50 protein-coding genes and 1 other RNA gene (2 of these 51 running past the window's edge) are annotated in these 56,272 nt (G+C 64.2%); 14 read left to right on the top strand and 37 right to left on the bottom strand.

What is annotated here, in order from left to right:
- Positions 1 to 23, top strand: partial view of a type I glutamate--ammonia ligase gene (glnA, locus tag IYX23_RS12045; RefSeq protein WP_196392981.1) — the 3' end only. Its footprint begins 1,387 nt before the window's first position; 23 of the gene's 1,410 nt are visible here — the last part of the coding sequence; the start codon falls outside the window, past its left edge; the stop codon is at positions 21 to 23.
- 290 nt (positions 24 to 313) lie between these two features.
- Complete coding sequence (locus IYX23_RS12040; protein WP_196392980.1) at positions 314 to 1,285, top strand: phosphate ABC transporter substrate-binding protein; 972 nt, start codon at positions 314 to 316, stop codon at positions 1,283 to 1,285.
- Between the two features lie 69 nt (positions 1,286 to 1,354).
- Here IYX23_RS12040 and IYX23_RS12035 read toward each other — a convergent pair whose 3' ends face one another.
- Together IYX23_RS12035 and IYX23_RS12030 are read right to left on the bottom strand one after the other, a co-directional pair.
- Positions 1,355 to 2,317 (bottom strand): class I SAM-dependent methyltransferase, encoded by a 963-nt coding sequence (locus IYX23_RS12035; RefSeq protein WP_196393060.1) that lies wholly within the window; start codon positions 2,315 to 2,317, stop codon positions 1,355 to 1,357.
- Between the two features lie 119 nt (positions 2,318 to 2,436).
- A complete protein-coding gene (locus tag IYX23_RS12030) occupies positions 2,437 to 3,210 on the bottom strand; it encodes an extensin family protein (RefSeq protein ID WP_196392979.1) in 774 nt (257 codons plus the stop codon).
- A gap of 50 nt (positions 3,211 to 3,260) precedes the next feature.
- Between IYX23_RS12030 and IYX23_RS12025 the strand changes: the two genes are divergently transcribed.
- Positions 3,261 to 3,614 (top strand): polyhydroxyalkanoic acid system family protein, encoded by a 354-nt coding sequence (locus tag IYX23_RS12025; protein WP_154453446.1) that lies wholly within the window; start codon positions 3,261 to 3,263, stop codon positions 3,612 to 3,614.
- Here IYX23_RS12025 and IYX23_RS12020 read toward each other — a convergent pair.
- Genes IYX23_RS12020 through IYX23_RS12010 form a run of 3 tightly spaced genes read right to left on the bottom strand, consistent with a single transcriptional unit; the run spans position 3,589 to position 6,371 of the window.
- Positions 3,589 to 4,284: a class I SAM-dependent methyltransferase gene (locus tag IYX23_RS12020; protein ID WP_196392978.1), complete on the bottom strand. Its 696-nt coding sequence runs from the start codon at positions 4,282 to 4,284 to the stop codon at positions 3,589 to 3,591. The two genes, IYX23_RS12025 and IYX23_RS12020, sit on opposite strands and share 26 nt — an antisense overlap.
- Before the next feature lie 40 nt (positions 4,285 to 4,324).
- Positions 4,325 to 5,248 (bottom strand): prephenate/arogenate dehydrogenase family protein, encoded by a 924-nt coding sequence (locus IYX23_RS12015; protein ID WP_196392977.1) that lies wholly within the window; start codon positions 5,246 to 5,248, stop codon positions 4,325 to 4,327.
- Entirely contained in the window at positions 5,241 to 6,371 is a 1,131-nt protein-coding gene (locus IYX23_RS12010; RefSeq protein WP_196392976.1) for a histidinol-phosphate transaminase, read from the bottom strand. Before IYX23_RS12010 ends, IYX23_RS12015 begins: the two co-directional genes overlap by 8 nt.
- 143 nt (positions 6,372 to 6,514) lie before the next feature.
- On the opposite strand from IYX23_RS12010, the gene IYX23_RS12005 reads away from it, so the two are divergent.
- On the top strand, positions 6,515 to 7,024 hold the full coding sequence (locus IYX23_RS12005) for a hypothetical protein (protein ID WP_196392975.1): 510 nt from the start codon (positions 6,515 to 6,517) through the stop codon (positions 7,022 to 7,024).
- Complete coding sequence (locus IYX23_RS12000) at positions 7,021 to 7,446, top strand: type II toxin-antitoxin system VapC family toxin (RefSeq protein ID WP_196392974.1); 426 nt, start codon at positions 7,021 to 7,023, stop codon at positions 7,444 to 7,446. Before IYX23_RS12005 ends, IYX23_RS12000 begins: the two co-directional genes overlap by 4 nt.
- Here the strand turns inward: IYX23_RS12000 and IYX23_RS11995 are convergent.
- Together IYX23_RS11995 and recN are read right to left on the bottom strand one after the other, a co-directional pair.
- On the bottom strand, positions 7,443 to 8,315 hold the full coding sequence (locus IYX23_RS11995) for a chorismate mutase (RefSeq protein WP_196392973.1): 873 nt from the start codon (positions 8,313 to 8,315) through the stop codon (positions 7,443 to 7,445). The two genes, IYX23_RS12000 and IYX23_RS11995, sit on opposite strands and share 4 nt — an antisense overlap.
- 47 nt (positions 8,316 to 8,362) lie before the next feature.
- Positions 8,363 to 10,042: a DNA repair protein RecN gene (gene recN / locus IYX23_RS11990; protein WP_196392972.1), complete on the bottom strand. Its 1,680-nt coding sequence runs from the start codon at positions 10,040 to 10,042 to the stop codon at positions 8,363 to 8,365.
- A gap of 112 nt (positions 10,043 to 10,154) precedes the next feature.
- Between recN and IYX23_RS11985 the strand changes: the two genes are divergently transcribed.
- Complete coding sequence (locus IYX23_RS11985) at positions 10,155 to 11,051, top strand: alpha/beta hydrolase (RefSeq protein WP_196392971.1); 897 nt, start codon at positions 10,155 to 10,157, stop codon at positions 11,049 to 11,051.
- On the opposite strand, the gene IYX23_RS11980 is transcribed toward IYX23_RS11985, so the two are convergent.
- The 20 genes from IYX23_RS11980 to rnpB all read right to left on the bottom strand — a co-directional run bounded on the left by IYX23_RS11980 (position 11,048) and on the right by rnpB (position 33,393).
- Positions 11,048 to 11,932, bottom strand: a complete 885-nt coding sequence (locus IYX23_RS11980; RefSeq protein WP_196392970.1) for an outer membrane protein assembly factor BamD — start codon at positions 11,930 to 11,932, stop codon at positions 11,048 to 11,050. The genes IYX23_RS11985 and IYX23_RS11980 overlap by 4 nt on opposite strands.
- Before the next feature lie 167 nt (positions 11,933 to 12,099).
- The gene (gene lpxC, locus IYX23_RS11975; RefSeq protein ID WP_348643653.1) at positions 12,100 to 12,984 is read right to left on the bottom strand and encodes a UDP-3-O-acyl-N-acetylglucosamine deacetylase; all 885 of its coding nucleotides are present in this window, start codon (positions 12,982 to 12,984) and stop codon (positions 12,100 to 12,102) included.
- Between the two features lie 219 nt (positions 12,985 to 13,203).
- A complete protein-coding gene (gene ftsZ / locus IYX23_RS11970) occupies positions 13,204 to 14,838 on the bottom strand; it encodes a cell division protein FtsZ (protein ID WP_196392968.1) in 1,635 nt (544 codons plus the stop codon).
- A gap of 147 nt (positions 14,839 to 14,985) precedes the next feature.
- Positions 14,986 to 16,296 (bottom strand): cell division protein FtsA, encoded by a 1,311-nt coding sequence (gene ftsA, locus IYX23_RS11965; protein ID WP_196392967.1) that lies wholly within the window; start codon positions 16,294 to 16,296, stop codon positions 14,986 to 14,988.
- Positions 16,297 to 16,300: 4 nt separating this feature from the next.
- Positions 16,301 to 17,101: an FtsQ-type POTRA domain-containing protein gene (locus tag IYX23_RS11960; protein ID WP_246716719.1), complete on the bottom strand. Its 801-nt coding sequence runs from the start codon at positions 17,099 to 17,101 to the stop codon at positions 16,301 to 16,303.
- 182 nt (positions 17,102 to 17,283) lie between these two features.
- Positions 17,284 to 18,207: a D-alanine--D-alanine ligase gene (locus IYX23_RS11955; RefSeq protein WP_196392965.1), complete on the bottom strand. Its 924-nt coding sequence runs from the start codon at positions 18,205 to 18,207 to the stop codon at positions 17,284 to 17,286.
- Positions 18,208 to 18,516: 309 nt separating this feature from the next.
- Positions 18,517 to 19,437 carry a UDP-N-acetylmuramate dehydrogenase gene (gene murB / locus IYX23_RS11950; RefSeq protein ID WP_196392964.1) on the bottom strand — a complete coding sequence of 307 codons (921 nt, stop codon included), beginning with the start codon at positions 19,435 to 19,437 and terminating at the stop codon, positions 18,517 to 18,519.
- A 29-nt stretch (positions 19,438 to 19,466) separates the two neighbouring features.
- Positions 19,467 to 19,904: a type II toxin-antitoxin system VapC family toxin gene (locus IYX23_RS11945; protein ID WP_196392963.1), complete on the bottom strand. Its 438-nt coding sequence runs from the start codon at positions 19,902 to 19,904 to the stop codon at positions 19,467 to 19,469.
- Positions 19,897 to 20,175, bottom strand: a complete 279-nt coding sequence (locus IYX23_RS11940; protein ID WP_196392962.1) for a ribbon-helix-helix protein, CopG family — start codon at positions 20,173 to 20,175, stop codon at positions 19,897 to 19,899. Before IYX23_RS11940 ends, IYX23_RS11945 begins: the two co-directional genes overlap by 8 nt.
- Before the next feature lie 232 nt (positions 20,176 to 20,407).
- Positions 20,408 to 21,817 carry a UDP-N-acetylmuramate--L-alanine ligase gene (murC, locus tag IYX23_RS11935; protein ID WP_196392961.1) on the bottom strand — a complete coding sequence of 470 codons (1,410 nt, stop codon included), beginning with the start codon at positions 21,815 to 21,817 and terminating at the stop codon, positions 20,408 to 20,410.
- Positions 21,818 to 21,819: 2 nt separating this feature from the next.
- A complete protein-coding gene (murG, locus tag IYX23_RS11930; protein WP_196392960.1) occupies positions 21,820 to 22,929 on the bottom strand; it encodes an undecaprenyldiphospho-muramoylpentapeptide beta-N-acetylglucosaminyltransferase in 1,110 nt (369 codons plus the stop codon).
- A gap of 13 nt (positions 22,930 to 22,942) precedes the next feature.
- Positions 22,943 to 24,097: a putative peptidoglycan glycosyltransferase FtsW gene (locus IYX23_RS11925; RefSeq protein ID WP_196392959.1), complete on the bottom strand. Its 1,155-nt coding sequence runs from the start codon at positions 24,095 to 24,097 to the stop codon at positions 22,943 to 22,945.
- Positions 24,094 to 25,521: a UDP-N-acetylmuramoyl-L-alanine--D-glutamate ligase gene (murD, locus tag IYX23_RS11920; RefSeq protein WP_196392958.1), complete on the bottom strand. Its 1,428-nt coding sequence runs from the start codon at positions 25,519 to 25,521 to the stop codon at positions 24,094 to 24,096. Before murD ends, IYX23_RS11925 begins: the two co-directional genes overlap by 4 nt.
- Before the next feature lie 2 nt (positions 25,522 to 25,523).
- Positions 25,524 to 26,606 carry a phospho-N-acetylmuramoyl-pentapeptide-transferase gene (mraY, locus tag IYX23_RS11915; RefSeq protein WP_196392957.1) on the bottom strand — a complete coding sequence of 361 codons (1,083 nt, stop codon included), beginning with the start codon at positions 26,604 to 26,606 and terminating at the stop codon, positions 25,524 to 25,526.
- Between the two features lie 9 nt (positions 26,607 to 26,615).
- Positions 26,616 to 28,034, bottom strand: coding sequence for a UDP-N-acetylmuramoylalanyl-D-glutamyl-2,6-diaminopimelate--D-alanyl-D-alanine ligase (locus IYX23_RS11910; RefSeq protein ID WP_196392956.1), 1,419 nt, complete (start codon positions 28,032 to 28,034; stop codon positions 26,616 to 26,618).
- Positions 28,031 to 29,482: a UDP-N-acetylmuramoyl-L-alanyl-D-glutamate--2,6-diaminopimelate ligase gene (locus IYX23_RS11905; RefSeq protein ID WP_196392955.1), complete on the bottom strand. Its 1,452-nt coding sequence runs from the start codon at positions 29,480 to 29,482 to the stop codon at positions 28,031 to 28,033. The genes IYX23_RS11910 and IYX23_RS11905 overlap by 4 nt, the downstream gene beginning before the upstream one ends.
- On the bottom strand, positions 29,482 to 31,257 hold the full coding sequence (locus IYX23_RS11900; protein WP_196392954.1) for a penicillin-binding protein 2: 1,776 nt from the start codon (positions 31,255 to 31,257) through the stop codon (positions 29,482 to 29,484). The genes IYX23_RS11905 and IYX23_RS11900 overlap by 1 nt, the downstream gene beginning before the upstream one ends.
- Positions 31,254 to 31,667 (bottom strand): hypothetical protein, encoded by a 414-nt coding sequence (locus tag IYX23_RS11895; RefSeq protein ID WP_196392953.1) that lies wholly within the window; start codon positions 31,665 to 31,667, stop codon positions 31,254 to 31,256. Before IYX23_RS11895 ends, IYX23_RS11900 begins: the two co-directional genes overlap by 4 nt.
- Positions 31,667 to 32,671 carry a 16S rRNA (cytosine(1402)-N(4))-methyltransferase RsmH gene (gene rsmH, locus IYX23_RS11890; protein ID WP_196392952.1) on the bottom strand — a complete coding sequence of 335 codons (1,005 nt, stop codon included), beginning with the start codon at positions 32,669 to 32,671 and terminating at the stop codon, positions 31,667 to 31,669. The genes IYX23_RS11895 and rsmH overlap by 1 nt, the downstream gene beginning before the upstream one ends.
- A gap of 341 nt (positions 32,672 to 33,012) precedes the next feature.
- Positions 33,013 to 33,393, bottom strand: an RNA gene (gene rnpB, locus IYX23_RS11885) — RNase P RNA component class A.
- Positions 33,394 to 33,558: 165 nt separating this feature from the next.
- Between rnpB and smbP the strand changes: the two genes are divergently transcribed.
- Together smbP and IYX23_RS11875 are read left to right on the top strand one after the other, a co-directional pair.
- Positions 33,559 to 33,921 carry a small metal-binding protein SmbP gene (gene smbP / locus IYX23_RS11880; RefSeq protein ID WP_018408856.1) on the top strand — a complete coding sequence of 121 codons (363 nt, stop codon included), beginning with the start codon at positions 33,559 to 33,561 and terminating at the stop codon, positions 33,919 to 33,921.
- Positions 33,922 to 34,192: 271 nt separating this feature from the next.
- Positions 34,193 to 35,449, top strand: a complete 1,257-nt coding sequence (locus tag IYX23_RS11875; RefSeq protein WP_196392951.1) for an NAD(P)/FAD-dependent oxidoreductase — start codon at positions 34,193 to 34,195, stop codon at positions 35,447 to 35,449.
- A gap of 25 nt (positions 35,450 to 35,474) precedes the next feature.
- Here the strand turns inward: IYX23_RS11875 and IYX23_RS11870 are convergent, their stop codons facing one another.
- Positions 35,475 to 35,966, bottom strand: coding sequence for a hypothetical protein (locus IYX23_RS11870; protein WP_196392950.1), 492 nt, complete (start codon positions 35,964 to 35,966; stop codon positions 35,475 to 35,477).
- A gap of 100 nt (positions 35,967 to 36,066) precedes the next feature.
- On the opposite strand from IYX23_RS11870, the gene IYX23_RS11865 reads away from it, so the two are divergent.
- The gene (locus IYX23_RS11865; protein WP_196392949.1) at positions 36,067 to 38,310 is read left to right on the top strand and encodes a primosomal protein N'; all 2,244 of its coding nucleotides are present in this window, start codon (positions 36,067 to 36,069) and stop codon (positions 38,308 to 38,310) included.
- 44 nt (positions 38,311 to 38,354) lie between these two features.
- On the opposite strand, the gene hrcA is transcribed toward IYX23_RS11865, so the two are convergent.
- The 4 genes from hrcA to IYX23_RS11845 all read right to left on the bottom strand — a co-directional run bounded on the left by hrcA (position 38,355) and on the right by IYX23_RS11845 (position 43,100).
- The gene (gene hrcA, locus IYX23_RS11860) at positions 38,355 to 39,440 is read right to left on the bottom strand and encodes a heat-inducible transcriptional repressor HrcA (protein ID WP_018408860.1); all 1,086 of its coding nucleotides are present in this window, start codon (positions 39,438 to 39,440) and stop codon (positions 38,355 to 38,357) included.
- 85 nt (positions 39,441 to 39,525) lie between these two features.
- Entirely contained in the window at positions 39,526 to 40,311 is a 786-nt protein-coding gene (locus IYX23_RS11855) for an outer membrane beta-barrel protein (RefSeq protein WP_196392948.1), read from the bottom strand.
- 168 nt (positions 40,312 to 40,479) lie between these two features.
- A complete protein-coding gene (locus tag IYX23_RS11850; RefSeq protein WP_246716717.1) occupies positions 40,480 to 41,748 on the bottom strand; it encodes a glycosyltransferase in 1,269 nt (422 codons plus the stop codon).
- Positions 41,749 to 41,834: 86 nt separating this feature from the next.
- Complete coding sequence (locus IYX23_RS11845; protein WP_196392947.1) at positions 41,835 to 43,100, bottom strand: glycosyltransferase; 1,266 nt, start codon at positions 43,098 to 43,100, stop codon at positions 41,835 to 41,837.
- A gap of 131 nt (positions 43,101 to 43,231) precedes the next feature.
- Between IYX23_RS11845 and IYX23_RS11840 the strand changes: the two genes are divergently transcribed.
- Together IYX23_RS11840 and IYX23_RS11835 are read left to right on the top strand one after the other, a co-directional pair.
- The gene (locus tag IYX23_RS11840; RefSeq protein WP_196392946.1) at positions 43,232 to 44,188 is read left to right on the top strand and encodes a hypothetical protein; all 957 of its coding nucleotides are present in this window, start codon (positions 43,232 to 43,234) and stop codon (positions 44,186 to 44,188) included.
- Positions 44,189 to 44,309: 121 nt separating this feature from the next.
- Positions 44,310 to 45,476 (top strand): LptF/LptG family permease, encoded by a 1,167-nt coding sequence (locus IYX23_RS11835; protein WP_196392945.1) that lies wholly within the window; start codon positions 44,310 to 44,312, stop codon positions 45,474 to 45,476.
- On the opposite strand, the gene IYX23_RS11830 is transcribed toward IYX23_RS11835, so the two are convergent.
- Together IYX23_RS11830 and IYX23_RS11825 are read right to left on the bottom strand one after the other, a co-directional pair.
- Positions 45,455 to 46,216: an ABC transporter ATP-binding protein gene (locus tag IYX23_RS11830; RefSeq protein WP_196392944.1), complete on the bottom strand. Its 762-nt coding sequence runs from the start codon at positions 46,214 to 46,216 to the stop codon at positions 45,455 to 45,457. The genes IYX23_RS11835 and IYX23_RS11830 overlap by 22 nt on opposite strands.
- Complete coding sequence (locus IYX23_RS11825; protein WP_196392943.1) at positions 46,206 to 47,030, bottom strand: ABC transporter permease; 825 nt, start codon at positions 47,028 to 47,030, stop codon at positions 46,206 to 46,208. Before IYX23_RS11825 ends, IYX23_RS11830 begins: the two co-directional genes overlap by 11 nt.
- A gap of 200 nt (positions 47,031 to 47,230) precedes the next feature.
- Here IYX23_RS11825 and IYX23_RS11820 point away from each other — a divergent pair, with 200 nt between their 5' ends.
- Complete coding sequence (locus IYX23_RS11820; RefSeq protein WP_196392942.1) at positions 47,231 to 48,730, top strand: FAD-dependent oxidoreductase; 1,500 nt, start codon at positions 47,231 to 47,233, stop codon at positions 48,728 to 48,730.
- Between the two features lie 6 nt (positions 48,731 to 48,736).
- On the opposite strand, the gene glmS is transcribed toward IYX23_RS11820, so the two are convergent.
- The 3 genes from glmS to glmU all read right to left on the bottom strand — a co-directional run bounded on the left by glmS (position 48,737) and on the right by glmU (position 52,600).
- Positions 48,737 to 50,566 carry a glutamine--fructose-6-phosphate transaminase (isomerizing) gene (gene glmS, locus IYX23_RS11815; RefSeq protein ID WP_196392941.1) on the bottom strand — a complete coding sequence of 610 codons (1,830 nt, stop codon included), beginning with the start codon at positions 50,564 to 50,566 and terminating at the stop codon, positions 48,737 to 48,739.
- Positions 50,567 to 50,651: 85 nt separating this feature from the next.
- Complete coding sequence (locus IYX23_RS11810) at positions 50,652 to 51,062, bottom strand: cupin domain-containing protein (protein ID WP_246716714.1); 411 nt, start codon at positions 51,060 to 51,062, stop codon at positions 50,652 to 50,654.
- A gap of 176 nt (positions 51,063 to 51,238) precedes the next feature.
- Complete coding sequence (gene glmU / locus IYX23_RS11805) at positions 51,239 to 52,600, bottom strand: bifunctional UDP-N-acetylglucosamine diphosphorylase/glucosamine-1-phosphate N-acetyltransferase GlmU (protein WP_196392939.1); 1,362 nt, start codon at positions 52,598 to 52,600, stop codon at positions 51,239 to 51,241.
- 246 nt (positions 52,601 to 52,846) lie between these two features.
- Here glmU and IYX23_RS11800 point away from each other — a divergent pair, with 246 nt between their 5' ends.
- Positions 52,847 to 54,391, top strand: a complete 1,545-nt coding sequence (locus tag IYX23_RS11800) for a glucan biosynthesis protein (protein ID WP_196392938.1) — start codon at positions 52,847 to 52,849, stop codon at positions 54,389 to 54,391.
- A 32-nt stretch (positions 54,392 to 54,423) separates the two neighbouring features.
- Positions 54,424 to 56,272, top strand: partial view of a glucans biosynthesis glucosyltransferase MdoH gene (gene mdoH, locus IYX23_RS11795; RefSeq protein WP_196393058.1) — the 5' portion only. Its footprint extends 335 nt past the window's final position; 1,849 of the gene's 2,184 nt are visible here — the first part of the coding sequence; the start codon lies at positions 54,424 to 54,426; the stop codon falls past the right edge of the window.

Here is a 56,272-nt window from a genome sequence, read left to right as displayed (position 1 = left end):
TCGACATGTATTACAGCTACTGACGAAAAGACCGGCCGCGCCTTCGCGCTAGCGGCCAGCCTCATGTCAAACCGGAAGGCGACGCCTCGCCTTCCGGTTTTTTTGCGCGCATTCATTTAGCTGCACGCGTCGGCGTCGCGCCGTCGCACAGGCGTCATGCGCCTGTCATTTCGCCAAGCCAAATTGCGGCGAAAGCAAGAACGACTCACTGAACATCCGCCTAGAGGGCGATCCCCCAGCCGTTCCACGTCGATCGCGCGCTTGCCGCGGCGAGGTGGTTTCGGCCGCAATGATTGATGCACGGAGAAAAGCCATGAAACTGCGAGCCCTCTCCGCCGCCGTCGCGGCTTTCGTGGTTTTAAGCGCCGGCGCTGTTGCGCTCGATTTGGAGCTCTCCCCCTACAAGGTCGTCAGCGGACTGTCGGGAAAATTGAGGTCCGTCGGCTCGGACACGATGCATCACGAAATGGAGCTCTGGGCCGAAGGGTTTCAGTCGATCTACCCGAATGTGTCGATCGAACTTGTCGGCAAGGGCTCGAACACGGCGCCGCCGGCGCTCCTCTCGGGAGAAGCGCAGCTCGGTCCGATGTCGCGTCAAATGACGCCGGACGAGATCGCCGCCTTCCAAGCGAAATTCGGCTACAAGCCAACGGCGGTTCTGGTCGCGATCGACGCCCTCGCGGTTTATGTCCATAAGGACAATCCGCTCCAGTGCATCAGCATGGAGCAGATGGAACGGGTTTTTGCGGCCGATCCGAAAAGCGGCGGCGGAAAAAGCATCCGCACCTGGGGCGAACTTGGTTTGACCGGCGAGTGGGCGGCGAAGCCAATCGCCATGTATAGCCGCAACACGCTATCCGGCACATACAAGTTTTTCAAACAGCATGTCTTGAACGGCGCCGATTTCAAGGACGACATCAAGATGCAGATCGGTTCGGAAGCCGTCGTGAGCGCCGTCGGCGCCGACAAGTCTGCAATCGGCTATTCAGGCATCGGCTATAAGACAAACGCAGTGCGCGCCGTTCCCGTGGCCGCCGGCAAGGCCTGCTACGACGCCTCCTTCGACAATACGTATTCGCGCAAATATCCGCTGGCGCGAGGCCTCTACGTCTACCTGCTGAAGGATCCCAAGAAGCCGATCGACGCGCTGAGCGGCGAGTTCGTCACATATATGCTTTCGAGAGATGGCCAGATGCAGGCAAAGAAAGGCGGCTATTATCCGATCACCCGCAACATTCGCGAGCATGAGCTGACGCGCCTCGGCCTACTCGCATCGGCGAGGTGAACCGCGACGGGTGAGACCGGTCTCGTCTGACCACGCTCACTTCGCCGAGCGCGCCATCCGATCGCGCGCTCAAGGCTCGAGCGTGACGAGCTTGCCTTCTTCGGTCTCGACATGGACATAGCGCGGTCCGAACGACCGATAACGGCCGCTCGCGATCGTGACGAATTCGCAGAGCGGCAGTTGCGCCGCTTCCTCGGCGGGACGGGAAATATAGAGGTCGGCGTGATAGAGGCCCTCCGCCTCGAGGCCATGCGTGTCTTTTCCGAGGGCCGCGAGAGTTTGCAACGTGTGCTCGAATTCATCGCCGTTGCGGAAGCGCCGCTGGATGAAGGTGGCGCCGTCCAAGTGCTCCGTGACGTAACCAAACTCGCTGAGCGCCTGCGCAACGCCATCGAAGGGAAACATGCGCAGCACGAAGGAGATCACCCATGGCCGACGATTCATCTGCGCCAGCAACTTGCGAAAAGTCGCCTCGCCCAGGTAGCCGATGCAGCCCGTCGAGAGGATGACGTCCGCGCGTGAGACGACGCGCGCAGCGTCCGACGTCAACTCATTCTCCTCGAGATCGGCGATGACGCCGTCCGCGATCAGACCAACGCTCTTGGCATAAAGGATCGCAGGCTCCGAGACGTCGAGGCCGATAAAGCTCGCCAGGCCGCGATCCGGCCACGCCGCGAAATAATTGGCGTCGAGCCGCAACAAATCATCGGAGGACAGTTCCACCAGTTCGCGCCGTGCATATCGACGCCTCAGCGTATCGAAACTGAGCGGAAAACGGTGCACGGCGGCATTGATCCCGTAAGAGCAACCGACATCGAGTACGACTGGCTTCTTTCCGCCGGAAGCCTTTGCCGCAAGCACCTGCCGGACGACGGCCTCAGCGACGTCCGGAATCATGTAATCCAAACCACCCAGGACAGAATAGTACGACCTTGGGTCATCCATTACATAGATTTCGTCGAAATTCGCCTTGGCTGTGTTGATCTCGCCATAGTCATCAATCACGATTCCAAGCCTCCCTATGTTGTCCATCCGAAGCGACAACGCTGCATCGCTGCATCGCTGCGGCGTGCCACGCCAGCGCGGCGCGTTCACCATGAAAGATGAACGGCACCTTAACGTTTCAGCGCAGGGAATTCTATTTTTTTCGGCTATTGGCAGATTCGATAGCCGCCATTCGATCCATGGCGCTCGATGTCGAAATGAAGATGGCTTGCGTGATAGGGATCTGATCCAGGGCCCAGGATCGTGGTGAACCAGCCGCACGCCGCCGTTCGTAGCCCTCTGACGTAAGCGGTCGATTGAGCATCCGGCTGAGCGTCGACGGCGATCTTTCGACCGTCCGAGAAAACAAATGCGCCGACATCAAGAGCGAGCCCTTTGGCGTGCGCGCTCAGCTTGGCCCCGTTATCATGATTGCGGCCGCGGCATTCGTAGCCTGGACCTGTGTCAATCGCGACGAGCGACGCGCCCATCGTCCCGGCGCCGAGCGGCGCGAGCAGGTTTTTCACGTAATCGGAAAATTGCAGGGCGAAGGCGCAACCCAGCAGCGGCTTTGCGTTGAGCGCAACGCGCCGTATGCCGACCGTGACCGACGCGAGACGCACGGGCGTCTCGATCGCGCAACCGTCAAGCGCGCCGGCAGGCGCTTCGGCGGGTGCGAAAGCGACGCCAGCTGCGCGCAGATTCGCCATGCAATCCTCGGCGGACTGGGGCTCCACTTGCTGCGGCTTGGCGCCGACGGCAGGCTTTGCCTCCGGTATGGGGACGGTCTGAAATTCCGGACGTCGTGGCGGCGACGGCGCGTCGAGCGCCCCGACGGAAGTTGCGACACCGCTCAACGCCAGAGCGAGCGCAACCTCGACTGTAAAGCGTAAACGCTCGCGCGCGATCGTCGTCCTCATCATCGCCTTTAGCCGCGCCATTCTTCTAATCCTCCAGAGGGCGCCTACATTGGGGCGAGTGGAGGAAGCCAATGTCGAACGCCATCACCGTCACAGTGCCTCATGATCTCGGCGTCGAAGCGGCGAAAGCCCGCGTCTCCGAACAGCTCGCGAAAATGCAGCGCGAATATGTGGACAAGGTCGCGCATTCCGAAGTCACCTGGGCCGGCGACGTGGGGACGGTTCGCGTGACGGCGCTCGGTCAGACGGCGACGGCGCAGATCACGGTGCTGAAGGATTTGCTACGCATCGACGTTCAGCTGCCCTGGGTGTTGGCGGCTATTTCCGGCAAGCTGCAGCAATTCATCTCGAGCAACGCCGGCGACGCCTTGCGCATCGGCCAAGCGCCGAAAAACGACGCTAGCGCCGCGCGTAAAACACCGTGAAGCGGTGGCGCTTCCAGCCGACGTCGGCATAGCGGAATCCCGCGTCTTCAAGCCAGGCGATCTGATCGGCGAAGGTCGCGCTGCGATCGAGTTCCGTGCGCTTTCTCGCCGCCGCGAAATCATCGGCGGCGATTCCGGAGCCTTGGACATCCGCTTCCCAGCGGCGCTGATAGGCGTCCTCGATTTCACCGGTCGCGCCGAGCGACTGATCGGCGTTGATGAAAACGCCGCCGGGTCGCAGCGCATCATGAATCCGCCGGAAGAGGCGGCGCTTCGCCTCGTGATCGAGATGGTGAATGGAGAGCGCCGAGACGACGGCGTCGACCGGCCCCGGGAGTGGCGCAGTTGCATAGTCCGCGAGCGACAGGCGGAGGCGCGCGCCGTAAATCGCAAGCCGTTCGCGCGCCGCATCGAGCATCTTCGGCGCGAGATCGACGCCTTCGACCTGCGCGCCGGGAAACCGGTTGAGAATCATTTCCGACAAAAGCCCGGTGCCGACGCCAAGGTCGACGCATTGGAATTCGTCCGCGGCGACGGCCTCTTCGAGAAGGTCGAGCGCGGTCCCGTAGAAGGCGTCGAAATGCGGAATGAGTTTGCGCCGCAGCGCGTCATAGCCGGGAACGGCGTTTTCGAAAGCGGCGCGCAGCACGTCGAAATTCACTTCGGTCATATGTGATCCCCGCGTCGATGGGGCCGTGGAGAGACGGGCTTCACCGCCCTTCCGCTCGCCGACCAAAATCCGGCGCAGCCGTGTCCTGACCCTGCTCGATAATCGAGCGGCGGATTTCGCGGGTGCGCGAGAAGAATTCCAGCAGCCCCTCCCCGTCGCCCCGCCGGATCATCCGCTGCAGCACGCTGAGATCCTCGTTGAAACGTCCGAGCATCTGCAGGACCGCGTCCTTATTGGCGAGGAAAATATCGCGCCACATGATGGGATCCGACGCGGCGATGCGCGTGAAATCGCGAAAGCCCGACGCCGAGAATTTGATGACCTCGGAACGCGTCTCGTCGCCAAAATCATCCGCCGTGCCAACGATATTATACGCGATGAGATGCGGCAGATGGCTGGTGAGCGCGAGCACGGCGTCGTGATGCGCGACGCTCATCGTCTCGACATTGGCGCCCAGACGCATCCAGAATGTTCTGAGCTTCTCCACGGCTGCGGCGTCGGCGTTCTCTGGCGGCGTGAGAATGCACCAGCGGTTCTGAAACAGCGTCGCGAAGCCTGCGTCCGGCCCGGAGAACTCGGTGCCGGCGATCGGATGGGCGGGAATGAAGCGCGCTGGTTCGGTAAGATGCGGCGTCATCTGCGCGACGACCGCCCCTTTCACCGAGCCGACGTCGGAAAGAACGGCGCCCTTTTGCAGATGCGGCGCGAGGCTTTGCGCGACGTCGCCGCAAGCGCCGACAGGCGTGCACACGATGACGAGATCGGCTCCACCAACCGCCTGCGCATAATCCTGTGTCGCAACGTCGGCGAGACCGAGTTCGCTGGCGCGGCCGACGACCTCTTGCGATGCATCCATCACGGCGATATGCCGCGCCGCGCCGAATTGGCGCGCCGCGCGCGCGATCGACGAGCCGATGAGCCCGACGCCGATCAGCGCCAAGCGTTCACACGCAGGATCAGCCATGAACGCCTGCTTGCGCGTCTTGCCGCACGCGGGCGCTCTGCATGAATTCGGCAAGCGCTTCGACGACGCGCTCATTCGCCTCCTGCGCGCCGACCGTGAGCCGCAGGAAGTCCCCCATGCCATAGGCGCCGATGGCGCGCAGCACCAACCCGCGCGACATGAGGAAGCGGTCGGCGTCGAGGGCCGTCAATCCCGGCGCGTCAGGGAAACGTATGGCGACGAAATTGGCGACGCTCGGCAGAACGTCGAGGCCAAGCGCGGAAATTTCTCGCGAGAGCCACGGCAGCCAGCGGTCATTATGCGCGATCGCCGCGTCGAGATGGGCGCGATCCGACAGCGCCGCGATCGCCGCTGCTGAACCCGCGCTCGAGACATTGAAGGGCGAGCGGATTCGGTTCAGCGCGTCGATCACATGTGCGGGTCCATAGGCCCAGCCGACGCGCAGGGCCGCGAGGCCGTAAATTTTCGAGAAGGTGCGAGTCATCACGACATTTTCATGCGCATCGACCAACGCGACGCCCGCTTCGTAATCCTCGCGCAGGACATATTCGGCATAGGCGGAGTCGAGCACGAGCAGCACATGCGCGGGCAGCGAACGCGCCAGCCGCGAGACTTCATCCGCGGGCAAAAACGTTCCTGTCGGATTGTTCGGATTGGCGAGAAAAACGATCTTTGTTCTCTCGCTCACACAGCCAAGCAGCGCGTCAACGTCTGCTGTGTAGTTCGTTTCGGGAGCGACGACCGGCGTTCCCCCCGCGGCAAGCGTGACGATCTTGTATTCAAGAAACCCATGCTGGCTGTAGACGCCCTCGTCGCCTGGCCCGATGTAGGCGAGCGCAAGCAGCTCCAGAAGATTGTCCGAGCCGGCGCCGGCGATGATCCGGTCTGGGTCGAGCGCGTAACACGCGCCGATCGCCTCGCGCAGGGCGCGCGACGAGCCTTCCGGATACAGCGCAATCTCGCCGGCCATGTTGCGCAGGGCCTCCACCGCGCGCGGAGATGGCCCGAGCGGCGTTTCGTTGGCCGACAATTTGAACACGCGCGCAGCGCCCGGCGCGGCGCTCCTGCCGGGCACGTAAGCGTCGATCGCGAGAACGGTTGAACGGGGGGTGGGCTTCGTCATCTTGTCTTTTTTCGGCGGCGCAACGAGAGGCGTTCTCTCATAAGCCTTGGCGCACTGAGCGCAAAGCCTTTCGACAACCCTCTTGACAGCTACTGTGTAGTTTTATATACACACTAACTCCTCCGGAGGGGAGAAGAACGGACATGTCCAAATACGCGCCTCTGACTGCTTATCTGCGCGAACAGCCTTATCGCGAGGTCAGACTCAGGTTCCGTGATCTTGAGAAAATTCTCGGATTTCCGCTCCCATCTTCGGCGTGCCAGCACCGCGCTTGGTGGTCGAACAACGGCTCGAATAATGTGATGACGAAGGCGTGGCTGAGCGCCGGTTACCGGACGCGCGACGTCGATATGGAGAGCGAGCGCCTGACATTTGAGCGCGTCGACGCAGGGCCGCCCGACCCCGAACCGCCGCCGACGGCTCCTTCGCCACGACCGCCGGACGATCTCGCGCTTGTCCAGCGGGTGCTGGAAGTTCTGCGCGGCGATGACGAAGATCACGCGCAGAAGCTTCGACGCGCGATCATGGCCGCGCTAGCGACGCCAAAGACCGAATCCGTTCTCGATATTTTCGCTTCCGACCTGCCGGAAGACGCATTCGAAGGGGTCTTTCCTGACCGACGTGAAAAAGGCTGGCGCGAGATTGATCTGTGAAATTTCTCCTCGATACGAATGTCATCTCGGAATTGCGGAAAGGAACGCGCGCGCATCCCAACGTCGCCGCCTGGGCGCAGTCCGTCGATCCATGCGATCTCGGAACGAGCGTCCTCGTGCTCGCCGAGATTCGCCGCGGCGTCGAGTTGAAGCGATTGAAAGACCCGGCTCAGGCGGACAGGCTCGATGCGTGGTTCGCACGCATGCGCGATAAATTGGAAGACCGCGTCCTCCCAGTCGACGAAGCCGTCGCCGATCGCTGGGCGCGGCTGAACATTCCCAATCCCCTGCCCCTCGTCGACGGCCTGATGGCGGCGACGGCTTTGGCGCGCGGACTCGTTCTTGTAACGCGCAATATACGCGACGTCGCCGTCACCGGCGCACAGTTGCTGGATCCTTTTGCCTATCTAGGCGAGGCCTAAGGCGCGAAGACGCCGCTGCGTGCGTCGTTAAGCTGGAAGCGCATCGCATGGCTGCCGATCACGTCGACGCGCGCGCCCTCCACCCCCGCCTCCGCCATCGCTTTGGCGAAGGACTGGGCGTCAGCGTCGCCGGCCGCCGCGACAAGCAGCGCGAGCCCTTCCGGATGGGGCGCGCTCGCGAGGATTTCGCCGTTCAGCGTCTGGAAGGCCCCGGGCAGCGCGTGCGTCCAGCGCGCGAGGCCGACGGCGTAAAGCGTCACGCCCTGCGCCATTGCGTCGGCCGGAAGCCGCGCGACGACGAACATCGGCAGACCCGCGGGATGATTGGGCCGCTCGACGAAAGGCAGGCGCGCGATGATCTTGGGGGCGCCTTCGCCAACGAGGCGCATCCACCAGGCGCCATCCGACAGTCCGCCCGTCGCGCGCAAGATCCCCAGATCGCCGGTCGACGCGGCGACCGCTTCGATCACCGCGCCGGCGCCGTGATGCGCGACATAGGGAACGGTGAACCCGAAGTGGAAGCGCGCCGAATCGCGCATCTGCGCGTCGCCGCCGCTATCGTCGGCATGCACCGAATAATTCGCCTGAACATAGGTGAAGGTCGAGACGATGACGCGCCATACGCCTTCGACGGCGTCGAGCGGCAGGAGCCCCTGGTGACGCTCAACCAGCGCGCGCATCATCTGCGCCTCGCGATCGGGTCGAAAGGCGCAGCCGACGCCCTGCGCGCGCTTCACGGCGATCAGCCGGTCGATGATCTCGCCGCGTTCCATCAACAGCCGATGCATGTCGCGATCGATCCGGTCGATCTCGTCGCGCAATTCGGCAAGCGTGTCCGCGGCGGGCTTGAGCAAAGGCGCATTCTGCATGGCGCACTCTCTTAGGCCAGCAGCGGGCGGGAGGCAACGAAAGGCTCCTACCCTGCCCCTTCCAGCAGCCGCGCCGCGGCGGCGCGCGCCTCTTCTGTGATCGCGGCGCCGGACAGCATGCGGGCGATCTCCTCGCGCCGCTCGCCCTCGGCAAGCACGGCGACGCTGGTCGCGACCCGCTTGTCCTTGCCGGTCTTCGCCGGCGCGCCCTTGCTGATGCGCAGATGCTGGCCGGCGCGCGCGGCGACCTGCGGCGCATGGGTGACGGCCAGCACCTGTGCGCGCGCGGCGAGACGCGCCAGCCTCTGGCCGATGGCGTCGGCTACGGCGCCGCCGACGCCTGTGTCGATCTCGTCGAAGACGAGCGTCGGCGCCGAGCCGCGATCGGCGAGCACGACCTTCAGCGCCAGCATGAAGCGCGCGAGTTCGCCGCCCGACGCGACCTTGGTCAGCGGACCGGGGCGCGATCCCGGATTGGTTTGCACCCAGAATTCGACGCGATCGATTCCTTCCGGTCCGGCGGACTCCGGATCGCTCGTCACCTGCGTCGAAAAATGCGCGCCCTCTAACCGCAGCGGCTTCAACTCGGCGTCAACCAGCGCATCGAGTTTCTTCGCCGCTGCGCGGCGCGCCGCGGACAGGGCCAAGGCCATCTCGTCATAGGACTGCTTGGCGTCTGCAACCGCGCGCCCCAGCGCGACCAGCCGCGCTTCGGAGGCGTCGAGCGCGGCGATGTCATTGGCGAATTTTTCTTCAAGCTTCGCAAGGTCGGCGACGGCGACCTGATGCTTGCGCGCGGCGCCGCGCAGCGCGAACAGCCGCTCTTCGACGCGCTCCAATTCCGCCGGATCGAATTTCGTCTCAGTGAGCGCTCGTTCAAGCGCTTCCTCGGCGAGACCCAAGGCATCGACAGCCTGCGTCAACGCGCGCGCAGGCGCGTCCAGCAGTTGCGGCGCCTGCGTCAGACGCCTCTCCAGCCGCCGCGCCGCCTGAGCGATTTCCTGCGCCGGAGACGCATCATTGGAGAAAGCCGAGAGCGCGTCGGAGATATCCGAAGCGACCTTTTCGGCGCGCTGCATGAAGAGCCGACGTTCGGCGAGCGTCTCTTCCTCGCCCTCCTGCGGCGCCAGATCCGAAAGCTCGGCGTGCGCATGGCGCAGGTAGTCGGCGTCGGCGCGCGCCTTGGCGATGCGCGCGTCTTCTTCCGCCAACGCGCGGCGCGCCGCCTGCCACGCGCCATAGCGCGCGCGCACGTCATTCGCTTGCGCGACGAGGCCGCCATGCGCGTCGACAAGCGCGCGATGCGCATTCGGATCCACGAGCGCGCGTTCGTCGTGCTGACAGTGGATCTCGACAAGCTCGCGACCGATCGCGCGCAGCGCCTGCGCCGTCGCCGGCTGGTCATTCACAAAGGCGCGGGTGCGGCCGTCCGCCGCCTGCACGCGGCGCAACACCAGCTCGTCCTCGCTCGCGAGGCCGAATTCGCGCGCCGCAAGATGCGCGGGATGATTCGCCGGCGTATCGAACGCCGCCGTCACCTGGCCCTGTTCGCAGCCGGCGCGCACGAGCGAGGCGTCGCCGCGCCCGCCGAGCGCCAGCACGAAGGCGTCGAGCAAGATCGACTTTCCCGCCCCGGTCTCTCCCGTAAGCGTCGTCAGGCCCGGCGCGAATTCCAGGTCGAGCGCGTCGATCAGCACGATGTCGCGAATGGAAAGACGGACCAGCATGAGGCTTTGCTCAAATGCCCTGGGCGCGCACATGCGCCGGAAGCCGCGCGCCGGCGACGCGCGGACAGCCCTCGATTATAGTCGCCAGCGCCCTTTTCCAAACGGAGATTTTATGGCCGATCTCGGCATCGACGACATTCGCGCGCTGCTGAGCGCAAAACCGCGACCCGTCGGCTGGCCGGCGCGGCGCGCCCGCATCGAGGAAGTCGGCGCCGCTTGGCCGAGCGCGGCGGATATCTCGTTGGAGGCGGCGTCGATCGACGGCATCGCCGCCGAATGGTCTTGCGCGCCAACGAGCGACCCGTCGCGCGCGCTGCTGTTCTTCCATGGCGGCGGCTACTGCTCCGGCTCGATCGTCAGCCACCGCCGCATGGCCACGGAGGCCGGACGCGCCGCGGGCGCCCGGGCGCTGGCCGTCGAATTCAGACTGGCGCCCGAGCATCCGTTTCCGGCCGCATATGACGATGCGCTCACAGCTTGGCGATTTCTTCGGGAACAGGGGTTTTCCGCAGGGCAGATCGCGGTCGGCGGCGACAGCGCCGGCGGCGGCCTGACGCTTGCCTTGCTGATGCGGCTGCGCGATCTCGGCGAAGCATTGCCGGCCTGCGCCTGGCTCGTTTCGCCTTGGACCGATCTCACCCTCTCCGGCGAAACGCTAACGACCAAGGACGGCGTCGATCCGCTGCTGCATAAGGCCTACCTAGAGGAGCTTGCGCACGCCTATGTCCCGGCGGGAGTCGATCGCCGTGACCCCCGAGTCTCGCCGCTGTTTGGCGATCTGAGCGGTTTGCCGCCCCTCATGATTCAGGTGGGCTCAAACGAAACGCTGCTTGCCGATTCGACGCGACTCGCCGCGGCGGCCGGCGCCGCCGACGTCTCGGTCACACTGGAGATTTGGCCGCGCATGATCCATGCGTGGCACTTATGGAATGCAAGGCTTGAAGACGGCCGGCGCGCGCTCGCGCATGCCGGCGCATTTATCCAGGCGCGGTTTTCGGAAGACGGCTAGATCGCGTGCAGCGTCTTGCCGATCTTGGAGAGCCACGAATCCGTGTATTCGTGTGGCTCAAGACCGTCGGTCTTCAGCAGAGCGTGGGCGTCCTTATACCACTGCGAATCCGGGAAATTATGCCCCAGGATGGCGGCGGCGGTCTGCGCTTCGTTGGTGACGCCCATCGCGAGATAGGCTTCGGTGAGACGATAGAGCGCCTCTTCGGTATGGCGCGTCATCTGATATTTGCCGAGAACGTCGTGGAAACGGTTGATCGCGGCGGGGTAATTCTTGCGAAGCAGATAGAAGCGTCCGACGTTCATCTCCTTGGCGGCGAGTTGGTCTCGCGTCACCTGGATTTTGTATCTGGCGTCGTTCACATATTCCGACTTCGGAAATTTCTGTATGAGCTGCGTGAAAACCTCCAGCGCCTTCTCAGCCGACTGCTGATCGCGCATGACGTCCGGCACCTGACTATAGAAGGACATGCCCGCGAGATAGTAGACATAGGGCGTGTCGGCGGAGTTCGGATAAAGGCCGATATAACGCATCGCCGACTGCACGGCGTCGTCATATTTGGGGTGCTCGTACTGCGCGAAGGTCGTCATCAGCAGCCCTTTGCGGGACCAGTCCGATGACGGATATTGCTTTTCCAATTCGCCAAATTTCTTGGCTGCGCCCTCGTAGTCCCTGGCCTTCAGCCGCGCCAGACCGGCGTTATAGAGATCCTCGGCCGGAATGTCGGGCGTGATCTCCGTCTGATATTTCGTCCCGCCGCTGCCGAAGAGACCGAATCCGCTGGTGATCGAGTCCATGAGGTCGGCGCGCGCCGGCGCCGCGCCGATCGACAAGGCCGACGCCAAAGCCAACACTTTGAATGAACGAGCGAAAACCGACATGTGTTGCCCCATTTCGGCGCTGCGCGACGCTCGCGCGGTCCCGGCGCCTCTAAGCTCTATCAGCCAAATGGCGTCGCAGGACGCCCCCTGCCCTGCCTCACGGCGCGCGGCGGCGCACCAATCCCGCCTTTGCGGTCGGCTGAAAGAAGAACCTTCATCTGGCGAGATTATGGCGATAGGCTTCGGCCTGTCACACTCACGCCTTCGTTATGCGCGCTGTCGAGTTCGAGCGCCAGCGCGCCCGCGCGCGCCGCAGCTTCGAGTAGTGCGAGATTAAGGCTATGCCCGCCGCGATAGGAGCGGAAGGCGCCGATGATCGGCGCCCCAGCCAGCGCCAGATCGCCAACGACGTCGAGCATCTTGTGACGCACGCATTCGTCGGCGAATCGCACCCCCTGCGGATTGATCGCGGCGCGCGCGTCAAAGACGAGCGTATTGTCGAGATTGGCGCCAAGCGCCAGACCTTCACGCCAAAGCCGCTCCGCATCGCGCAGGAATCCGAAACTGCGGGCGCCGGCCAATTCGCGCCGGAACGTCTCCGGCGTCAGATCAAGCGCCAAGCGTTGACGGCCAATTGGACAAGGGAAGGCGATTTCCACATCCAGATGAAGGCCGGCGTTCGCCGGCCGCAGCTCCGCCCAGCCGGCCCCGTCGGATACGCGCGCCGGCTTCACGACGCGCAACGCGCGGCGCGGCGCGGGTAGCGCGACGACGCCGGCGTCGTCGATCGCCGAGACGAAGTCGCGGGCCGAGCCGTCCATCGCTGGAACCTCGTCGCCGTCGAGCAAAACCAGCGCGTTGTCGACGCGAAGCGCCGCAAGCGCGGCCATCACATGCTCGACCGTCGACACGCTGGCGCCGTCGCCGGCGAGCCGTGTGCGCAAGTTAGATGCATCGACGCGCGACCAATGCGCTTCGATGTCGGCTCCGGCGCCGCTGAAAACGATTCCTGCGCCAGCGCCTGCCGGCGCCAGCGTCATGCTGACCGGATGTCCGCCGTGCACGCCGTGGCCGGTTAACGTGAAGCCTCGTGCGAGCGTCTGCTGAACCACTGGCGCGGCCAAGCTTCCGGGACGCGCAGCGCGGCGCGCGCGCAACGCAGGTCGGCGTGAATCCGAACGAATGGCGCAACCCTCCCCTAAAGCCCGGACGAACGATAGCAAATCCGGGCGCCGACGCTCCAGTCACGCTTTCTTACAATTTGTTACAAACCCGGCGGCCAAAACGAAAAGGCCCGCGCGAGGCGGGCCTTTTGCCGATTTTCGAGAGTTTCAGTGGTTGGCCTGCCGGCGCAGGAAAGCCGGGATCTCCAGATGATCCTCCTCCGACGGGCGCGGCTGCAGGGCGCGACGACCGTGCGGATCGAGCGCGGCATGTCCGCCGGGAACGACCGGCGCCGGCGCCGCCGGCCGCTTGCCATATTCGGCATGCGTCGCGGAGGGCTGGCCTGGGGGAGCCATTTGCGGGCGCGGGGTCGGCGCCGCAGGCGCGCCATGCATCGAATCTTCCTGACGGCTCGCTCCAAAGGAGGCGAGCCGCTCGAAAATCGATTTGCGACGAGGATCGCCAGCGCCCATCTGCTGACGCAGCTGTTCCTGGATGGGCTGGGGAAAATCCTCGATCTGAGGCATGCGCGGCGCGCGCGGCTGCTCCGGAGCCGGGGGCACATAGGCGCCGGCCGGCGCTTCGTGGCGCTCGGCTTCGAACCTCGGCTCGCCATAGGCGAGACGCGGCGGCGCCGGCTCGAGGTAGACGCCATGCGCCGGCGCCTGCTCCGAATAATAGCCGGCTGCAGCCTGCGGCTCTTCGCGATGACGCAGGACCGGCGCGGACTCGACGGCCGGCGCCTGCGGGGCGCGCGCCTGCTGCAACTGGGCGCGCAGGCGCTCGGCGGCCTCGGCGAGACGCGATTCGCTCGTGGGATCATCGGCCGTGATGGCGGTCAGGTCGATGCCCGTCGCGACGACGGAGACGCGCACCACGCCTTCAAGCGACGAATCGAATGTCGCGCCCAGAATGATGTTGGCGTCCTCGTCGACCTCCTGGCGAATACGGCTCGCGGCCTCGTCGACTTCGTAGAGGGTCAGATCGTGGCCGCCGGTGATCGAGATCAGCAGGCCGCGCGCGCCCTTCATCGACACTTCGTCGAGCAGCGGATTGGCGATCGCGGCTTCCGCGGCGAGATTGGCGCGATTCTCGCCCGTCGCTTCGCCGGTGCCCATCATCGCCTTGCCCATGCCGCGCATGATCGAGCGAACATCGGCAAAGTCGAGATTGATGAGGCCTTCCTTGACCATCAAATCCGTGACCGACGCGACTCCCGAATAGAGAACCTGGTCGGCCATGGCGAAGGCGTCGGCGAAGGTCGTTTTCTCCGTGGCGATGCGGAAGAGATTCTGATTCGGGATGACGATCAGCGTATCGACGCATTTTTGCAGTTCGGAGATGCCCGATTCGGCGATGCGCAGGCGACGCTGACCTTCGAAATGGAACGGCTTGGTGACGACGCCGACGGTGAGGATGCCCATTTCGCGGGCGATCTGCGCGATCACCGGCGCAGCGCCCGTGCCGGTGCCGCCGCCCATGCCGGCGGTGACGAAGCACATATGCGCGCCGGAGAGATGCTCGCGAATTTCTTCGCGCGCTTCCTCCGCGGCGGCCCGGCCGACTTCCGGCTGAGCGCCGGCGCCCAGTCCTTCCGTCACCTGCAGGCCCATTTGAATGATTCGCTCCGCCTGCGACGACGCGAGCGCCTGGGCGTCAGTATTGGCGACAAGGAAATCGACGCCGGACAGACCGGAGGTGATCATATTGTTGACGGCGTTGCAGCCGCCGCCACCGACGCCGCAAACCATGATGCGGGGCTTCAATTCCCTGAGTTCGGGAGCTTTAAGGTTGATCGTCATCTGCCAGGCCTCTCACCAATGCGTTCACAACTCGGCGCCCGTTGTCCTTCGCCCTTGGACGCCCGGTCGCCGAACGCGTCGTCCTTGGCAATCATGCTCGGCGCGTCGAAAGGAGCGCCGGGTCGAAAGAATCACTTTCACGCGATACTAGAAGCTTTCTCTTAACCATCTCCCTACGCGCGAGATGTATCCGTCAGTTCCCGTCGCCGCGCGCTCGATCCGGCGCGGCTCGAAATATTCATGCGCGGCGACTTGCGGATAGACGAGCAGCCCGACCGCGGCAGCGAAGGCGGGGCTCTTCGACGAGTCCGGCAAGCCTTCGACGCCGATCGGACGTCCGACCCGAACCTGGCCGCCAAGAATCCGCCGCGCCGCTTCGGCGACGCCTGTGAGCTGGCTCGCGCCGCCCGTCAGCACGATGCGACGGCCAGGACCGCTGGGATGACCGGCCTTGGCCAAGCGGTCGCGCAGGAACTCCAGCGTTTCCTCGATTCGCGGGCGAATGATGCGCACGAGATGCGATTTAGGCGCATGCGCCTTGTGATCGCTCTCGCCGACGTGATCGAAGGAAATGGTTTCGCGCTCGTCCGAGGTCGATGCGATCGCGGAGCCGTGAAAGGTCTTCAGCCGCTCCGCGTCGGAGAGCCGCGCGTCGAGTCCGCGCGCGATGTCCATCGTGACGTGGGCGCCGCCAAGCGTGACGGCGTCAAGGTGAATCATCTCGCCCCTGGCGAAGACGGCGACCGACGTTGATCCAGCGCCCATGTCGATGACCACGACGCCCATCTCGGCCTCGTCCGGCTCGAGCGTGGAGAGCCCGGCGACATAAGGCGCGGCGGCCATGGCTTCGACGCTGAGATGGCTGCGCTCGACGGCGACGAGAAGATTGCGGGCGGCGGCCTGATCGCAGGTCGCGACGTGGAGATCGACCGCGAGTTCTTCGCCGATCATGTCTTTAGGCTCTCGGATGCCGGACACGCCGTCGAGCGAAAAGCCCGTCGGCAGCGAATGCACGGCGATGCGGCCGCGATTGAGATGATGTGCGGCCGAAGCCTCGAGAACCCGATGAATATCATGTTCGGCGACTTCGCGGCCGCCGATGACGCGTTTCGCCTGAAAATGCTGCGAGGACAGTCGGCCGCCCGACGCCGTGACAAGGACGCGCTCGACCTGCATGCCCGCCATGCGCTCGGCGGCGTCCACGGTTTGCCGGATCGCGGCGTCGGCGGCGTCCATGTCGACCACGAGGCCGTTCTTCACGCCCAGAGAGCGCTGATGGCCAATGCCGACGATACGCACGCGATGTGTGCGCCAATCGCCGGGCGCGACCGCGCCAAGCGGTGTCAGCCGCGCGATCAGGCAGGCGATCTTCGACGTGCCGACGTCAAGCGCCGCGAAAGTCGCCGAGCGACGCGGCGAGAGCGGCTTCATGCGCGGTGGGACACCAGGGGAAATCATGCAGCTAACCACCACTCTTGGTCGACTTGCGCGGCGCAAGCTGCGCTTCGCGCGCCGCAGCGGCCTCTTCCGTCAGCCTGACGCTGACGCGGTCGGGAATGCGCAAATCGATAAACATCACGTCCTTGTCGAGGATCCGCGCCTCTCGCTGCAGCCGCGCGAGCGTCTCCAGCGCGCCGGATGGATCAACTTCCGGCAGTTTCACCGTGACGCCATTCGTCACCTCGAAGTTCCAGCGGCGTCCTGCGACGAGCACGCCGGCCTTGATCCGATGCGCAAGGTCGCCGGCCTTCGTCATCAGCATGAGAAATTCGAGCAGCCGCTTCTGCGCGCCCTCGCCGACGACAAACGGCAGACCGAGATAGCGCTGGTCGCGCAACTCATCGATCGGCACGCCGTCTTCGGAAATGACGGCGACGCGTCCGTCGCGCTGCCACAAGGCGCTTGGCTGCCGCTCTTCGATCGCGACGACCAGGCGATCGGGGTAGAGCTTCATCACCCGCGCAGATTTGACGAGGGGGACCTGCATCAACCGGTCGCGCACCGCCGTGGCATCGAGAAAGGGCAAGGAGTTTCGTGGACCGACGCCTGCGGCCTCGAGAAGTTCGCGTTCGGTCAAACGCGATTGACCGGTGATGGTGACGGCGGAAATCGGAAATCCGGCGACACGCGCCGCGATGTCGTAGAGCTCGCCCTCACTTGCGACGAGCGCGGCGTAGCCGCCGTTCTCGACGAATCCTGCCGCGCCGACGGCGGCGAAGAGCGCGAGCGTCGCCAGTGCGCCGACGCCGGGGCGGCCCAGCAAGGCGAGGCGCGAAAGGAAACGTTCGCCGCGGGTTCTTCGCGCCGACGCGCGTGGGGCGATCGCCGCAGCGGCGGCGGGAACGGGCGCCGACGGGACGGATGCAACGGCCGCCGCCGCCAAGGCGTATGGGGCTTCTCCGGGAACGATGGGGACGAGCGAATGCCGAGCCGAAAATGACTCTCTCAACGATCGCAGGATGCGTCTTCCACCATCCATCTGACCAACTCGCCGAATGAAAAACCTGCGTATGCCGCCATTTCTGGCACGAGCGAGGTCTCCGTCATTCCCGGCTGCGTGTTCACCTCCAACACGACGAGCTCGCCCGTACCTCCGGGGCGGTCGTCGTATCGGAAGTCCGCGCGGCTTACGCCGCGACAGCCGAGAGCTCGATGAGCCTCAAGGGCCAAATGTTGGACCTCTTGGTAAATATTCGGTTTAAGATTTGCCGGAAGGACGTGTTTCGAGCCGCCCTTGGCGTATTTGGCGTGATAATCGTACCAGCCGCCGTCGGCCGCGAGAATTTCGATCACGTCAAGCGCCTTGTCGTTCATGACGGCGCATGTGAGTTCGCGCCCGGCGATGAACTGCTCCGCGAGCATCATGTCGCCATGAGTCCAATCCTCACGCCATAATTCCTGCGGGGGATGCTCTTGGCCCTCGCTGACGATGAAGACGCCGAAGGAGGAGCCTTCGGAGACGGGCTTGAGGACATAAGGAAGGGGCAGCGCGTGCGCTTTGGCGGCGTCGAGCCTGTGCAGAACGCGCCCTTTTGGCGTCGGAACGCCGGCCGCCGCCATCACCGTCTTCGCGATATCCTTTTTCATCGCCACCGAAGAGGCGAGCACGCCCGAATGCGTATAGGGGATGCGCAGAAGCTCCAGCGCGCCCTGAATGCAGCCGTCCTCGCCAAACTTGCCATGGAGCGCGTTGAAGGCGACATCGGGTTTAAGCGCCGCAAGAACATTCGCGACGTCATGCCCCGCATCGACGCGGGACACTTGAAATCCCTGCTCTTCGAGGGCTTTCGCGCAGGCCTCGCCCGAGCGCAGGGAAATTTCGCGTTCGGCGGAGAGTCCGCCCATCAGAACGGCGACGTGCTTGGTCATGTGCTCTCGACTTGAAAAATGCCAACTAGAGATCCGAATAGGCGGCTTCGTCGGCTTCCGAAGCCCATTCGGTGAATGTGGCGAAAGGACAGAGCGAGTCGCTTAACGCGCCTGACGCTCGCAAAACTCGATCTTCGACCGAAGGACTCTTCTTCGGTCCCTGCTCGTCGCCGCTTTTCGACGTGGCCGCCGTTTCAGCGGCGTCCGAGGAACGGTGCGATTTTATTCGAGGCGGCACGGCGGGAATCTCCTCAAGCGTCCACGCTAAGATCTCAGCAGCGACGACGCAATCTTCTCGCGCCATTCATCTCAAGCGACGCCGATGCGCTTGATCTCCCAATGTAGTTCGACGCCGCTCGTCTCGCGCACGCGCCGGCGCACCTCTTCGCCAAGCGCCTCGATGTCGGCGGCGTTCGCACGGCCGCGATTGATGAGGAAATTGCAGTGCATCTCGCTGACCTGCGCGTCGCCGACGATGAGTCCGCGACAGCCGGCCGCGTCAATCAACCGCCACGCCTTTTCGCCGTCAGGATTTTTGAAGGTCGAGCCGCCGGTCTTTTCCTTGATCGGCTGCGAGGACTCCCGCGCCGCGGTGATGCGATCCATCTCGGCGATGATCGTCGCCGGATCGCCGGGCCGTCCCTGGTAAAGCGCCTGCGTGAAGATCACATCGTCGGGGGCGGAACAATGGCGATAGGCGTAGCCCATATCGGCGACGCCAAAGACGCGGATGTCGCCGGCGCGGTCGACGCCGCGCGCTTCGATCAGCGCGTCCTTTGTTTCGCCGCCATGCGCGCCGGCGTTCATGCGCAGCGCCCCGCCGATCGCGCCGGGAATGCCGCGATAGAACGCCAGGCCGTCAATTCCCGCTTCCGCCGCTGCGCGCGCCGCCTTCACGTCGGGAACCGCGGCGCCCACGCGCAGCCTGCAGCCGTCTTCGACGATGATCTCGCCGAAGCCCTTGGCCGAAAGCCGTATGATGACGCCTTCGACGCCGCCGTCGCGCACGATCAGATTGGAGCCAAGGCCGACGACGGTCACGGCAATCTCTCGCGGCAATCGCGCGAGGAAATAGGCGAGATCGGCTTCGTCGGCCGGCATGAACAGGATCTGCGCCGGGCCGCCGACGCGAAACCAGGTGTAAGGCGCGAGCGGCTCATTCGCCGTGATGCGCCCGCGCAATTGCGGCATCGCGGAGAGTATGTCTGCGGAAATGTCGGGGAAGCTCATCTGCGGCTTTCGGCTAGATCGACGCTACATCATAGGTCGGCGATTTGGACGACGCGCACGCCATGACCCGAGCGGAAGCGGCGATCGTTCGTGACGAAGATATCGCATTGCGCGGCCAACGCCGTTCGAAAATGCACTGCGTCTATCAGTCTTAGGCCGAGATCGGCCCCGAGGCGCGCCGCCCCAATGAGAGTATCGAGGTCCACGGGCCGAATGTCGAAGGTCCTCTCCTCAAAGAACAGGCGGTCGTAGCCGCTTTCGAGCACCTGACTCTGACGTCTGAAGGCGCCGTAGAAGCATTCCGCAACGCAGACTTCACTGGTGACAAAGCTCGTATTTTGTTCGATGAGGGCATACCAGAGGCTGGATATTTTCGAATAATACGCCGGGTTCGCTTCGATAAAATAGATGACCGAGTTTGAGTCGAAATAGGCCCGCCTGCCTTCGAGCGGAAGCGACTCATTCATCGCCACGGAATTCACGGATGCGTGCGTCGATCTCCTCAACGGATTGCGGTCCGACAAGCCGGTAACCGATGCCCTCCAGCTCCTTCAGGCGACGAATGCGCTCTTGCGGCGAAGGCTGGGTTTCCTTCTGCACGATGCGCGGAAGAAACTGCTTCAGCGTTTCCTCCACGAGATAAGAACGCGAGCGGCGCGTGCGCCGCGCCGCCTCGTCGAGGATTTTGCGCGTTTCGTCGGTCAGACGAACGGATGTCGGCGCGGATGCAGATTTCATGATGCAGATAGGTTGACTACGATGTAGTCAATTGTAGTAACAATCCTGCGGAAGTCAAATCACGCCACATAAATTCACTTCACTTCGTCACAAGCTGCGAAGCGTCCAACCCTCCCCCGCTTCGCGGGAGGCGTAGCGGTCCTCGCGTTTCATCCAAGCCGCGCGAACGCCGCTCGTTAGGGTCCCCTCTCCCGCTTTAGCAGGGGAGGGACAGGGAGGGGACAGAGCAAATTCACCCACTCTGCCCCGCCGCGAGCTGCTCCGGCAGCGCATAGGCCCATTGCGTGATATTGCCGGCGCCAAGACACACGACATAATCGCCTGGCGCGACGATCTCGCGAACCATCGCCGCCAGCACTTCGGGAGAGGGCAGCCCCATCGCGCGGCGATGGCCATGCGCCTTGATGGCGGACACAAGCGCGTCGCGATCGACGCCCGGTATCGGCTGCTCGCCTGCGGAGTAGACGTCGGCGATGATGACCACGTCGGCGTCATTGAAGCAGGTGGCGAAAGCATCAAAAAGCGACTGCAGCCGCGAATAGCGATGCGGCTGCATCAGCGCGACGACTTTCCCCTTGGTCGAGGCGCGCGCTGCGCGCAGCACAGCGGCGATTTCGACCGGGTGATGGCCATAGTCGTCGAAAATCTGCACGCCGTTCCATTCGCCGGTCTTGGTGAAACGCCGCTTCACGCCGCCAAAGCCGGCAAGCGCCTTGCGGATTTGTTCGGGCGAAAGGCCGAGCTGATTGGCGACGGCGATCGCCGCCGTCGCGTTCAACGCATTGTGATGGCCCGGCATCGGCAGGACGAGATTTTCGAGATAGATCGCCTGCGACGTCTTGCGGTCGCGCAGCAGCACATTGAACTTCGACACGCCGCCCTCAAGATCGACGTCGAGCAGCCGCACGTCGGCCTGCGGATTTTCGCCATAGGTGATGACGCGGCGGTCCTCGATGCGGCCGACAAGCTCCTGCACCGTCGGATGGTCGAGGCACATCACCGCGAAGCCGTAGAAGGGAATATTTTCGACGAAGTTGCGGAAGGCTTCCTTGATGGCGTCGAATGTATGGAAATGGTCGAGATGTTCGGGATCGATATTGGTGACGATGGCGACGTCCGCCGGCAGTTTGAGAAACGTGCCGTCGCTTTCGTCGGCCTCCACCACCATCCAGTCGCCGGCGCCAAGACGCGCATTCGTGCCATAGGCGTTGATGATGCCGCCGTTGATCACGGTCGGATCGAGGCCGCCGGCGTCGAGCAGCGTCGCAACGAGCGAGGTCGTCGTCGTCTTGCCATGCGTGCCGGCGATGGCGACGCATTGCTTGAGGCGCATCAGCTCGGCCAGCATTTCGGCGCGACGCACGACCGGCAGACGTTTTTCGCGCGCCAAGACAAGTTCGGGATTGTCGCGCTTGATTGCGGTCGAGACGACGACCACTGCGGCTTCGCCGAGGTTTTTCGCGTCATGTCCGATGCTGATCGTCGCGCCCTTTTCGACGAGACGCTTGACGTTGGCGTTCTCGGCTGCGTCGGATCCCTGCACCTTGTAGCCGAGATTGAGCAGCACTTCGGCGATTCCAGACATGCCAATGCCGCCGATACCGACGAAGTGAATCGGGCCCAACTCTTTCGGCAGTTTCATTCCTAGCTCCGTTTCGTAGCGCCTGTCCGGGCCACGTCGATAATCAGATCGGCGAGACGATCGGCGGCGTCGGCGACGCCGACCCGTCTGGCGGCTTCGGCGCGCGCGGAAAGCTGCGCCGGCGCATTGATGAGGTCACAAAGCCGCCGCGTCAAAAATTCCGGCGTGAAGTCGCTCTGGCGCACGGTTTCCGCGCCGCCCGCCGCTTCGAGAAAAGCGGCGTTCGCCGCCTGATCCTGGTCGAGCGCATGCGGCAGCGGCACCAGCATCGCCGGACGCCCGATCACCGCAAGCTCCGAGACGGTCGAGGCGCCGGCGCGGGTGATGACGAAATGCGCCGCCGCGAGGCGCGCCGGGAAATCAGCGAAAAAGGGCGCAATCTCGGCGCCGACCCCAGCGCCGGCGTAGATCGCCTCGACCCGCGCGATATCTTCAGGACGCGCCTGTTGAACGACGGAGATTTTCGCGCGCAGCGCGTCGGGGAGCGCGGCGACGGCCGCCGGCACGATGTCCGCCATGACGCGGGCGCCCTGAGAGCCGCCGGCGACGAGCAGCCGGAACATTCCCTCGTCGAACGAAGGATAGGGCGTTTCGGCGGCCTCGAGCACATTGGGACGCACCGGATTGCCGGTGACGACGAGCTTGCTTTGCAGGGCAGCCGGCACGGCGAGAGTCGGCAGGCCGGCGGCGATTCTGTCGACGCGGCCGGCGAGGAAGCGATTGGCCTTGCCCATGACGCCATTCGCTTCGTGCAAAGCGCTCGGCACGCCGAGATAGGACGCCGCAAGCAAGGGCGGGACGGTCGGATAGCCGCCGAAACCGATCACCGCGGCCGGTTTGAGCTGTCGCAACAGCGCGGCCGCCTGCGCCGTGCCGAGGGCGAGACGCGCAACCGCCTGGGCCTTGGCCAGCAGCGAGCCGCCCCGCGGCGTGCCGGCGGGGATCACATGCATGGCCCGCGCCGGAAAGGCGCCGCCGTAGCGCAGGGCGCGCTCCTCGGTGACGAGCTCCACCGCCAGCCCGCGGGCGGCGAGCGCATGCGCGAGCGCCTCGGCCGGAAAAAGATGGCCGCCGGTGCCGCCGGCGGCGAGGAGTATCGGCGAATCGATCATACTGAGGCTTTTATCACGCGGCGGCGGGCGCGCCCGTCGCGGCGAGCTCACTCAGCATGCGGGACCGCGGCCGCTTGCGCGTGACGGCGAGCAGAAAGCCCATGCCCAGCGAGAGCGAAATCAGCGAAGAGCCGCCATAGGAGACGAAAGGCAGCGTCATGCCCTTGGCGGGCATGAGATGCACGTTCACCGCCATATTGATGCAGCTCTGCAGGCCAAACAGCATCACGAGTCCCGCGGTCGCAAAACGACAGAAGGGATCGCTGTTGCGCGCCGCCGAGAACAATCCCCGCACCACGACGAAGGCGAAGACCCCGGCAAGCGCGATGCAGACAAGAACGCCGAACTCCTCGCCGATGACCGCAAAGATGAAATCCGTGTGGGAGTCGGGCAGGATGCGCTTGATGACCCCTTCGCCTGGCCCCTTGCCGAACCACGATCCGGCGATGAAGCTCTCCAGGGCCGTCTCCGACTGGAAATTCGCGGGCACGCCCGCGACCGGCGGCGGCGGCTCCAAAAAGGATTCGATGCGCGCATGAACGTGCGGCACGAACTTGTAGGCGAGCAGCGCCGAGACGCCGCCAAGCCCGCCCAATCCGACAACCCAGATCCAGTGCAAGCCGGCCATGAAAAACAGCGCCGCCCAGACAATCGAAATCAGCATCGTCTGGCCGTAGTCCGGCTGCATCATCAGCGGCACGATCGCGATCGGCAGGAGCAGAAGCGCGATCAGATTGCCCGGAACGTCCTTGCGACGCGCGCCTTCGGAGAAGGCCCAGGCGACGAGCACGACGAAGGCGGGCTTCAAAAATTCAGAGGGCTGAACGCCGAAGATCCATCGCTTCGCGCCCTTCACTTCCTGACCGTAGAAGATGGTGGCGAAGACGAGCGCAAGAGAGACGATGAAGATCACGAGCGCCAGTCGGCGCACGTGACGCGGCGAAAGAAAGGACGTCGCGATCATCAAGACGAGCGCTGGCAGAAGATAGAGCACCTGCCGGTTGACGAAGTGGAACGTCGGCAGATGCAGCCGCTCCGCGACGGGCGGGCTGCCGGCCATGGCGAAGACGAGGCCGGCGACGATCAGCAGCGCGAGGCTTGCAAGCAGCCAGCGATCAACTGTCCACGCCCAGTCGGAGAATAGCGTTCGTTCCGCGCGCGAGATCATGTCTCATCTCCTTTTCGCGCCGCGATCACGGCGGGAAGCCCTTCGACGACGCCGCGAAACGCATTGCCCCGCGCCTCGAAATTGGCGAACTGGTCATAGGAGGCGCAGGCCGGCGACAGCAGCACGACCGGCTCCGGCGCGCCTTCGGCAAGCGCGTCGAGCGCCGCGCGCGTCGTCGCGACGTCGAGCGTTCCGCAATGTTCGAAAGGCAGCGCGCCTTCCAGCGTGCGCGCAAAATCGCCCGCCGCCTCGCCGATCAGATAGGCTTTGCGGATGCGCGAGAAATGCGGACGCAGCGGTTCGACCCCGCCCTCTTTCGATCGGCCGCCGAGAATCCAGTAGATATCGGTAAAGCTCACCAAGGCCTTTTCGGCGGCGTCGGCGTTCGTCGCCTTCGAGTCGTTGACGAACAGCGCGCGCTCGATGCGCCGGACTTCCTCCATCCGATGCGGCAGGCCGGGGAAGCTCAACAAGCCGCTCAAGATCTCGTCGTCGTCCAATCCGCATTCCCAGGCGGCGGCGGCGGCGAAGGCGGCGTTCTGCGCATTATGCGCGCCGCGAAGCGCGCGTGCGCCGTCGAGCGAACCGATCAGCTCGACCTCCTCGGGCGGATGTCCCTGCTCGCGGAAATAGACGCTTCGATCCTCGACATAGAACCCCCAGTCGAGCGCACGCTTCCCGGAGACCGGCACGACGCGCCGCTCGGGGGACTCGGCTTCAACGAGGCGCGCGCCGATCGCATGGCAATAGGCGTCGTCGACGCCGACCAGAGCCACTTCCGCTGCGGCGACGAGCCGCTCCTTGATCGCTGCGTAATTTTCGATTGTCCCGTGACGATCTATATGGTCCGGCGTGATGTTGATCAGCACGCCGATCGTCGGCGCCAGCGAGGGCGCGAGATCAATCTGGAACGACGAACATTCTATGACGTGAATGCGCTCGTCGGACGGCGGCTCGAGATCGAGAATTGGCACGCCGATATTGCCGCCGAGCTGAACGTCGCGGCCGGCCTCGCGCAAGATATGCGCGATCAGCGCCGTGGTCGTCGATTTGCCGTTTGTGCCGGTGATCGCGATGAAAGGCGATCCCCCGGCGCGCGCCTCGCGTTCGCGGCAGAACAGTTCGACGTCGCCGATGATCTCGACTCCGGCGGCCTTCGCCGCCAGCACCGTCCAATGCGGCTCGGGATGAGTCAGCGGCACGCCGGGAGAGAGAATGAGCGCATCGAAGCCGCTCCAATCCGCCGCCGCGAGATCCTCGAGCGCTACGCCTTGCGCGACGGCCTTGAGTCGGCCGGCTTCGCCATCGTCCCAGGCGGCGACCTGCGCGCCGCCGGCGATCAGGGCGCGGGCCGTTGACAGGCCCGAACCGCCGAGGCCAAAAAGCGCGACGCGCTTGCCTTTAAAGGTCTCGACCGGCGTCATCGTCACCTCAGCTTCAAGGTCGAGAGGCCCATCAGGGCCAGAACGAAGGCGATGATCCAGAAGCGGATGACGATCTGCGGCTCCTTCCACCCCTTCTGTTCAAAATGGTGATGGATCGGCGCCATCAGGAAGATGCGCTTGCGGGTGAGCTTGTAATAGACGACCTGGATGATGACTGACGCGCCTTCGATGACGAAAAGGCCGCCGACGATGACAAGCACGAATTCCTGCTTTACCGCCACCGCCACGGAGCCGACGAGCCCGCCCAGCGCCAGAGACCCGGTGTCGCCCATGAAGATTTGCGCGGGCGGCGCGTTGAACCACAAAAAGCCGAGCCCTGCGCCGATGAAGGCCGAACAAACGATCGTCAATTCGCCAACGCCGGCCACGTAATTGACGCCGAGATAATTCGAAAAGATCGAATTGCCGACGAGATAGGCGAAGATTGCAAAGGCGCCGGCGGCGATCATCGACGGCACGATGGCGAGGCCGTCGAGTCCATCCGTGAGATTGACGCAATTGCCCGCGGCGACGATGACGAAGGCGCCAAACAGGATGAAGAGCGGACCGAGCGTCGCGACATAGCCCCGCACCATGGGGATGGCGAGCTTCGTCATGTTCTCGCCGCCGGTCTCCATCAGCGCGTAGCAAGCCAGGCCGGCAATCAGAAACTCGAGCGCCAATCGCATCTTGCCCGAAAAGCCGGCGTGCGACTGCTTGGTCACCTTGAGATAGTCGTCATAAAAGCCGATGAGGCCGAAGCTGACGGTGACAAAGAGCACGATCCACACATAGGCGTTGCGCAAATTCGCCCAGAGCAGCGTCGCCGCGACGAGTCCCGAGAGGATCATCAGGCCGCCCATCGTCGGCGTGCCTTTTTTGGTCACAAGATGCGACGCCGGTCCGTCCTCGCGGATCGGCTGGCCCTTGCCCTGCTTGATGCGCAACGCGGCGATCACGCCCGGTCCGAAGAAAAACACGAAGAACAGCGCCGTCGCCGCTCCCATAGCGGCGCGAAAAGTGATGTAACGGAAGACGTTTAGCGGACTGTAAAGATAAGATAAGTCCGCAAGCAGCGTCAGCATCGTCTCTCCTCAGCTCGCCATCTCGGGGGCGAATGCGCTTTTCAAGGCTGAGACGATCCGCGCCATCCGCGAACCATTGGAGCCTTTCACCATCACCACATCGCCGGGACGAACCGCTGCGAGAACGGCCTCTTCCAGCTCCAGCGGCGTCGCCCGATGCGCGGCGCGCATCGAATCAGGCACAGCGTAACTCAAGCGTGACATCAATGGCCCCGAGGTGAATAGCAGATCGACATTGGCGTCGATAAGATCCGGAGCGAGCTCGGCGTGCAGTTCGGCCGCCTGAGGCCCGAGCTCCAGCATGTCGCCGAGCACGGCGATGCGCCGGCCTCCGGGTCCGATGGCCGCGCCGCCGAGCAGCTGCAGCGCCGCCCGCATGGACGTCGGGTTGGCGTTGTAGCTTTCATCGATGAGCGTGAACGCGCCGTCTGGAATCGCTATTTTTTCGCGCTGGCCGCGTCCCGAGGGCGGCGTGAATTCGCCGAAGGACGCAGCAGCTTCCTCCAAATCCACGTCGAAAACGACGCCCACGAGCAGCGCCGCGAGCGCGTTCATGGCGATATGCTTGCCGGGGGCGCCGATCCGAAAGCGCAGACGCCGCTCGAGAATTTCCGCCTCGACCAGCGCGCCTTCGCCGGCGGGCTCGTAAGACAGGAGCCGCGCATGCGCGCCTTCCGTCTCGCCGAAACCAAAGACATGGCTGGCGGTCGGCGCAGCCGCCGCCGCGAGACGCTCGTAAAATCCATCGTCGCGGTTGATGATCGCGACGCCGCCGTCGAGCGCGGAAAAGATTTCAGCCTTGGCGTCCGCGATCTTCTCGATTGATCCGAAATATTCGAGATGAACCGGCGCGATGCGGGTCACGACGGCGACGTGGGGGCGCACCTGAGCGACGAGCGCGGCGATCTCGCCCGCGTGATTCATGCCGAGTTCGAACACGCCAAAGCGCGACTCCGCCGGCATGCGCGCAAGCGTCAACGGCACGCCCCAATGATTGTTGTAAGACGCCGCCGAGGCATGCGTCTCGCCGAAACGCGACAGCATCAGCCGGACCATGTCTTTCGTCGAGGTCTTGCCGACGGAGCCCGTGACGGCGGCGATAAAGGCGGCGCTTCGCTCGCGCGCCCGCGCACCCAGCGACTCGAGCGATTCCTGCACGTCTCTGACGACGAAAAGCGGGCCGGCGCCGGAAAGCTCAGTCGCATGCGCTTCGTCGATGACCGCGGCCGCCGCGCCTTTCTCAAACGCCATCCGCACGAAGTCGTGACCATCGCGCGTCTCCCCCTTAATGGCGATAAACAGATCGCCGGGCTGAAGGGTGCGGGTATCGATGGAAACGCCGGCGGCTTCGCGCGCAAGGCCGCCGCTCGCGCGCGCGCGCAGCGCGCCGACCAGCGCCAATCCCGACCATAACGGCCTCTTGGTCATGGATGATTCTCCTTGAGCGCCTGCGCGATCGCCTCATGATCGGAGAAAGGCAAAACGCGGTCGCCGACGATCTGCCCGGTTTCGTGGCCCTTTCCAGCCACGACGAGCGCATCGCCCGCTTCAAGCCCCGCGACGGCGTTGGCGATCGCCGCGCGCCGGTCTCCGATCTCGATGATGTGCGCCGCGCCGCTACGGGTTCCTTCGAGAATTTCTGCGCGAATGGCGGCGGCGTCCTCGCTGCGCGGATTATCGTCCGTGACGATGGCGACATCCGCCGCGCGGGCGACGATGTCCCCCATCAGCGGGCGCTTGCCACGATCACGATCGCCGCCGCACCCGAAGACGACAATCAGGCGTTTTTTTGTCAGCGGCCGTAAAGTGGCGAGCACTTTCTCCAGCGCGTCGGGCTTATGCGCGTAATCTACGAAAATCGGCGCGCCGTTACGCTGACCGACGAGTTCGAGCCGCCCCGGCGCGCCTTTGAGCGCTTCGAGCGCCGCAAAGACCTGCCCCGGGTCATCGCCGCTTGCGATGGCCAGCCCGGCGGCGACGAGCGCGTTCGAGACCTGGAAGGCGCCGGCAAGCGGCAGATTGACCTCATAGTCGGCGCCATTATGGCGGAGCCGCAGCGACGTCGCTAAGGCGGTCGGCGTCGCCGAAACGAGCTTTATCGCCTCCCCCTTCGAACCGACGCTGCAGATTGTGAGGCTTCTCGCGCGGCAGATTTCGATGACGCGCGACGCAACGTCGCTGTCGGCGTCGATCACCGCCGTCTGGCCCGGGTGCAGCAGCGTGTCGAAGAGCCGCATCTTCGCCGCGAAATAGTCCTCCATGTCGGCGTGATGGTCGAGATGATCTCGTGAGAAATTGGTGAAGCCCGCGACGTCGACGCGCATGCCGTCGAGTCGCCGCTGATCGATCCCGAGCGAGGACGCCTCCATGGCGAGATGCGTCACGCCGCGTCCGGCAAGTTCATCCAGCGTTCTGTGCAGTTCGACGGGTCCGGGCGTCGTCAGCGCTCCATAATGCGCGCCGCGAGAATCGACGATTCCGACGGTGCCGAGCGACGCCGCCTCATGTCCAAGCGCGGCCCAGATCTGGCGCAAGAAGGCCACCACCGACGTCTTGCCGCTCGTTCCCGTAACCGCCGCGATCATCGACGGCTGCCGAGAAAAGAAGCGCGCCGCGGCGAGGGCCAGGGCGCGTCGAACGTCATCGACGATGACAAGCGGCAACGGGCTGTCAGCTCGCTGTTGAGCGACGACGACGCAGGCGCCGCGCGACTTCGCGTCGGCGACATAGGACATGCCGTCCCCGGCGTGGCCCGGGATGGCGAAAAAGGCAAAGCCGCTGCGCGCCATTCGACTGTCAGCCGTCAGGCCGGAGACGGCAAGCCCGCGCAAGGCGGGCTCAAGGTCTGGCGTCGCAAGCAGCTCCGAAATCAGCATCAATGTCCTCCGCCGCCGCGGGCCGGAACATTGGCATAGCCATAACCCAGTTTGGCGAGGAGCGGGAAAGGCTGATGCGGCGGCTCGAAACGCGGCGCAAGGCCGAGAATCGGACCCACGCGCTCGATGATCTCGCCGGTGACCTGTCCCGCATTATAGGCCGCCGTGGCGTAGCCGCCGGTTTCCGGCAAGCCCTGCGGTTCGTCCATGATGGTCAGGAACAGATATTTCGGCTTGTCGGACGGCGCGACGGCCATGAAAGTGTTAAACAGCTTGCTCTTGGAATAATGGCCGTTGACGACCTTTTCCGCGGTGCCGGTTTTGCCGCCGACGTAATAGCCGGGGACGTTCACCTTCCGCGCCGTGCCGATTTCGGCGTTGAGGCGCATGAGATAGCGCATCGCCTCGCTCGTCTCAGGCTTCACGACGCGTTCGGCGCCCGCCTTGGCTTCCTCCTCGCTGCGCTTGATGAAGGTCGGCGTGATCAGATAGCCGCCATTCATCAGCGCGCCGACCGCCATCATCGCCTGGAGCGGCGCCACCGCAAGGCCATGACCGAAAGCGATGGTCATGGTGTTCAACTCGCCCCAATTTTTCGGCACGATGGGTTCGGCGCTTTCCGGCAGTTCAGTGCGCATGCGCGTAAGCTGCCCCATCTTGCGCAAAAACGCCTTGTGCCGCTCCACGCCCTGCCCCATCGCCATGCGCGCGGTGCCGACATTGGAGGAATAGGTGAAGACCTCTGGCAGTGTGAGCGCGCGATTTTGCGCGTGATAGTCGTGGATCTTGAATCGCCCGAAAGAGAGCACGCCGCGCGCGTCGAGCCGTGAATTCAGATTGACCTTGCCGGAGTCGAGCGCCATCGCGATGGTCAGCGCCTTGAAGGTCGAGCCCATCTCATAAACGCCGACGCTCATGCGGTTGATGTGGACAGGATCGAGCGCTTCCGTCGGCTTGTTCGGATCGTAGTCCGGAAGCGACGCGAGCGCGATCACCTCTCCGGTGTTGACGTCCAAGATCGCCGCGGCGCCTGCCTTCGCCTTAAAGTGGGTTACGCCCTTTTCGAGTTCGTCGCGCAACGCATGCGTGACCCGAATGTCGAGCGAAAGCGACACGGGCTTGAGTTCCTCTGGCGTCACGCCGAAGCCGGCGCCATGCAAATCGGCGAGCCCCTGCCCGTCGATGTATTTCTCGATGCCGGCGATGCCCTGATTGTCCACATTGGCGAAGCCGAGCACATGCGCGCCGATCGGTCCGTTGGGATAAACGCGCTTATTTTCGGCGATCAGTCCGACGCCCGGCAGTCCGAGATGAAAGACTTCGTCGCGCTGATGCGTCGTCACCTCGCGCTTCACCCAAACGAAGCCTTTCTTGGAGCCGAGCCGCTCGCGCAATTCGCGGGCGTCGAGGCCTGGCAAAACCGCGGTCAAGAGCTCGGTCGCTTCGTCCTTGTCGATGATGCGGCGCGGCTCGGCGAACACCGACATCACCTTGACGTCGCTTGCGAGCGCCTCGCCATTGCGATCGATAATGTCCGGACGGGACGCCGCGACGGCCTCCGCCGCGGCGCGCCGCGACGTCGCCGCCTCCGGCTTAAATGCGAGATAGACGAGCTTGATCGAAATCACCGCGTAGAGCGCGAGAAAGCCCAGCGCCGCGAGCCGCATGCGCGACGCGCTCAGCGCGAGACTCGTCGAAAACAGCGCGCGCAGCATCGCGCGTATTTTGCCGTTCGGCGGCGGCGAAGGTTGCGTGTCGAGCATCGTCTGCGTCATGGCTTGCGTCGCTCTTGGCTTTGTCCCTGCGCTTTGGGCGTGGTCGTCGGCGCGCTGCCGGGGACGGGCGGCGTCGCCGACATGCTCAATCCGAGCGCGTCGAGCTTCTTGCCGATCGAATCGACGCGCGGCGATCTCTCGGGAAGCGATTGCGCGGTGACGATCTGCGTCGCTTCAAGCTGTTTCATGCCGGGCAGATAAGCGTCGGCGAGCTGCTGAATGCGCTCAGGCCGAGTCATATAAGCCCATTCGGCGCGCAGCACCGCAATCGCGTCGCGCTCCTGCCTGATCTCGATCTTGGTTTTTGCGATCTGCTCGGCGCGATAGCTCGTCTGATATTTGATCGAATAGGCGTAAACCGCCGAACCGACGAGCACGAGAACCGCAACGATATTGAGGAGCCGCAGCATCAGGCTTTTCCCTTGTCGCGATCGGGCAGATGAACGAGGCGCGCGAGCCTTGCGTCGAGCGGGCGAGGCGCCGCCGCCGTGCGGGTCGCGTAACGCAATTTGGCCGAACGCGCGCGCGGATTGGCGGCCGTTTCAGCGGGCGTAGGCGTCACCGGTTGGCGGCCTTCGCAAACGAAACTTGGCGGCGACGGCGCGGGTTCGCCCGGCAGACGGCGGGAACCGGTTTCGCCGCGACCACAGCGCTCGGAGAGAAACTGTTTGACGATGCGATCCTCAAGCGAATGGAACGTCACGACGACGAGCCGACCGCCTTCGGCGAGAAGCCGTTCCGCGCCAAGCAGCCCCTTCAGCAATTCCTGAAGCTCGTCATTGACGGCGATGCGCAGCGCCTGAAAGCTTTTGGTCGCCGGATGAATGTCGCTGGCGCGGTTGGGAGCGACGCGCGCGATCATTTCGGCCAACGCTCTTGTCGTTGTGAAAGGCGCAATCTCACGGTCGTGAACGATGGCGCGCGCGATACGCCGCGCGGCGCGCTCCTCGCCGTAGAAATACAGGATATCGGCGAGCGTCTCTACATCCGCTTCATTGACGATGTCGGCGGCGCTGCGCCCACGTTCCTCCATGCGCATGTCGAGCGGACCCTCGGCGCGAAAGGAAAACCCGCGCGCGGCTTGGTCGAACTGCATCGACGAGACGCCAATATCGAAGACGACGCCGTCGAGCGGGGCGAAGCTTTGCGCGCGCGCGATGTCCTCGAGCTGAGAAAAGCGCGCTTCAATAAGCGTAAGCCTTTCGCCCATCTCTTGGACAAGCGTGCGGCCGGCCTTCACCGCCGACTGATCCCGGTCGAAGGCGAGCACGCGCGTTTCCGGCTGCGCTAGGATGGCGCGCGTATAGCCGCCGCCGCCGAAAGTGGCGTCGATATAGCGGCCCCCGCGATGGATGCCGAGGGCGGCGATCGCCTCCTCGCGCAGCACCGGAATATGCGTCCCAGCGGACGTCATTATCATGCTCCTCACCAGGCGGCGCGCGACGAGAGAGGGTCGGCGGCGCGATCCTGTGCGCCCGAGGAGCGCTGGCTCGTCGAGACGACTCAATTGCGGCTGGGCGGTCTGGATCGACATGGTACCGCGAGGCGTCGGAAGCAGGCTGGTCGCCACGCGCCGATCGGCAACCGGCCTTATTAGGCTTTTTTATCGTTAAGGGAGCGTTTACGGTGGTGCGAATTTGGCGGCCTCAAGGCCGCGCAAAAAGAATGAAGCAAAGCTTTCCGACCCGGCCGACGCCGCTTTTTCGCGAAAGCTATCTCGACCGCTTATCTCCTCTACGAGATACCCCTGATTTAAACGCCAGTCGGCCTGTAAGCCGGGTTCTGTACGTTCTTTGCAGAACGTGACGACCATTCCTCTGGGACGGACGTTGCCGCCCGCCTCTAGCAACCAACCCGGGCGACAGTCCCGGAGACGGGTTGAAGGCAAAAAGCTCGCGCTTAAGGCCTTCGGTCGCCCCTATTCGGTCTTGCTCCCGGCGGGGCTTGCCGTGCCCCGAACGTCGCCGTTCGGGCGGTGCGCTCTTACCGCACCCTTTCACCCTTACCGCTTGCGCGGCGGTTTGCTTTCTGTGGCGCTATCCCTGGGGTCGCCCCCGCCGGACCTTATCCGGCGCCGTGTCTCCGTGGAGCCCGGACTTTCCTCTGCGTTTCCGCAGCGGCCGTCCAGCCGACTGGCTCTTGAGGGATAGGCGCCCTCGCGACGGAATGCAAGAACGGCGGCAAAACGTCGCCTTGGATAGCTAAGCAATAATCGCCATCTCTTATATTGGTTCTTCGCCTTGGCTAATGCTGAGAGACGCCGAGCCGAGACCAAGAGAAATGCGATAAGGGAGAATATTAATGCTGTCACGTCGTTCGATTTTCGCCGCTTTAGCCGTCGCGACTGCTTTTCTCGTGACGCCGCATATGGCGTTGGCGCGAAGCGATAGCGAGCATCTGACTCAGGCGATCGAGGAGACCAATGAGGCGATCAAGGAAGGCAAGCAGCATAATGCCTCCTCCTTCGCCGAGCATGCGCATAACGCCTGGGATCACGCCAAGGCGGCCAGCGGGGAAGATCCCAAGGGCCACATCAAGACGGCGATGAAACATCTCAGTCAGGCGCTCAAGACGGCAAAGCGCACCCACCACGCCAGCCGGATTGACAAGGGCGTCCGTCATGCCGAAACCGCGCTCATTCATTTGAAGGCGGCAAATCAATAATGCGATGGGCCGCGATGCGCATGCTGCGCGTCGCGGCTCTCCCAAGCTGAAGCGTACGCTTCTCGATCCATACCGCTGATTATTTTTACATTTCCGGCTAGGGACCGCGCAAGCCTCACACCCTGCACTGTCTGAGTTTGTTGCTTTGTCTCGGATGTCGGCGAGACGGCGTCGGGGAGGCTGGAACCTTGGCGCCTTTGGCGGCTTAAATCCTGAGTCGCGCTGGGCGGGCGTGCCCAATTGACGACTCGCCCGCCAAGGATGGTTCATCATGCAGCACAGCAGCGCCGCCGAACGCAAACCTCGCGTCGTCATCGTCGGCGGCGGCTTCGCCGGGATTGCGGCTGCGCAGGCGCTTGATGGCGCCGGAGCGCGCATCTTCATCCTCGACAGCAACAATCATCATTGCTTTCAGCCCCTGCTCTATCAGGTCGCGACGGCGGCGCTTGCGTCGCCAGACGTCGCTTGGCCGATACGTCACATCGTGCGGCGCCAGAAGGATGTGACCGTCCTGATGCTCACGGTTGAGAGCGTCGACGCCGCCCGAAAAGTCGTGAAGACCGACAAATGCGAGATCGGCTATGACTTCCTCGTCGTCGCGACAGGGGCGACCCACTCCTACTTCGGTCACAACTGGGCGAGTTTGGCTCCGGGGCTGAAATCCATCTCAGACGCGACCCTCATCCGGCGCCGGCTGCTTCTCGCATTCGAACGCGCAGAGGTCAGCGTCGATCCCGTCGAGCGCGAGAGACTGCTCACCATCATCATTGTCGGGGGTGGTCCGACGGGAGTCGAACTCGCCGGCGCGATTTCCGAACTCGCCCGGCGAACGCTTCCGCCGGAGTTTCGCCGCGCCGATCCACGAAAGGCGCGCATCATTTTGCTCGAGGCGGGGCCCCGCATTCTTGCAAGCTTTCCCGAGCGGCTTTCGGACTACGCGCGCGATTCGCTCGAAGCAAAGGGCGTCGACGTGCGCACGGACATGCCCGTCGACCAGATCTTCGAGGACCGACTCGTCGCTGGAGAAAATGAGATTCCCGCCGGCGTGATTCTCTGGGCGGCTGGCGTGCGGGCGTCGCCCGCGGCGAATTGGCTGGGCGTCGAAGGCGATCGCACGGGACGCATTCCGGTGAGCGTAGACCTGACGGTTCCCGGCCTTCCCGATGTCTACGTCATTGGAGATCTCGCCCTTCTGACGCGTTCCGACGGGACGCCCGTTCCGGCGCTCGCCGCTTCCGCCAAGCAGATGGGCAAATACGTGGGACGCGCCATCCGACTCCGTCTGAAGGGCCGCTCTCCACGCAAACCCTTCCGCTATTGGGACTACGGCAATTTGGCGACGATCGGCCGCAACTCGGCGATTGTCAAACTCGGCCGACTGGAGTTGACCGGCTTTCCGGGTTGGCTCTTCTGGAGCGTGGTGCACATTTATTTTCTGGTGAACTTGCGCAGCCGCATCTTGGTCGCGATCAGCTGGATCGCGACTTATCTGACCAGCAATCGCGGCTCGCGACTGATTACGCGCTAAGCCGGCGCCCGCCGTTGGCCGGTCGTTACCTTAGTTCTAGCTCTTCTCCGCCCAGAAGCGCGCGAGACGCCGCCGCGCCGCACGCCAGACCGACCGCCAAGGCGGCAAAGGCCGCGATCATCGAGCGGTCCGACAAGGCGAACTCCCAGCCGGGCGTGATTCGCTTGGGCGCGACGCCATAATCGACGGTGGCGGCGATTCCCGACATCATCGCCGCATCGCCGATCAGTTCGAACGTTGAGCGCGGCGGCTGCATCGCGAGCCAGGCCTCGAAGGGCAAGGCCCAGAAGACCGCCGATGCGTGATGCGTCGCATAGCCCACGCCGGTGTAGGCCGCGTCGACGTCGCGCCGGCCGCGCGATTTGCGCCCCCAAAGCCAGTGGCTGGTGGCGTTGGTGGGCTCGAGCGCGCCCCTGCCTTCGAGCGTCGCGAGCGCCGCGAGGGCTGCGGTGGAGATGACGCTGGCGACGCTTCCCGTCACAAGCGCTGAGAGACCAATGCGCGACAACTTATCCATCGAAGGCTCCGTGGAGGCGTTGAGATATTCGAACCCCTTCGCACGCCGCTTCGTTCCAGAAATTTTTTGCTGAGGACCAGAAATGGATTAAGCCGTCGGCATGAGCGCGGCGCCGGACGAGGAAGAAAGAGCGCGAGTCGTCGAGATCTTGGCGCCCGTCGCGGTCGATTCGACCTATTCCTACCTCGCCCCCGCGGCCATGCAGCTTTCCCCCGGCGACAGCGTCACGGCGCCGCTTGGACGCCGGGAGGCTTATGGCGTCGTCTGGTCGATCGACGGCGACTCCGGCCCGGGCGGGAATCTCAAGACGGTCAGCGCCCGTCTCGACCGGCCGCCGCTTTCGCAAAAGCTGCGCAGCTTCATCGACTGGCTGGCGCGCTACACGCTGACGCCGCGCGGCATGGCGCTGCGGCTGGCCACGCGCGCGGCTGAAGACGCGGGGCCCGAGGCGACGCGGACGCTTTATCGCGCGAGCGGCAATGTCCCGGAACGTTTAACGCCGACGCGCGCCCGCGTCCTCAAAGCCGCGGAAGGCGGCGTCGCTTTCGCCAAGAAAGCGCTTGCCGAGGCCGCCGCCTGCTCGACGGGCGTGATCGATGCGCTCGTCGACGAGGGCGCCCTGGAAGCCATCGCCGCGCCGCCGGAGCCGATCGCGCCGCCGCTCGACCCTCTGTTCGCCGCGCCGGCGCTGGAGCCCGCGCAGCAGAACGCCGCCGACGCGCTGAAGGCGTCGCTTTCACCGCGGGCGTTCAAGCCCTTTCTGCTCGAAGGCGTCACCGGTTCAGGCAAAACCGAGGTCTATTTCGAAGCGATCGCCGAGGCGCTCAAGGCCGGCGGACAGGCGCTCGTCATGATGCCGGAAATCGCGCTCACGACTCAATTTCTTGAACGTTTCGCGGACCGTTTCGGCGAAAAGCCCGCCGAGTGGCATTCCGGCGTCGGAGCGCGCAAACGCGCGCGCATCTGGCGCGGCTGCGCGACGGGCGAGGTTCGCGTCGTCGTCGGCGCGCGCTCGGCGCTCTTCCTGCCCTTTTCGGATCTGCGGCTGATCGTCGTCGATGAGGAGCATGAAGGCGCCTACAAGCAAGACGACGGCGTGAGCTATCACGCGCGCGACATGGCGGTCGTGCGCGCGCGGATAGAGGAAGCCTCGATCATTCTCGCCTCGGCGACGCCCTCCATCGAAACCCGCGTCAACGCCATGCGCGGGCGCTACGGTTATCTAAGACTCGATTCGCGGGCGCGCGCGCGGTTAATGCCGACGCTCGAAGCGATCGACATGCGCAAAGAAGGCCCGCCGCGAGGCCGATGGATCGCGCCGCGGCTTGCTTTGGCGGTCGGCGAAGCGATCGCGCGCCGCGAACAGGCGCTGCTCTTTCTCAATCGGCGTGGCTATGCGCCGCTAACGGTTTGCCGCACATGCGGCCATCGCTTCCGCTGCGAACAGTGCGACGCGTGGCTCGTCGAGCATCGTTTTCGGCGTGCGCTGATGTGCCATCATTGCGGCCATATCGAGCGCCGTCCGAACCTGTGCCCGGAGTGCGGCGCCGAGGACTCGCTCGCCGCCTGCGGACCGGGCGTCGAGCGGCTCGCCGAAGAAGCGGCGACGCTCTTTCCAGATGCGCGCATACTCGTGCTCTCATCGGATTTTCCTGGCGGCGCCGACCGGCTGCGGCGCGAATTGGAGGAGATCGCCAAGGGCGCCTTTGATATCGTCATCGGCACGCAACTCGTCGCAAAAGGCCACAATTTTCCCTTTCTGACGCTTGTCGGCGTCATTGACGCGGATCTGGGCTTGGGCAGCGGCGATCCGCGCGCCGCCGAGCGCACATTTCAGCTGCTCAATCAGGTCACAGGGCGCGCCGGGCGCGGCGACAGGCCCGGCCACGCGCTGATCCAGACGTTTCACCCGGCGCATCCGGTGATCGCGGCGCTTCTCTCGGGAGACGCGGAAAAGTTCTACGAACAGGAGATCGCCATACGTGAGCGCGCGGGACTGCCGCCCTTCGGCCGTCTCGCCGCGATGATCGTTTCCGCCAAGGACGCCGCCACGGCGGAAGCGCATGCGCGCGCCCTTGCGCGCGCCGCGCATGAACTGCCGCCATCGCCGCGTTACAGAATCGCCGCGCCGGGCGCCTGGCCAGAGCAGAATGAAATCGCGCTGCTTGGTCCGGCGGAGGCGCCGATCGCGCTCATCCGCGGCCGTTACCGATTCCGCTTGCTCGCCAAAGGACCGCGCGGCGCCGACATGCAGGCCTTTCTGCGCGACATGCTCGCGGCCGGACCGAAGGAGCGAGGCGGCGTTCGCGTTCAGATCGACGTCGACCCGCAAAATTTCTCGTAAAGCTATCGCTGTTCGCCGATTAGAGACGGACCCGGCGCGACGCTTTACCCCCCGATGACGCGCGCCACGACCCTGGCCGTATAGTCGACCATCGGCACGATCCGAGCGTAGTTGATCCGGGTCGGGCCGATGACGCCGAGCGCGCCGATGATCCGGCGCTCGCTGTCGCGCAGCGGTGCAGCAATCATCGATGAGCCTGACAGCGAGAACAGCTTGTTCTCCGAGCCGATGAAGATGCGGACCCCTTCGCCCTGCTCCGCGCGCTCCAGCAGGTCGATGACCTCCGTCTTCGTTTCCAAATCCGCGAACAGGAGCCGGACGCGTTCGAGGTCGACGGCGGCGGTCAGGTCCTCAAGAAGATGCGCCTGCCCGCGCACGATCAGCTGCCGCGATTCGCCCATCGCGCCCGCCCAGGTCGCCAGCCCAGCTTCGACGATCCGCGCGGCGAGTTCGTCGAGCTCCATTTGCGCGGCCCGGCGCGAGCCTTCGATGTTTTCGCGGGCTTCGGCGATCGTGCGTCCGGAGACGCGCGCATTCAGATAATTGGCCGCTTCCGTAAGCGCCGAGGCCGGGAGATCGCGCGCGACGGGGATCACGCGGTTTTCGACCGATCCGTCGTCCGCGACGAGAATGACCAGAGCCCGCTCGGGCTCGAGCCGCACGAAATCGATCTGCTTCAACCGCACATTGCCCTTGGACGCGACGACGACGCCGGCGACGCGCGTCAGTCCCGACAGCAGACTTGTCGCTTCCGCAAGGACGCCGGGAAAATCATGATCTTTGGAAGCCGCTTCAACTTCGGCGGCGATGCGCGCGCGCTCATTCTCCTCAACATCGCCGATCTGCAGCATGGAATCGACGAAAAAGCGCAGGCCAAGCTCGGTCGGAAGACGTCCGGCGCTTGTATGCGGCGCATAGATGAGGCCGAGCTCCTCCAGATCCTGCATGACGTTGCGCACCGAGGCGGGCGACAGCGTCATCGGCAGGAGCCGGGCGAGATTGCGCGAGCCGACCGGATCGCCTGAGGCGAGATAGCTGTCGACGATGTGCCTGAAGATTTCGCGGGAGCGCTCGCTGAGCTGCGCGAGGCTCAGAGCCGAAGGGTGGGCAAGCGGGGCGTTGCGGATCATTCCATGAGAATATCGCACCGGCGCGCCAACAAAAAAAGCCCGGCCGCAAGGCCGGGCTTTTTTCGACGTCGGGGAGGACGGTCGATCAGAGGCCGAGTTCAGGCATGCCGATCAGCGCGCCGAAGCTCTTGACCTGATAATTCAAGCCAATGCGCGCGATGTGAGTGTCGAGGTTGTTGCCGGTGGTGACGCGGTAAGCGAGGGGGAAGCCGATGCTCGCGCCCGACGCGCCCTTCATGCGGGTGAAGAGATACTCCGCCTTGACGGTCCAGTTGTCGAGAACGGCGTATTCGATGCCGGCGCCGACGGCGAAACCCGCCTGCCATACGGCCCGGCTGGACGGGAACACCGATCCATTCGCCCATTGCTGGCCGTAGGGACTCACCCTGCCATAGGCCAAGCCGCCGGTGATGTATGGGAGGATCCGGCCGAAGGCGTAGCCGAAGCGTAAACGCTCCGCGCCGAACCACTGCAGACGGCTGCTGGCGCCGACGCCGGGAAGATAGCCGCTCGTATTCGTCGCTCGAACGTTGGCGTAGTTGTACTCGCTTTCGTAGCCGATCACGATACGATTGGCGAACACCCAGTTATAACCATTCTGATAGCCGACCATGTATCCGCTCGTGCCGATCGAATTCGACGTCGGAAACACTAGCAAGGACCCGGGTTGCAGCGCGTAAAGGTTCGAATACTGGCTGGAGACGCCGCCGGCATACGAACCGCTCACGCCGATGTGGAAGCCTTCCCAGCTGAAGGGCGGCGGAAGCGGAGGCGGCGGCGGAGCCTTGTAGCTCGGAAGGTCAGCCGCCGAAGCGGCGCTGACCGCCAAGACTGACGCAAAGGCGCCGAAAATAAAAGTTCTGAAAGTCATTCGAGGCGCCTCCAATAAGCTCGTCCTCCTGGGACGAACGGCAGTTTCGAATGCTAAAGTATCACCATCAAACCTAAGACGTAATTAGCGCCAAGGGTCGTAACGGCGTTTTTCCGGCGCCGTTGCCGATGGGACACACCATCGAGCAACGTCCTGATTTCCCGGACTCTACTCCCCTGACCTAGCGCTGATCAGCGCGGCCGCGAGCACGCCGAGGCTCGCCTTGTACGCCGCGAGCGAAAGCCGCGACTCATAATACCGACGCGCCGGGCTCGCGCGACGTGCAGATTCGTCCAGAGGCGTGCTGGCGACCGCCCGTGTCAGCGCGTCGGCGAATTCTTGAGCCGAGTTGACGATGACGACGCCAGAAAGGCGCGACGCTTGCACATCCATCCCGCGCATCGCCTGCGTGGTGGCTATCAACGGCAGACCGCTCGACAGCGCTTCGACCGTTTTGATCGAAAGTCCAGTGCCGCTGATCGTCGGAAGCAGCGCGAGGCGGGCGTTCGCGTAGATGACGCCGGGATCTTCGACCCGGCCCAGAAACCAGTCCTTATAGGCGGCGTATTGCTCCGGCGACTTTGAACGCACCCCCGCGTCGACATTGCCGACGATCTTCACCACGACGCCCGGCGCTTTCGGCGCGACTTCGCGCAGAAACCAGATGACGCTTTCGACATTGGCGGTGTTGTTGCTCGCGACAAGAATGATGTCCGGCCCGCCGGGACCGGTCGGCGCCTCAGGCGTTGCAGGATAGAGCAGCGCATGCGCCTTCTCTGGAACCAGCGCGCGAAAGTCTTCGGCCTCCTGCGCATTGAGATGCAGCAGCAGATCGGCGCCGCGCATCGCCTCAAGTTCCTGCGCCAGCATCGATTCGTAGGAGGCGCGCGGGGAAAGCCAGAGCTTTGTTTCGTTGATCAGCGCAAACTGCCGCGCCTGCAGATCATGCGTGTCGAGCATGATCGGCGCAACGCCCCGCGCAAGACGGCGCGCAATCGGCATCAGAAAAAAGTGGTTGCAGTGAACGAGATCGAACGTCGCGCCCTCGATCCCGGGCGACAGCAGCGCGCGCTCCGCCATGCCGAGACGAACCACCGCCTGATCGCCATGAAGATAGGGCCACAGCACGTCACGCAAAAAGCGGGGCGAGAGCATCGCGTGGAACGGCGCGCCGCCATAATAGCGCACGCCGTCATTAAGTTCCGGAGTCGCCTGGCTGAAGGATTTCCAAATCCAGTTCCGGCCCGGAACGAAGCCTGGATCGGAACTGATCGCGATCGGAAAAACTTCCGCTCCCAGCGCGCGATAGGCGGCGATCTGGCCAAGGACGACGCGGTAGGTGCCGCAAGAGTGCCAAGCCGGGTGGATCAGCGCAACGCGCCGGCCAAGAAGCGGACGCTGGGCGCAGGGCAAGCAATCACTCGATGCAACGCTCAACCCGTTCCTCCACTTCGCGCAAGCCGCAGCCTAAGCAGAGTTCAACTGTTCCGACAATCGTCGGGCGGCTTTTCGAAGCCTGATTTTCAGAGCGTGGCGGCGGCCATGGCCAGAGCGCGCGCATAAGCTTCGGGACTGAACGCGTCGTCGTAGAGGCGGCGGGTGTCGCTTCGCTCCGGCTCTGCGGAGTCTCCGCTATCGGCCCACGCCTGGGCTTCGCGCCATAACGCCGCGAATTGCCTGGCGTTTTCGGCGAGAGCGACATTTCGCAATCTGGCCGGATCGACCTGCATGCCGCGAAACGCCAGCGGGGTCGCGACGAGAGGCGCGCCGCAGGACAGCGCCTCGACCGCCTTGATCGACAGGCCGTGCCCTTCAACTGTCGGGAGCAGCACGCAGCCGGCGTTGGCGTAAACCGCGCCGATATCGTCGACGCGGCCCTTGAACAAAGCGCGATGCGCCTCGTAGAGCGCCGCGTCGCGTCTCTTCACGCCGCCGTCGACATTGCCGTAAATTGCGACGCGTGCGCCGCCGGCAAAGGGCAAGACCTCCTGCAAAAACCAGCGAAGGCTCATGTAATTGGCGTAATTGTCGCTCGCCACGATGATGATGTCGCGTCCCCGCGCCGAGGGCGCCGACGCCACCGCCGGATAAATGAGCGCATGTCGCAATTCCGGCAGGAGCTTTTGGAAATCGCGATGCTCCTCCTCGTTCAGATGCGCGCAAAGATCGGCGCGGCGCATCCATGAGAGTTCGACCTCGAGCATGTCGTCGTAAGTCGCATGGGGCGAGATGAAGAAACCGCCCTTGTTGCGCAACACATATTGGCGCGCCTGAATGTCCTGCGTCTCCAGGACGACTGGAACTTTACGGCCGCGCATCAGCCTTTCCGCGAATGGCAGCGTGAAGTAATGATTGGCGTGAATGAAGTCGATCGACTCGCTCTCGAATCCTTCGGGCAAGGGCGCGCGCTTTGCGAGTTCGATGAGCCACGACGCCTGATCGCCGTGGATCAACCGCCACCAGCCGTCGACAAGCAGTCGAGACGCCAAGGCGGAGAACGGCGCGCCCGAATAAAAACGACGGTCGGCGCCGATGTCGCGCGACGCTTCAATATAGGCTGGCCAGCGCCCGCCGAGCGGCGGGCGGCGCGCGAGATCGTCCATCATCGCGACAGACACGACGCGCGCGCCAAGCGCCTTATAGGCGGCGATCTGACTGACGTTCACCTGATAACTGCCGCAACTGTGCCAGGCGGCATGAACAACGGCCACGGTTTTGCCGGCAAAAGGCCGCGCCTGCGGGCCTGCGGTGTGCGCCCCGTGCGCCGCGGATGACGAAATATGGCTCATCGTATCAGACATCGTGCTGCAACATGGTCGATCGATCTCAAATAGCTTAGGAAAATCGCGCGCTCGGCCTCTCAGGCGCGCCGACACGCTGCTGTTTCACACTGACGCATCCCGGCCCGCTTCTTCCCTCAATGCCGAGCCGCCCCTTGCTTTTGCCCGCCATTTTCAAATACATCCCGTATATGAGGCTTCGCGTTCCAAATCCAGTCTTATCGCCCGAGGGCGCCGCGGCCGCCAGCCCCGCGCCCACCCCCGCCCCTGCCAAGCGCTACGGCGTCGCCATCGTCGGCAATGACAAGATCATCGACTGGCTGCTCCCTTTTCTCGAAAGCTACCGAGACACCAATTCCGGGCTGCCGCTTTATCTCATTCCCTATGACGACAATGTCGTCATGACGCGCCGCGCGGCGGAAATTTACGGGGCGCATTACGTCGGCGAAGAGCCGACGGAGATCGACAAGCTCTCGCATGAACTTTACCCCGGCATCTTCAACACCAACCGCCGCCGGCTGCGAAAGCTGCAAGCGCTCGCGCTACCGCTCGATGAAGTCGTCTACGTCGACGTGGACGTCATTCTGTTTCGCGACCTCACGCCCCTGTTCGGCCGTTTGGACAAAGGCAAGACGGAGTTCATCGTCGCCTCTCCGAGTTTTGAGTATGTCTACAATGACAGACGCGTTCACTATCCTTTTTTGAAGGACGCGCTCCTCTTCAATGACGGCTTTTGGGTCACATCGAACCAATATCTGAAGCTGTCCGATTTCATCGATACAGTCCGCGACGACGCCGTGATTTTCCATGACGTGCGCAAGCGCGGTCAGCTCTTCGCTCAACCGCTCGTCAATTTCGTCACGCACCGGCGCGGCCTGAAAATCGAGCTTTTGCCGAATGTCATCGCGGGCGCCTCCCACGAAAGCTTCTACAAGGCGCCAGGCGTCGAATTTAAGCACGGCAAGCCCGTCGATTACGAAGGCAAGGAGATCTATTTCGCGCATTGGGCCGGCGCGACGGCGCTGCCGAAAAATGGCGTGTTCGATGAGGCGTGGACGCACTATTCGCAGGCAGCCTGGGCGAGGTTCAAGCGATGACGCGCGGCGCCTCGCGTCATGCGCGGCTTTGCGCCGGCGCGCCGCTCTTCCGCTTGGCCGTCGCGACGCGAATTTACTTCGCCGCTCGGCGCGACGCCGAGCGATAGCGCGGAGCCCGCCCATGCCGCGCCTGTTGTTCCGCTATCTATTCAAGCGCATCGGGTTCGGCGTGCTGATCGTGCAGTTCGCGCTCTCCATTCCCGTCGTCTTGTCATATCTGCTTTACCAGCTGCCGCCCGCTGCGGTGCGCGGCGGCCTCGTCATTCCCGCCTTGATCGGGGTGACGCCGACGGTGGCTTACGTGACTTTGCCGATGGCGGTGGGCGTCGCCACCGCGCTCGAGTTCGGCCGAATGGCGAGCGAGGGCATGATCGCCGTTCTCTACGCGCTGCGCCTTTCCGTCTGGGCCATCTGCCGCCCGGCGCTGGTCTTGGCGGCGGGCGTCGTCGTGCTCGGCTATCTGCTCGCCAATTTCGCGGCGCCCTACTATTCGAGCGGCATGCAGGATGTGCTCAATGTCGTGCGCAATTCGCTCAATCATCGCATGCTCGACGCGGCGCGTTTCTACACCTTCGACAATGGCGTGAAGACGCTCTACATCGAGCGTTGGGAGACGCCTGACCTTGCGATCAATCTGTTCGTGCGTCAGCTGTCGATCGAAAAGATGCAGGAAGAGACGGTGACGGCGGCGCGCGCCGAATTTCGGCGCAATGAATCCGGGGTCATCGTCGCGCTCTCCAATGGCAGCATCCAGACGCGCTCATTGACGTCAGGCGACGTGCGCATCGCCAATTTCGATGAATACGCCATGGCGTTGCCGATGCAGGGCAGCGCATCGCTGCCCGACCGCGGTTGGCGCGGCGTTTATGAATTATCGGCCAGCGCCTTTCTCGCCAATTACGCTGCGGCGCGCGGCGATCCTCGCCAGCTTGGAGAGTGGACGGCCGAGGCGGCGAAGCGCTTCGGCGTGCCGGCGCTCGCCATCGCCCATACGCTGCTCGCGATGGCGCTCGTCCTGACATTCGGGAACATCACCGGCCGGCGCGGAGCGGCCGGTGGCCTCGCCACGATTGCGGTTCCGGCCGTGCACATCGGCTTTCTCGTCGCGCTTGAGTCGCTTCTGCGCATCAATGGGTTGTTCGTCTTGCTGCTTGCCGCGCTCGCGCTCGCCGAAGTCGGCGTTTCCCTTTGGCTCCTTGCCCGGCTCAACCGCAGCCCCAAGCCCAAGCGCCTTCGCGACGAACGCGCTTCATCCGCGCGGGACGCCTACGCGACGCCGCTCGCCTGACCCTCTTCGGCGCGCATCGCCTTCCGATAGTCGGCGACCACCTTCTCCGGATCGCCGATCTCGCGCACGACGCCGCCCTCAAGCCAGAGCACGCGATTGCACAGGGAGGCGAGAAAGTTGAGATCGTGCGACACCATCAAAATAGTGCCGGTTTTGGCGAATTCGGCGATGTATTTCTCGCACTTGCGCTGAAAGATTTCGTCGCCGACCGAAAGCGCTTCATCGACGATGAGCACGTCGGCTTTGGCGTGGGCGCAGATCGCGAAAGCCACGCGCGCGATCATGCCCATCGAATAGGTGCGCATCGGTTGCTCAAAAAACGACCCGATGTCGGCGAAGGCGGCGATGTCGTCGATGCAGGCGTCGACCTCCTTGCGCGACAGCCCCAGGATCGCCGCGCCGATGCGGGCGTTTTCGCGTCCCGTCAGCAGCCCGTCGAAGCCAGAGCCGAGCGCCAAAATTGGCGCGATACGGCCGCTGACCCTGAAATCGCCCTTCGTCGGCTGAGTGATGCCGCATAGAATCTGCAGCAGCGTTGTCTTGCCGGCGCCGTTGCGTCCCACGATGCCGACGCGCTCGCCTCTCTCGACCGTGAAATTGACGTCATGCAGAACCCATTTGTCCTTATAGAACTTCTTCCATAGGCCAAACACGATCTGCTTGAGTTGGTCGTTCTGATGCGCATAGAGCTGGAAAGCCTTGCCGACGCCCGCGCAGCGGATAGAGGGCTCAGATAACATCGACGATGACCGATTTGTAGCGCATGAAGAACTGGTACCCGCCAAGGAACACGGCGTAGGAGACCGCGACAAGCGCGAAATAGCCGAAGACGTTTGGAATTGTTCCATCAAGCGCAAGGGAGCGCAGCATCTCGATGTAATCGCCGACGATGTTGAGACGCAGCCACAATGCGACCGATCCGGACATGGCGGCGATCTGGTCCAGGCGATAGAAGATCGGCGTCGCGAACATGAGCACCGGCACGACGGAGGCCATGATATGGGCGACGTCGCGCGTGAACGCCCCGAGCGCCATCAGAAACCACACGACGCCGAGGATAAAGAGAAAAAAGGGCGCGATCAGGAATGGCGTCAGCACGATCGTTAAGGGAATCGTTCCTGCTGTCAGCAAGCGAAACACGATGTAGACGGCGAAGCCCACGCCCCCGTAGGTGAACGCCCGGATCGTCGCCGTCCAGGCGATGGTTTCGCTGGGGAAAATCGACTTCTTCACGAAGTTGACATGCTCGTGCAAGAGCATTGGCGCTCGATAGGCGAGTTCGCTAAACAGATTGAAGACAATAAGCCCGATGAAAATCGAGCTTGCATAGTCGGTGACGCTCATGCCGGCGGAAAGCTGCGGAACCGTGATCGAGAACAGCGCGGTATAGGTGAGCAGCATGATGAGCGGCGACAGCACCGCCCAGAGCGGTCCAAGCGCCGAGCCGCGAAATCGGGAAATGAACTCGCGCCGCACGACGGCGCGGATAAGCTCCCGGTTGCGCCAAGCCCGTTCGAAGGGCGCGACATAGACAGGAGGGATCGAGGCGAGCAAGTGTCGGCGCGTCCTTAGGTTCAGAACATGATTTCGAAAGCGCGAGACGTCCCTTGGACAGGATCGTGCGCCGATCGAAGCTATCGCGCCTGGCGCGGCGTCGCCCGCATAGACCAGTTCAGCCCGCCCCCTGTCAATGGCGACGCTCACCCTCAGTGGAACGGCATGCATTATCGCGCTTATTGTCTTGGGAAGCGGCCATGGTGACGCGTCGCGCGACCATCGCAGGACTGGGCGCCCTGGCGACGCAGTTGGTCCTGCCGAGCGCCGAAGCGGCGCAAGCGCCGCCCTATCAGCTGGGCGAATGGACGGGCGACGGTTTCGCGCCCATGCACGCGATCCGCGACGGGCTTTGGCGCGCGCCGCTTTCGGCTCCCGAGCGGCGCGTCGACGTCGTCGTCATCGGCGGCGGTCTGGCCGGCCTCGCCGTTGCGGCGCTGCTACGGGATCGCGACGTGCTGGTCCTGGAGCGCGAAGCCGATCCTGGCGGCGTCGCCAAATCGGGCCGCTGGCGCAATGTCGACTATGCGCTCGGATCAGCCTATATCGTTGACTTATCTGATCCTTTCAGGGCGTTCTACGAGACGCTGGGCCTCGCGCCGCGACCCGTCAGCGAACCGGTCGACAGAGCGCTGTCAGGCGCGGCCGGCGCCGGGGACCCAAGGGAGGGAGAATGGCGGGGCGCCTATGAACGGCTGAAGGCGCTTTTGCGCCGCCTCGGCGAGAGCCTGGACTTTCCCAAGATCCCAATCGCCAAGGCGTCGGCGCCGGCGCTTGCCCTGGACCAGCTCTCCCTGCATGAATTTTTGCGGCGCGAGCATATCGACGCCGAACTCTTCGGCCTGCTCGACGCCTACTGCCTCTCGGCGCTCGGCGCGCCGGCGGCCGAAATCTCCGCCTATGCGGGCGTCAATTTTCTTTCGGAGATCAACGCCCCGATCTACGCCTTCCCAGGCGGCAACGGCGCGATCGCCCGCGCTATGGCCGCGCGCCTGTCGCGCGCCGGCGAAGGACGCATCGTCACCGGCGCTGCGGTCTACGCGATCGAACCGGCGGTAAACGGCTACGCCCGCGTGGGATGGTTCGACGCGCGACATCCAGAAGAGCCCCGCTGTCTCGAGGCGCGCTGGGCGGTCGTCGCCGCGCCTTACTTTTTCGCCGGCCGTATTCTGCGCGGCGTCGATCCCGCCGCAACGGCGCAAATGACCCGGTTGCGGCAGGGCAGCTACCTTGTCGCCAATTGCTGCTTCGAGGGGACGCCAGCGGACCTGCCCTACGACAGCTGGGCGCTCGGCGCCCAGAGCTTCAGCGACGCAATCAGCGCGACTGCGGTGCTGCCCGCCGCCGAGCGGCCCAAGGATCACAGCGTCCTGACCGTCTACGCGCCGTTCCCCGACCCTGGCGCGGGGCGGGCGCGCCTGCTTGCCGGCGACCGCGCCGGCTTCGCCGCGCCGATCGTCGAAGAGCTGCGACGTTTCATGCCGGAGGCGTTCGGCGGGGCGCGGCTCGCGGAGGTGCGGCTGACGCGCTGGGGCCACCATCACCTCATCGCCGCGCCGGGGATCGTCGCGACAATGCGTGCGCTGCCGAAGCGCTTCGGCAATGTGCTGCTCGCCCATTCCGACGGCCAGGGCATGCCGGCGGTGGAGAGTGCCATCGTCGAAGCGCTGAGCGCCGTCGAAACCATCAAGAGGGGCTGAAGCGCCCTACTCCACCGTCACGCTCTTGGCGAGATTGCGCGGCTGATCCACGTCTTTGCCCATGAATGTCGCGACGTGATAAGCGAGGAGCTGCGCGGGAACCGCGTAGACGATGACCGCGAAAGGGCCCGCGACGCTTTCCGGCATTTCGATGAAACCGGCGAGTTCGGCGGCCGCGGCGTCCCGAGCATGCGGCGAGCCGATCAGAATCAAATGGCCGCCGCGCGCGGCGACTTCCTGGAGATTCGAGACAGTTTTTTCCAGGCTCGCGTCCGGCGGCGCCAGCACGATCACCGGCATGGCGTAGTCGATCAGCGCGATGGGCCCGTGCTTCAGCTCGCCGGCCGCATAGCCCTCCGCGTGGATATAGGAAAGCTCCTTGAGCTTCAGCGCGCCTTCGAGCGCCAGAGGAAAGGCCGGTCCACGCCCGAGATAGAGCACGCTCGAAGCCCGCGCCACGTCGCGCGCCACGGGTTCGATCTGCGCCTCATGGGCGAGCGCCTGCGCCATCTGCCCCGGCGCGGCGACGAGCTCGGCGACAAGTTCGCGTTCGCGCTCCTTGCTCAGAACGCCGCGCGCGCGGCCCAGCGCCAATGCCAGACACGCGAAAACCGCGAGCTGACAGGTGAAGGCCTTGGTCGAGGCGACCCCGATCTCGGGGCCCGCCAATGTCTGCGCCACCGTGTCGCTCTCGCGGGCGATCGTGGAGGTCTCGACGTTGACGATCGAGAGAATGTGCTGGCCCTGCTCGCGGGCGTAGCGCAGCGCCGCGAGCGTATCCGCCGTTTCGCCCGACTGCGAGACCAGAATCGTCAATCCATTCTCGGGCAGCGGCGCTTCGCGGTAGCGAAATTCCGACGCGATGTCGATTTCGACGGAAAGTCGGGCGAAACGCTCCAGCCAGTAGCGCGCCACGAGCCCGGCGTAATAGGCGGTGCCGCAGGCCGAAATGGTCACGCGCGAGAGCGTCCGCGGATCGAATGTGAATTGGAACGGCAGGCGCACGACGCCCTCGGCGAGATCGAGATAATGCGCGAGCGTGCGGCCGACGACCTCCGGCTGCTCGTGGATCTCCTTGGCCATGAAATGGCGATAGTTGCCCTTGTCGACCAGCAAAGATCCGGCGAGCAGCGGCAGAAAGCGCCGCTCGACCAAAGCGTCATTGGCGTCATGGAAACGCACGCCTTCGCGCGTCAGCGTCACCCAGTCGCCCTCGTCGAGATAGGCGATGGAGGTCGCGAAGGGCGCGAGCGCCAAAGCGTCGGAGCCGAGATAGACGCCTTCGTCGCTCCGACCGACGGCGAGCGGCGAACCGCGCCGCGCGCCGATCAAAAGGTCGCTTTCGCCCTCGAAGAGAAAGGCCAGCGCAAAGGCGCCCTTGAGCCGTTTCAACGCCGCCGCGACAGCTTTTTCCGGCGTGGCGCCGTTACGCAGTTCGTCGGAGACGAGATGAACCACGGCCTCGGAGTCGGTCTCGCTCGAAAAGACATGGCCCTTCGCCGTCAGCTCGGCGCGCAGTTCGCGAAAGTTTTCGATGATCCCATTGTGAACCACCGCGACGTGGTCGTTGGCGTGCGGATGGGCGTTGTTTTCGGTGGGGCGGCCATGGGTCGCCCAGCGGGTATGGCCGATGCCGATGGCGCCGGAGAGCGGCGCCGCTGCGAGCTTTTCTTCGAGATTCTTGAGCTTGCCGCTCGCCCGCACACGGGTGAGCCGACCGTTCTCCAGGGTGGCGATCCCGGCGGAATCATAACCGCGATATTCGAGACGCTTCAGCGATTCGACGATTTTGTCCGCGACCGGACCGGTTCCAAGAATTCCGACAATGCCGCACATGACGACCTCCGAAGCCATAATAGCAAGAGCGCCGCCTGAGCGGATGGGCGCGGGAGCGAGACGGGATTCAGGGACAGGGACGCGCTTACTTGTTCTCCTTGCGCGGATCTTCCTTGGGTTCGGTATAGGCGATGCCCCATGGCCCGGTCGCGATCAACTCAACGAGCGTTTCCTCATCTGTCGTCCAGACAAAATGCGCATGACCCGCCGGCAAGGCGAAACTGGAGCCCGCATTCAGCACACCGCCTTTTTGCGCATCGAATTTTTCGCCCATGCCATTCCCTAATTTCCCACTCAGGATGGTGATGACCTCGGCGAAGGGATGCGAGTGAGGTGGGATTTTATAGTTCGGCGGAAACTTCAGATAGGCGATAAACACGCCAGCTTTGCTTGGATCGCCGACGAGCAGAACGCTCTTGGCGCCTTTGGGAAGGATCGGCTCGTCTGTCCATGGAAGCCTGTCCTTCGTGAATGTTTCCGCGGCGTCTACGGTCATGCGATCAATTTTTTGATCGCCCTGCGCGTATACAGAGCCTGCAATAGCGAGCAAAATCATGGCTGACGCAAGGATTCTCATGAGTTTCACCTTTCATGCGATCGGGCGTCCTTTGTCAGGCCGCGTGTTCGAACCTGCAAAGCCGGGTACGGATTAGTCTGACTCAACCCGAACCGTTATTTTCCTTTCGCCTTCTTCTCCGCCTGCGCCGTACGAAACGAGACCGCCCACCCCGATTTTTCCATCTGCCGCCCGCGCGCCACGGCGAGCGCGTCGGGCGCAACATCCTTGGTGATGACGGAGCCGGAGCCGACATAGGCGCCCTGCCCTATCGTCACCGGCGCGACAAGCGACGAGTTTGAGCCAATGAAGGCGTTTTCGCCGATCGTCGTGCGATATTTTAGGAAGCCGTCGTAATTGCAGGTGATGGTTCCCGCGCCGATATTGGCGTTGGCGCCGATGTCGGCGTCGCCGATGTAGGACAGGTGATTGACCTTGGCGCCTCGCGCGACATTGGCGTTCTTGATCTCGACGAAATTCCCGACCTTGGCTTTTTCCGCAATCTCGGCGCCGGGACGCAGGCGCGCGAAGGGACCGACGCTCGCGCGTTCGCCGACGCGCGCGCCTTCAAGATGCGAGAAGGCGTGGATCACGGCGCCGTCGGCGATTTCAACGCCCGGTCCGATGACGACATGCGGCTCGATGACGACGTCGCGGCCGATCACGGCGTCGGCCGCAAGAAAAACGGTTTCCGGCGCGATCATCGTCGCGCCCCCCGCCATGGCGGCGCGGCGAAGCCGCGTCTGCGCGACGGCCTCAGCCTGCGCGAGCTGCATACGGTCGTTGACGCCGAGAACTTCGGCTTCGTCGGCGATGACGACTCGCGTTTCGCGTCCGTCCGCGCGCGCAAGCTCCACAACGTCGGTGAGATAGAACTCGCCCTTGGCGTTTTTGTTGTCGATCTTCTCAAGCAGGCGCAGCGCCTCTCCGCCGTCGATCGCCATCAGACCGCCGTTGCAGAGCGTGACCGCGCGTTCTTCATCGCTGGCGTCTTTCTCTTCGCGGATGGCGGCGAGACGCCCGGCGGCGTCACACAGCAGCCGTCCGTAGCCGGAGGGGTCGGACGCCTGAAAACCCAGAACGGCGACGGCGGCGCCTTCGCGCAGGGCGGCGCGCAACGCGCCGATCGTCGGTGCGGTCACGAGCGGCGTGTCCGCGAAGAGCACCAGCAGGTCGTCGCATCCTTGTGCGATGGCGGCGCGCGCGGCGAGAACGGCGTGCGCCGTGCCGCGTCTTTCGCTCTGCACGAAGATTTCCGCCTCAGGGATGAAGCGGCGCGCCTCCCCGCCGACGTCATCGCGACCGGGCCCGACGATCACGGCGACTCTGCCGACGCCCGCCGACATGGCGCTTGAGAGCACATTGCCAAGCATCGAGCGCCCGGCGACCTCGTGCAGCGCCTTCGGCCGGTCGGATTTCATCCGCGTGCCTTCGCCGGCGGCAAGGACGATCGCGAGCGCGCTTCTTTCTGTCGGCATCTGGCGCCCAGGCTAGACGTTGGCGTAGGAGCCGGCGTCGCGACGCCGCTCAGGCCGCGGTTCTGGCAGATTCGAGCGGCGGAGCGCAAGCCGCCGCGGCTTTCGCGCGCAGCCCTCAAAAACCGCCAAGAAAACCATTTTGTCTCGTTAGGTTTCTTGTATAGAGGGGCTGTCGCCAGCTCAGCGCCGCAAAATGGCTCAATCACACGTTCATGGACCGCGCGGATCGGCCTCCTTCGGTAGCTCATGTTTGAACGTCGAGATGTTTTGAAAGCGGGCTTGGGCGTCATCGCGGCGGGGATCGTTCCGCCGCCGTCAAGCGCGGGGACCGCCGGTCAGGCGGCTCCCCCGACGGTTCAAAAGCCTGCGCCATTCTCGCGCGACATGGTCGTCGAACTTGCCCGCGCGTTGGCCGCGAAACCATTTACGGCGCCGCGAACTGACCTGCCCGAACCCTTCGCCAATCTCTCCTATGAGCAATTCGTCGGGATCAAGACAAAGCCCGATGCGGCGATTTGGCGTCACGACAACACGGGTTTCAGTATCGAGCCGCTTCATCGCGGCCATATTTTTGCGGCTGCGGTGGACATCTATGTTGTGGAGAACGGCGCCGCCGCGCGACTTCCTTATGAGGCGAGCCGCTTCGACTATGGCGCCCTCAATGTCCCGGAGTCGCTGCCAGACCTCAGCTTTTCGGGCTTTCGGGTGCTTCACGCCCAAAATGGCGGCGCCGAAGCGGAGCTCGCCATATTCCAGGGGGCGAGCTTCTATCGGGCTGTCGCGCGCGGGCAGAATCTCGGCGTCACAGCCCGCGGTCTCTCCATTCGAACGGCCGATCCGCGCGGCGAGGAATTCCCCGCCTTCCGCAGTTTCTGGATCGAGAAGCCCGCGCTCGGCGACAATGCGCTCGTCATTCACGCTCTGCTCGATTCGCCCAGCGTCGCCGGAGTCTACCGCTTCACGCTGCGGCCGGGCGAAGCGACGCTCATCGACACCGAATTGACGCTCTTCCCGCGCACGGCGGTCGATCATTTCGGGCTCGCCGGCTTTGCCGGGGCTTCGCTGTTTACGCCGCTCGACCGCCCCAGGCTCGACGACTGGCGGCCGATGGTCGCCGACATCAACGGCATTCAGATGCTCTCCGGCCAGGGCGAATGGCTCTGGCGACCGGTGTCGAACCGCGAGATTCTGCAATTCTCCTCCTTCGTGGACGACAATCCGCAGGGCTTCGGCTCGCTGATCCGGCAGCGCGACATCGACGACTACGAGGATGATCAGCAGCACTGGGAGAAACGTCCGTCGCTGTGGATCGAACCGCTCGGCGAGTGGGGCGAAGGCGGCCTGCAGCTCGTCGAAATTCCCTCGGAATCCGAAATCAACGCCAATATCGTCGCCTATTGGCGGCCCAAGACCGCTCTCGTCGCCGGCAAGGAGACGTCCTTCGCCTATCGCCAGTTCTGGTGCTGGGAGCCGCCGACGCGGCCGCCGCTGGCGATCGCCACGCGCGCACGCTCAGGCCGCGCGCCGGGCGGCAAGCTCCGCCGTTTTATTGTCGTCTTTTCCGGCGACGTGTTGGCGGACCCTCAACGCACAACGCAGCTGAAAGCGGCGTTGACGACCTCTCCGGGATTGGCGACAAATATTCGGACCTATTTGACTCCGTCGTCAAAGTCCTGCCGCGTCGCCTTTGACGTAGACCCTGCCGGCGAGAACTTCTGCGAGCTTCGGCTCGTCTTGCAGTCCGACGAGCGACCGATCAGCGAGACCTGGCTTTATCGATGGACGTCGTGACCCTCGCTCCTTCAGACGATCCGCCGCGGGCAATGGAATGGCGGACCGCCAGCTCCGATCCCGCCGCGGCGCCGCCGACCCCGATCGAAAACCGGCTGTCGATGCCGGCGCAAAATCTTTTCAAATTCGACAAGCGCCAGCGGCGCAAAGCTGAGGCGCCTTGGCTGTGGCGCACGCCATGGCTTGCGAGGATTTTGACTTTTGGCGGCGGCTTGGCGCTGACCGCCTATGGCGCTCACGAGATGTATAAGGTCGTCGACGTCGGCGGGGTGACGACCTTGAAGTGGGCCCTGCTGGGGCTGTTCGTGCTGAACTTCTCCTGGATCGCGCTGTCCTTCACAAGTTGCATCGTCGGCTTCGCCTTGCTGATGCGCCAGCGTTGGCGCCCGCCCCTGCCGTCGGCGCTCGCCGAGACCACCGCCGTGGTCATGCCGATCTACAATGAGGCGCCGAGCCGCGTCTTCGCCGCCCTGCAGACGATCTACGAAGACGTGCAAGCGACCGGCCTTGGCGCGCATTTCGACTGGTTCTTCCTCTCAGACACCACCAATCCCGACATCTGGATCGCCGAAGAGCGCGCCTTCATCGGCATTCGCCGTCGGCTCGGCCCACAGGCGCGAATCTTTTACCGCCGCCGCGAAAAGAACACGGGGCGCAAGGCGGGCAATATTGAAGATTTCGTCTCGCGCTGGGGCGGGGCCTATAAGCACATGGTGGTGCTCGACGCCGACAGTCTGATGAGCGGGCCGACGATCGTGCAGCTCGCCGCCGCCATGGAGGCCGACCCTGACAGCGGCATCATCCAGACCCTGCCGCTGATCATCAACCGCAACACGCTCTTCGCCCGCGTCCAGCAATTCGCCGCGCGCATCTACGGCCCCGTCATCGCGATGGGCCTAACGGCCTGGATGGGCCGCGACGGCAATTATTGGGGGCATAACGCGATCATCCGCACCGAGGCCTTCGCCCGCTACTGCGGCCTGCCCGACCTGCGCGGCCGACCGCCCTGGGGCGGCCATATCCTGAGCCATGACTTCGTCGAAGCCGCGCTTATCCGCCGCGCCGGATATGCGGTCTACATGACGCCGACGCTCGGCGGCTCCTATGAGGAAAGCCCGCCTTCGCTGATCGATTTGTCGATTCGCGACCGCCGCTGGTGTCAGGGCAACCTGCAACATGCGCGCGTGTTGAGCGGCAAAGGCTTTCACTGGGCGTCGCGGCAGCATTTCCTCACCGGCATCTTCGGCTATCTGACGTCGCCGCTCTGGCTGCTGCAACTTCTCATCGGCATCGTCATCGTCTTCCAGGCGAGCTATTTCCGACCGGAATATTTTACCGGCGAATTTGCGCTCTTTCCGACCTTCCCGCGGTTCGACGCCGAACGGTCGCTCGAACTCTTCGGACTGACGATGGGCATTCTGCTCGCCCCCAAGATGTTGGGCCTGATCGTCGCCATCTATGAGCCGGAAACGCGCAAAGGCTCCGGCGGCGTGATCATGCTGCTGATCTCGACCCTTTTCGAAGTCGTGCTGTCCGCTCTGCTGGCGCCGATCATGATGCTGATCCAGACCGGCCATGTGCTGCACATCGTTTTCGGTTTTGACACCGGCTGGGATCCGCAGCGACGCGACGACGGTTCGGTGCCGTTTACCGATATCGTCCGTCGCCACATATGGCACGTAGCGCTCGGCCTCTTAAGCCTCATCGCGGGCTTCATGATTTCGCCCTCGCTCGTCGCCTGGATGTCGCCGACGATCGCCGGCCTCGTGCTCGCGATCCTGATTTCCTGGGCCACGAGTCAACGTTGGCTCGGCCTCGTTTTTCGTCGCGCCGGCGTGCTGACGACTCCCGAAGAAACCACGACGCCGCCGATCGCCAAGC

It is taken from the genome of Methylocystis sp. L43 (genome assembly GCF_015709525.1).
Classification (GTDB): Bacteria; Pseudomonadota; Alphaproteobacteria; order Rhizobiales; family Beijerinckiaceae; genus Methylocystis.
The sequence above is the reverse complement of the archived record's forward strand: the minus strand, read 5'-3'. Positions and strand labels throughout refer to the sequence as shown.

What these genes read in the sequence shown, in the direction of transcription:
- mraY (WP_196392957.1), bottom strand. Translation starts at nt 26,606, where the DNA reads ATGCTGACGCTGCTTGCGGACTTATCTTATCTTTACAGTCCGCTAAAC.
- IYX23_RS12040 (WP_196392980.1), top strand. Translation starts at nt 314, where the DNA reads ATGAAACTGCGAGCCCTCTCCGCCGCCGTCGCGGCTTTCGTGGTTTTA.
- glmU (WP_196392939.1), bottom strand. Translation starts at nt 52,600, where the DNA reads ATGCCGACAGAAAGAAGCGCGCTCGCGATCGTCCTTGCCGCCGGCGAA.
- IYX23_RS11835 (WP_196392945.1), top strand. Translation starts at nt 44,310, where the DNA reads ATGCCGCGCCTGTTGTTCCGCTATCTATTCAAGCGCATCGGGTTCGGC.
- murC (WP_196392961.1), bottom strand. Translation starts at nt 21,817, where the DNA reads ATGAAACTGCCGAAAGAGTTGGGCCCGATTCACTTCGTCGGTATCGGC.
- IYX23_RS12005 (WP_196392975.1), top strand. Translation starts at nt 6,515, where the DNA reads ATGTCCAAATACGCGCCTCTGACTGCTTATCTGCGCGAACAGCCTTAT.
- IYX23_RS11955 (WP_196392965.1), bottom strand. Translation starts at nt 18,207, where the DNA reads ATGACCAAGCACGTCGCCGTTCTGATGGGCGGACTCTCCGCCGAACGC.
- IYX23_RS11840 (WP_196392946.1), top strand. Translation starts at nt 43,232, where the DNA reads ATGCCGAGCCGCCCCTTGCTTTTGCCCGCCATTTTCAAATACATCCCG.
- IYX23_RS11875 (WP_196392951.1), top strand. Translation starts at nt 34,193, where the DNA reads ATGCAGCACAGCAGCGCCGCCGAACGCAAACCTCGCGTCGTCATCGTC.
- IYX23_RS11995 (WP_196392973.1), bottom strand. Translation starts at nt 8,315, where the DNA reads ATGCAGAATGCGCCTTTGCTCAAGCCCGCCGCGGACACGCTTGCCGAA.
- IYX23_RS12015 (WP_196392977.1), bottom strand. Translation starts at nt 5,248, where the DNA reads ATGGCTGATCCTGCGTGTGAACGCTTGGCGCTGATCGGCGTCGGGCTC.
- IYX23_RS12035 (WP_196393060.1), bottom strand. Translation starts at nt 2,317, where the DNA reads ATGGACAACATAGGGAGGCTTGGAATCGTGATTGATGACTATGGCGAG.
- IYX23_RS12010 (WP_196392976.1), bottom strand. Translation starts at nt 6,371, where the DNA reads ATGACGAAGCCCACCCCCCGTTCAACCGTTCTCGCGATCGACGCTTAC.
- IYX23_RS11870 (WP_196392950.1), bottom strand. Translation starts at nt 35,966, where the DNA reads ATGGATAAGTTGTCGCGCATTGGTCTCTCAGCGCTTGTGACGGGAAGC.
- IYX23_RS11945 (WP_196392963.1), bottom strand. Translation starts at nt 19,904, where the DNA reads ATGAATGAGTCGCTTCCGCTCGAAGGCAGGCGGGCCTATTTCGACTCA.
- IYX23_RS12020 (WP_196392978.1), bottom strand. Translation starts at nt 4,284, where the DNA reads ATGACCGAAGTGAATTTCGACGTGCTGCGCGCCGCTTTCGAAAACGCC.
- murD (WP_196392958.1), bottom strand. Translation starts at nt 25,521, where the DNA reads ATGACGCCGGTCGAGACCTTTAAAGGCAAGCGCGTCGCGCTTTTTGGC.
- IYX23_RS11800 (WP_196392938.1), top strand. Translation starts at nt 52,847, where the DNA reads ATGTTTGAACGTCGAGATGTTTTGAAAGCGGGCTTGGGCGTCATCGCG.
- glmS (WP_196392941.1), bottom strand. Translation starts at nt 50,566, where the DNA reads ATGTGCGGCATTGTCGGAATTCTTGGAACCGGTCCGGTCGCGGACAAA.
- IYX23_RS11940 (WP_196392962.1), bottom strand. Translation starts at nt 20,175, where the DNA reads ATGAAATCTGCATCCGCGCCGACATCCGTTCGTCTGACCGACGAAACG.
- murB (WP_196392964.1), bottom strand. Translation starts at nt 19,437, where the DNA reads ATGAGCTTCCCCGACATTTCCGCAGACATACTCTCCGCGATGCCGCAA.
- IYX23_RS11985 (WP_196392971.1), top strand. Translation starts at nt 10,155, where the DNA reads ATGGCCGATCTCGGCATCGACGACATTCGCGCGCTGCTGAGCGCAAAA.
- IYX23_RS11845 (WP_196392947.1), bottom strand. Translation starts at nt 43,100, where the DNA reads ATGAGCCATATTTCGTCATCCGCGGCGCACGGGGCGCACACCGCAGGC.
- IYX23_RS11855 (WP_196392948.1), bottom strand. Translation starts at nt 40,311, where the DNA reads ATGACTTTCAGAACTTTTATTTTCGGCGCCTTTGCGTCAGTCTTGGCG.
- IYX23_RS11895 (WP_196392953.1), bottom strand. Translation starts at nt 31,667, where the DNA reads ATGCTGCGGCTCCTCAATATCGTTGCGGTTCTCGTGCTCGTCGGTTCG.
- murG (WP_196392960.1), bottom strand. Translation starts at nt 22,929, where the DNA reads ATGATCGATTCGCCGATACTCCTCGCCGCCGGCGGCACCGGCGGCCAT.
- hrcA (WP_018408860.1), bottom strand. Translation starts at nt 39,440, where the DNA reads ATGATCCGCAACGCCCCGCTTGCCCACCCTTCGGCTCTGAGCCTCGCG.
- ftsA (WP_196392967.1), bottom strand. Translation starts at nt 16,296, where the DNA reads ATGATTTCCCCTGGTGTCCCACCGCGCATGAAGCCGCTCTCGCCGCGT.
- IYX23_RS11865 (WP_196392949.1), top strand. Translation starts at nt 36,067, where the DNA reads ATGAGCGCGGCGCCGGACGAGGAAGAAAGAGCGCGAGTCGTCGAGATC.
- IYX23_RS11910 (WP_196392956.1), bottom strand. Translation starts at nt 28,034, where the DNA reads ATGACCAAGAGGCCGTTATGGTCGGGATTGGCGCTGGTCGGCGCGCTG.
- IYX23_RS11980 (WP_196392970.1), bottom strand. Translation starts at nt 11,932, where the DNA reads ATGTCGGTTTTCGCTCGTTCATTCAAAGTGTTGGCTTTGGCGTCGGCC.
- recN (WP_196392972.1), bottom strand. Translation starts at nt 10,042, where the DNA reads ATGCTGGTCCGTCTTTCCATTCGCGACATCGTGCTGATCGACGCGCTC.
- rsmH (WP_196392952.1), bottom strand. Translation starts at nt 32,671, where the DNA reads ATGACGTCCGCTGGGACGCATATTCCGGTGCTGCGCGAGGAGGCGATC.
- IYX23_RS11925 (WP_196392959.1), bottom strand. Translation starts at nt 24,097, where the DNA reads ATGATCTCGCGCGCGGAACGAACGCTATTCTCCGACTGGGCGTGGACA.
- IYX23_RS11900 (WP_196392954.1), bottom strand. Translation starts at nt 31,257, where the DNA reads ATGACGCAGACGATGCTCGACACGCAACCTTCGCCGCCGCCGAACGGC.
- ftsZ (WP_196392968.1), bottom strand. Translation starts at nt 14,838, where the DNA reads ATGACGATCAACCTTAAAGCTCCCGAACTCAGGGAATTGAAGCCCCGC.
- IYX23_RS11905 (WP_196392955.1), bottom strand. Translation starts at nt 29,482, where the DNA reads ATGCTGATTTCGGAGCTGCTTGCGACGCCAGACCTTGAGCCCGCCTTG.
- IYX23_RS11810 (WP_246716714.1), bottom strand. Translation starts at nt 51,062, where the DNA reads ATGACCGTAGACGCCGCGGAAACATTCACGAAGGACAGGCTTCCATGG.
- IYX23_RS11830 (WP_196392944.1), bottom strand. Translation starts at nt 46,216, where the DNA reads ATGTTATCTGAGCCCTCTATCCGCTGCGCGGGCGTCGGCAAGGCTTTC.
- smbP (WP_018408856.1), top strand. Translation starts at nt 33,559, where the DNA reads ATGCTGTCACGTCGTTCGATTTTCGCCGCTTTAGCCGTCGCGACTGCT.
- IYX23_RS12030 (WP_196392979.1), bottom strand. Translation starts at nt 3,210, where the DNA reads ATGGCGCGGCTAAAGGCGATGATGAGGACGACGATCGCGCGCGAGCGT.
- IYX23_RS11820 (WP_196392942.1), top strand. Translation starts at nt 47,231, where the DNA reads ATGGTGACGCGTCGCGCGACCATCGCAGGACTGGGCGCCCTGGCGACG.
- IYX23_RS12025 (WP_154453446.1), top strand. Translation starts at nt 3,261, where the DNA reads ATGTCGAACGCCATCACCGTCACAGTGCCTCATGATCTCGGCGTCGAA.